Below are 57,120 nucleotides of genomic sequence, written 5' to 3'. Positions count from 1 at the left end.
ACGCCACTACGCCGCCAAGCGCAGAACCGACGGCAACGCCTGCGTTTTGCGCGACATAAATCGCATTAAATGCCCTTCTTCCCCCTTCAGGCCACACTGATCCAGCCATTGCGTAACTGGCCGGAAAAACAACACCCGAACCAAACCCTACAATTGTAAGCAGCACAATATAAAACGGCCAATCATGAAAAAAAACGAGACCCACCAGACTTGCTAACGTAATCGCAATTCCGAGCATGATGGATTTGAACCCGCCGATTTTATCAAACAAAAACCCGCCGCATAAATTCCCTGCCACACTGGCGCCGGAATTCAGCATAAGGACAATCCCCGCGACCGTTAACGACTTTCCTAAATGATTATGAATATAGATCGTGTTAAGCGGCCATAAAAAGGATGCCCCTGTCACATTAATAAACATCCCTATCACTAAAATTTTCAATGCGCGCGGCATACTGATCCCCCTTTCTTATCTATAAAAGCTCATGAAAAAACGGAAACCTCAAAAGGCTCCGTACGAATCCAGTTATCATAGCACATTCATTCTATCTGTCTATCTCATATTTTTCAACAGATGAGTGTGAAAAAATCTAACAAATATTGTTCGAAAATTGTAAAATAAATAGAAAAAGGGGTAAATTTCATGGAAATGGCATTCGCATTCCTCGGTTTTTTTGCATTTCTCTTTTCACTTGGCTATGGAGTATACCATCTCGTCAGATATGTGCTGAAAAAGGAAAAACGATTCTCTAAAAAACTCTTTTGGCCGCTTTTCATTGGAGGCCTCATTCTGCTCTTCACCGGAGCAGCTTTGTCAGAACCTGACGCTGCCGCAGCAAAGGCTGATAAAAAATATTCAGCTCTAAACACTGAATATAAAAGTCTTAAAAAAGAGCATGAAGCACTTGAGAAAGAGTATGAAGCCATCAGCTCTGAAGCAAAGAAACTGAAAGACAATACAAAAGATCAAGACAAGCTCAAGCAGCTGGAGAAAGAAAATAATGAATTAAAAAAGACTCAGAAATCATTAAAAGCAGAAAATAAAGAACTTCAAGAAAAACAAAAACAGCTCAAAGAAGATACCAAAACAGCAAAGGCTGAAAATGAAGCCCTTCAACAGGATAAAACAAAGCTTGAAAAGCAATTAAAAGAGGCGCAAAACCGAACAGCCAGCACGAAAGAAAACAGCGAACAATCTTCAACCAGCACAAATAAAAGCAACGAAACCAACACTGCTGATACAGCAGAAGGCTGTCTTATCAAAGGCAGCAAAAACGGCATCTATCATACGCCGGGCAGTACATACTATGACCGGACGACAGACCCTGCTGACATGTTTTGTTCAGTGGAAGAGGCTGAGGCAGCCGGGTATCGGGCGCCGAAACGATAAACAGTAAAAGCTCCAGTTTCTCTGGAGCTTTTACTGTTTTACAATGCCGACTTAATCACCTTTTTATAATAAAGAACCGACAGAATACCGAAAATAGAATAGAGTGCAGTATATAACACCATCACCATAATCATCGGCGACCATACCTCTGATCCGAATAAGAACCAGCCGGATTGCACGGCAAAGTAACTGTGAAAGAGGCCGATCACCAATGGAATGCCGAAGTTATACATTTGTTTGATGCGTATCCCCTTCAGCAGGTCACCCTGTGTAAAACCGAGTTTTCTTAGGATGGTATAATTCGGTTTTTCTTCTTCACTTTCACCCATTTGTTTAAAGTAAAGGATACACCCCGAGGTGATGAGAAATGTTAAGCCTAAGAAACCAACGATGAACATGACCATACCAAAAAGAGATTTTTGCGCAATACTTGTATCCAGCCTTGATAAATGTAGATCTTTCTTGTTCACCTTTTGAAAAAGCTCATTTGCTTTTTCAAGCTGATCTCCATGTTTCATATTGATGCCGATAAATTCAGATTGCGCCAGCTGAATGCGAGGGTCTTTATCTTTGTTCAGCTGTTTAAACAGGTTGTCATCTACTATGACTGCAGGCATTCCCCCGCTTGTAAACGTGTAGGATACAAGAAACTCTTCTCTTAATCCTTTATAGTGTAATGATTGTGTCTCATGCTTGCTTTTGACTTTAATGCTGCCGGAGTCTTTTAAAACCATTATTCTTTGCAGCAAGTCGGTGTAGCCTGAGAAAACCGCTTCCCCAGCCGCCACATCCACGCCTTTTACATCTTTATCGCTAACAACAGCGAGTTGTGTGTTGGCGGGATCGCCCTGCATCTCTTTCGAAGTTCCATCCATGATATTTGTGAGATCAACAGACGATTGCAGGACAGGCATTTCTTTTTTGACGTACGACATGTCATTTTCACTCAAACTGCTTTCAAATCGTTTGGCATCTTTCTCATTCATGAATGAAAAATCCGCCGCTACATTTTGTTCAGCAGTCTTTTCTGCCGAGTAATACGAAATATAAGCAAGGGATAACAGCCCGATGGCGAGCGCTGAAACGGTTGTGATAATCGTCAGCAGCAACGCGTTCGATTTCATTCTGAACATAATTGATGACAGCGACAGAACCTCTGAGATATTCAAGTAGCCGCCCTTGCTTTTCCGAATGATGTTCGAGATAAACGTAACCGATCCTTTATAAAAGAGAAACGTTCCGATAATGACGGACCCTAAGATAAGGCTCATTGCGAAAAACAGTTCGTTTATGGTCTTGAATTTTCCGCTAAACAGCTCAGAAGACACGTAGTATCCCGTTAAAATCAACACGATGCCCAACGCACCAATCAGCATCTGGAAAAAAGAGATTCTCTTCACTTTATCCTCAGTGGAAGACGTTACGTTAAACAAAGATAAAATACTTTGCTTTTTGATAAACGTATAATTCATGATCATAATCAATAGATAAATGCCGCAGAACACAATGATTGTTTGCACCAAGGCTTGCTCAGAAAAATGCAGTTTCGCATCAGCTTTGACATCTACGATTTTGAACAAGATCATGAGCACAAGCTTTGATATTGAAAATCCGGCAAAAACCCCGATGGCTAACGAGCCGAAATACAGCATGATATTTTCCGCACTTAAGATACGAAAGATCTTGTGCTTTGTCATTCCGATTAGTTGAAACAGCCCGATCTCTTTACTCCGTCTTTTAATAAAAATGGTATTGGCATACAAAATAAAGATTGATACAACAGCCACAAGCAAAATTGAAGCGGTTTTAATAGCCGCGGCGCCTTTAATGGAAGCTTTTACTTCATTAATGGACGGGTCATATTGGAGTGTGACAAATGCGAAATAAAGCGCCACACTAAAGATTAAGGCAAACACATAGAGGTAATAATTCCTGATATTCTTTTTCAGATTTCGCAGAATGAGCTGATTAATGTTCATGCTGCACCCCGCCTAACACGCCTTGTGTTTTCATGATATCCTGGAAAAACGTCTGCCTGTCTTGGCCCCCTTTATTCAGCTGCGTATACATCAAACCATCCTTAATAAAAATGACTCTGCCGCAGTAGCTCGCTGCAACGGGATCATGGGTAACCATAATAATTGTGGCGCTGCGTTTTTGATTGAGCTGGCTCAGTTTATTTAATAGATCAGAGGCTGATTTCGAATCGAGCGCGCCGGTCGGCTCATCAGCGAAAATAATGCTCGGGTCATGAATAAACGCTCTTGCGGCGGATGTTCTCTGCTTCTGGCCGCCGGAAATTTCATTCGGGTACTTATCCCGCAATTCATAAATTCCCAATTCCTTCGCCACTTCCTCAAACTTGCGGTGTGCTTCCTTTTTTGATATTTTCGTGATCGATAACGGCAGAAGGATATTTTCTTTCACTGTTAATGTGTCTAACAAATTGTAATCCTGAAAGATAAAGCCTAAGTGCTGTTTTCTAAATTCAGCCAGCTGCTTTTCCTTCAGGGACGTCATTTCGTTTCCGTTAATGTTGATCGTTCCGTGACTGACCTTATCTATCGAGGACAGAACGTTAAGCAAAGTGGTTTTGCCCGACCCTGAAGCACCCATAATGCTGACAAATTCGCCCTTTTCAATGTGAATATCGATGCCCTTCAGCACTTCCTGTTTATTCAGCTTGTTACCATAGCTTTTTCGAATTTTATTTGCTTCTAAAATCATCATATCCGTAGTCTCCTTTATATTGGATACTGTTATTATAAAAAGGATCGACGGGCTTTTCCTTCGATTAGGCGAACAAAAAAGAAAAGCATGTGACATTTTCGTCACACGCTAATGACACGTTCGAATTGATTTCGTTTCGGAAAGGTTAAGGTAAAGGTTGTTCCAGCTCCAAGCTCTGAATGCACATCGATATCGATCAACAACGGTTTTGCGGCTCTCTTTGCCAGATACAGCCCCATGCCCGTAGAAGACTGATTATGATGATCGGTTGTAGATGTAAACCCTTTTTCAAAAATTCGTGAGACGTCTTTCCTGTCAATGCCCCGTCCAAAATCTTTTACCTCAAGAACCTTCCGCTCGTCTTTCTCATAGCAGTTGATCACAATATCAGCTGCTTCACTGTATTTTACGGCGTTGGTCAGCAGCTGCCTGATAATAAAGGCCAGCCATTTCGCATCGCTCAAGACTTCCTCTGCCTCCAGCTGAATATCAAACCCGATTCCTTTCTGTATACACCACGATTGCAAGTCTCTGATCTCTTTGATAATCAAGGGCTTAAGCTTGATCATCTCTAAAGACAGATCATTTTCGATAAAGGACATGCGCTTTTGATGAAGCTGCTGATCAAGCAGCAGATGGATGCGCAGCCACTCATACGATAGCTGGGCTTTTAATGATGGGTCTTCCATCCGATCGATGATTAAATGCAACGCTGTTAAAGGCGTTTTGACCTCATGTATCCACGCCATCAGTTCATCTTTTTCATTTTCTAATGCCAAGCGATTCCGCAATGCAGATTGCTTCAATTGTTCCGTTTGTCCGGTGATGCTTTTTTCAATCATCCCTTCAAACGGCGTCTCCGGTTCACTTATGGCTGTGACATCGAGATTATTTTCCCATTCTTCAAGACTCTTATAGAATGCGGTTTCTTTCCGAAAACGGATGATAACAAACACAACAAAGATCAGGACACACAAATAAACAATATAAAGAACATTTTCAAATGGAATAGACGGATCGACAAAGGCAATCAACAAAATCAGAATTTGCTGCAGCAAAAATGCGGCAATCCAGCTTCGTCTTTCGATGAGGAATGCTTTAATCATAGAAATGATCCTCTTCCTTCGCCATGTAGCCTTGGCCGACCTTCGTCTCGATATATGTCCCAAGCTGCAATTCGTCCAATTTTTTCCGCAGGCGGTTGACATTGACGGTCAGCGTATTATCGCTGACAAAACGCTCATCGTTCCACAGGCTTCTGATTAACTCATCGCGGCTGACAATCTTGTTTTTTTGTTCAATTAAGTGTTTTAAAATAAACATTTCATTTTTAGTCAGTTCAATAGAGCCTTTGTCATTGCTGACGAGGTTTTGCTCTGCGTCTATGGCAGCCCCGCACCATGTTTTGATCGTGCTCAGCTCCGTATTATATTGATGCACGCGCCGGAAAATGGCTTGGATTTTCGCTATCAGCACATCAAAATGAAACGGCTTTTGAATAAAGTCATCCGCTCCCAGCTGCATCGACATGACCATATCAGCAGGGTGGTCACGGGAGGATAAAAAGAGAATTGGAACATTTGACCGGGAACGGATCAGCCGGCACCAATGAAACCCGTCAAATTTAGGGAGCTGAACATCAATAATGACGCAATCGGGTTTGATTGACGCAAATTCCTGCATCACTTGGCCGAAATCCTGAATGCCGTATACATCATAGGACCATCCCGTTAAACGCTCCTTGATTTCATGAAAAAGCGATTTATCATCTTCTATCAGCAAAAGTTTAAACAATGGACTCACCGCACTTTTTCCTTTTTTATGTCAAGTGTATAGCAAATCTTGTTGATAAGCTATACAGAAAAAGCCGGCTGGTTCAGCCGGCTTTTTTTAATTACAACTCTCTTCTTAATGCTGTCAGCACATTGGTTTTTGTTGCTTTTCGGGCTGGGTTCATACCCGAGATCACAGCGACTCCGCCGCAAATCACAACCGCAATGATGACAAGACTGAGCGGAATATAAGAAAACGTATAGTTCAGATCGCCCGCTTCGCCTCCACTTGTCGCCGCGAGAATCATCGGAACGGCCAGATTGACAAGGTAACTCACGCCGTAAGAAATGATTATCCCGATCACACAGCCTAAAATTCCGATATACGCACTTTCCATCAAGAACATTCGGCGAATGATAGACGGACTTGCCCCAATCGCTTTCATAATGCCGATCTCCTGCGTTCTTTCTGTAACCGCCATCGTCATCGTGTTAAATATTCCAATGGCTGAAATGATAACCGCGATACATCCGACAAAGATCAGGCCGATTTTAAAGACCATGAAGAAGGTGTTGGCTCCTTCAAGCTCGGTAGTAACTGATGTGACATAGTATCCGTCATCTGTTAGATCATTTGTCAGCTGTTCCACATTCTCAAATTTATCAGCATAAACGCCAACATTTTTTTCAACATTCCCGCCCTTGAAGTCCAAAAATTCCGAAAAGTCCTTCTTGAACTGGTCACTAATGAAGATGTTTGAATCCTCCATCCAATCTTGAGATGGTTTTTTTGTAATACCGACAATTTTAAAGTCATATGTTTTTGTTTTCGTAACATCCCCTGTTTTAGGATCTGTTTTTGATACACTTAATTCAATCGTTTTGTTCAGGATGTCTTTCGTATAACCCTTTGGTTCTTCTATATCCTCGGGGTTTCCATTTGCTTCCTCGATTTTTTTGTTATATGCTTCAGATTCTTTTTTCGTCAATAATCTCTTTGCAAAGTCGTATCCTACTACGATTTCATTTTCCGACTTTGCGACTCTTCCTTTTTCTAATTCCATATTGGCCTTTAATTCATCATTCATATTGGTAAAGATAAGATTAGAGCTTTCATTTGTGCGATTGCCTAAAGTTGCTTTGTTTGGCTCATACACTTGCGTTCGTTCTACAACTGACCTTACATGATCATACTTCTCTAAATCAGCTTTTTTAATAGGCTTATCCCCTTCCTTGCCCATTACACTGACTTTAGTCACAATTTGCTGGCTCATCGTCATATCTGTGATTGTCTTTTGAATCCCGAATCCAACCGACGACAGCACAACTAAAAACGCACACGCCATTGTTGTCGCAAGAATGGTCATAAAGACGCGGAGCCTGTTTTTCTTCATATTTCTTCTGATAAAATGAACCTGATCCTTAAATCTCAACGGTAATACCCCCTTTTAACACACCGTCATGCAGCTGGAATTTTGAGTGTCCGATTGAAGCCACTTCATCGTCATGGGTAATAATCACAAATGTAATGCCCCGCTCACGGTTCAGCTGCTGAATCAATTCCAGCACTTCCTGTTCCGTTTCTGAATCAAGGCTTCCCGTCGGCTCATCCGCTAAAATAATCGACGGATTTAAAATCAGCGCTCTCGCAATGCTGACACGCTGCTGCTGTCCGCCTGACAGTTCATTAGGATAGTGAGCAGCATGGTTTTCAAGACCGACGCGTTTCAGCATGTCCTGTACCTTTTTCTTGCGCTCAGACGGTTTAATTCCTTTTAGCGCCAGCGGCATTTCAACATTCTCATACGTCGTTAAGCCCGGGATGAGCTGAAAGCTTTGAAAAATAAACCCAAAGTGTTCAAGGCGGAACTGAGCCCATTCCTTTTCATTAAAGCCCGTGACATCAGTTCCGTTAATCACAATACGCCCTTTTGTCGGTGTGATGTAGCCTGATATCAAATTCAGAAGTGTTGATTTTCCTGATCCGCTTCGTCCGACGATACAGGCGATTTCTCCTTTCGCCACAGTCAACGAGACATCTTTTAAGACAGGCACTTCATTCTCACGGCCCTTTTTTCCAATCGTGAAAGAATGGTTAATATGCTGAACTTCAATCATCTTTTCTCTCTCCCTTATAAATGTTTTGTTTTTTTATAAATCGCAAAATAGCTGATAAGAAAACCAATCACGGCGCCAGCAGCCATGCCAAATATGTAGCCGGCGAAGCTTTCCGTTGCGGCAAATCCAAAATACCCGAAGCCCATGATTCCAATGATAATGACAATGACCTGTACCGGGCGGTCTAGCGGTTTCCACAAAAAGAAATATCCGTTCCGTTCATTAGACAGTTTGACAAAACTGATGTAGCCGATGATGTAAAAGATGATCGTCATGATGGCCGGAATCACTAAATAATGTGGAGAATCCTCAACCCAGTTCGGCACAACGTAAGTAACCGGGAATAGATACTTCACCCATTCGGGCACAGGGCCATGTATAAACTCTACTGTTCCGCCAAGAAGGATTTCCAGGTTGATAGCAGGAAGAGTCATGAGCAAAAAAGGCAAAATCGTAACAGTAGCTGAAACCAAAAGCTGTGCAAAAATATGGCCCGTCAAAGCTCCCCCCGCCATGACCAGAGAATAAGCCAGCAAACTGACGATGATCATTCCCAGGCTATAGTGATGAAAATAAACGGCTTGCTCGGGTTTCAAAAGCACTAGGAGCAAAACAGATAAAACATATCCAAAGATTTGCGGTGCCACAATCACAATACCGCCAGTCAGAAACTTCGCATTAAATATCTGGCCTCGCGTATAAGGAAGGCTTAATGTAAAATCAAAGAGGCCCTTGCTTCGTTCTATTCCAAGCTGGCTGACAGCCAAAACGACACCCCAAATCCAAAAGAGTGAGATAAATGTGCCATTTAAATAGTTAATCGTAAATACGCAGGTTCCGACCCACTCGTTCTGATTAGCCACGCAGCCTTGATATGAGATGTACGTATTTAAAACGGTAAAAGGATTGCTAAGCATAAATACCAAGAAAATCATGGTTAACAGAGCTTTATTTTGCTTCCACTCTTTATAAAACAGCCCGAAATCCGGCACATCACTTCCCTCCAAACCTAAGTGTTTTTTAATTTTTAGTTTTCTTATAAATAGAGAAGTAGCTCACAAAAAATCCAACTACAGCTCCAAAGATCATTCCAAAAATGTAACCAATAATGGAATGTCCGGCAGAATATCCAAACAAACCAAATCCGAGAATGCCAAAAATGATAACCAAAATTTGTACCGGACGGTCTAATCTCTTCCAAATGAAAAAGTATCCGTTTCGCTCACTTGGATGCTTTTTAAAGCTGATATTGCCAATCAAGTAAAACAGAATGCTCAAAATAAATGGAATCAATAAAATAAATCCGTTATCGAAAATCCAGTCATTTCCAACATAAACAAAAGGGAATAGATACATGAATTTGTTTTCCAATTCATAATAACCTTTTATGGAAGAGAAAAACTCATATATATGGAAATTAAAAACGATCTCTAAATTGATTATCGGCAATGCAATCATTAAATACGGCAATATAGCTGCAGAAAACGCCGTTAACAGCTGGGCAAAAGCATTACCCGTTAACGCTCCGGCGGCCATCACCAGTGAGTAAGTCATAAAGCTAATCACGATTACTCCAACGCTGCTGTGCTCAAAATAGTAGACGTGTTCAGGGCTATAAACAAGAATTAGCAGCCATGCAAGTAAAAAGCCAATCAACTGCGACAGTACAATCACAAAACCGCCTAACCAAAATTTCGTCTGGAAAATGTGGCTTCTGTTATATGGGAGGCTTAATATAAAATCCATCGTGCCTCTCGAACGTTCCATTCCCAGGAAGCAGACCGCCAAAATGACACCCGGCACCCAGTTGATATCTATCAGATTGCTTATGGAATAATTCACAATAAAATCACAATATTGCGGGTCTTGGCGATCAAGACACCCTTGATAAGACAAATACGTATTCACGATAGAAAGCGGATTTGCCAGCACTAAAAACACAATACTTAACAAAAGAACCACTTGATTCTGCTTCCACTCTCGATAGAGGAGACCTCGGTCTACCATCTCCGCTTCCCTCCAAACTTCGCAATGAATACTTCTTCCAAGTTGACAGGAAGCTCATTCCACACTTTTGGCTTCAGCTCTTTCAAAAAGCTCTTGTTCTTCTCATCGCTTTTCGGGATCAGCACCGTGTAAAACACACCGGCCTGATCGAGCATCGGAATGTTTTGCTCTCTGATGGCCAAATTGACATCTGTATCGAAGGCCATTTGAATTTTAATGTATTCTTCTTTTAACTCATCAATATCCATGACGTTGGTCAGTCTGTTCTCTTCGAGAAAACCAATTCGGTTGCACATCCGTTCAATATCCTCAAGGCGATGGGAGGTGATCAGGATGCTCGTATCACGCTCAGCCACTTCATCGACCATCAGCTGCAGTACATCATGCCTTGTCACTGCATCTATTCCGTCCGTCGGCTCATCAAGAAGAATCAGCGCCGGTCTCGCCGCAAACGATAGAACGAGTGACAGCTGTTTTTTCAAGCCCGTCGACAGCTCACGGTACTTTTTCGTTTCCGGAATTTCGTATCTGTTCATCAGCTCATTCGCGTAGGTGACATCAAACTTCGGATAAATCCTTCTCAGGATGTCAACAAGCTGCTTGTATGTATACTTGTCATAAAAAGGATTCTGAACAGGCATGTAGATGATATTCTGTTTCACCTTCGGATGCTTTTTGATTTCTACGCCGTCAAACAGAATCGTTCCGCTGTCCGCGAAAATAATTTGCTGGATTAAACGGAGCATCGTCGTTTTACCCGATCCGTTCCGGCCGAGCAGCCCGAAAATTTCCCCTTTTTCAATTGTTAAAGAAACGTCTTTTAATACTTGATTGCCGTCAATCGTTTTTGACAGCTGTCTTAATTCAATCATCACTCTCGCCCCCTTTCACATCAGCGCTGATTTCCTTTATCCATTCTTGCAGTTTCTCCAGCTCAACCCCCGCATAATGTGCATCGATGATGAGCTGTTTGAGTTGCTCTTTAATCATCGTCATCTTCCCTTCAACCAGTGTCGTTTTTGCATTTTCCGATATATAGGTCCCTCTGCCCCGCAGCGTTTCAATAATACCCTCTCGCTCAAGCTCTTTGTATGCTTTGCTGACAGTATTCGGATTCGCAATAATGATCGTCGCTAATTCTCTGACAGAAGGAAGCTTATCACCAGGCTTCATGATCCCTTTCAAACAAAGCTCTTTCATTTGCTGAATAATTTGTTCGTAAATGGGCGTTGAGCTTCTTGGATCGATTTGAATCATTTACTTCCCTACTTTCTATACGATCTGAACCTTTCATAAATAAAACGAATCAATTATACTTTTTTGCCATTCAAAACCGATCATCACAAGGACAAGAAAAAAAGAACAAGCGATCATAGATGCCGCGATCAGCATTGGCACGTTACGTTTGTTTTGTTTTTTATGTTTCATAACTGCCTCCCTTAAATTCAATATATAAATGACTTTTCATTAGTGTCTATAGTGTATTACTTCAATTAGTACACTTAATACAATAAATACTTTGCAGTGCAAAGTCAATCCTTTTTTACAAAAAAACGGACCCTTATCAAAAGGGTCCGTTTCTTACACATCAAGAGGGTGCTGCAAGATCATATTATTTTGCAAAGCTTGAAGCTGAAGTCTCATTCTGTACAGCTGTTCTCTCTGCTGATCATTTGATGACAGCCATAGTTTATTCAAGGCATTTACCGCATTTTCAATCTGCATTTGCGCATCGCTGTATTCTTGGTCGTTATAATGCTCTTGTTTAGAAGCGATTTTCAGCTGTTCTTCAGCATAATCATACGCCTGCATACATTGTTGGAGATGTTCATCTACTGATTGTCTTGTTGCCACAGTAACCCCTCCTCTTGGTAATGGAAACTTTCCATCATCCATAGTGTAGCCTCATCAGACATGATTCAATAAAGAAATTTATGGTCGATATTCATTTGTTCTCATATGAAATGCGTGCTACAATTTTAGGATGCAATTGTACGCAAGGAGGCACATTAATCGTGATTCAGAACAATCCTTTTCCTTATTCAAATACGGAAAAACGCTATCATACATTAAATTATCATCTCAGAGATCATTTCGGGCATAAGGTATTTAAAGTAGCGCTTGACGGCGGCTTTGACTGCCCGAACCGTGACGGCACTGTCGCTCACGGCGGCTGTACCTTTTGCAGCGCTGCGGGCTCCGGTGATTTTGCAGGAAACCGGGCCGATGATTTAATGACGCAATTCCACGACATTAAAAACCGTATGCACGAAAAATGGAAGGACGGGAAATATATCGCTTATTTCCAGGCTTTCACCAATACACATGCTCCAGTTGACGTGCTTCGAGAGAAATTCGAGTCTGTTCTCGCGCTCGACAATGTGGTCGGCCTTTCAATCGCCACACGGCCGGACTGCCTGCCGGATGACGTTGTTGAGTATTTGGCAGAACTCAATGAACGCACGTATCTTTGGGTGGAGCTCGGGCTTCAGACAGTTCACGAACGGACAGCTCTTCTGATCAATCGGGCACATGACTTTGACTGCTACGTTGAAGGTGTGAATAAGCTAAGAAAACACGGCATACGCGTCTGCTCGCATATTATTAATGGACTTCCTCTTGAAGACCGGGACATGATGATGGAAACGGCAAAAGCAGTGGCAAATTTGGACGTACAAGGTATTAAAATCCATTTGCTGCACCTGCTGAAGGGCACGCCGATGGTGAAACAATACGAAAAGGGAAAGCTGGAATTTCTCTCTCAAGACGAATATATGCAGCTCGTCTGTGACCAGCTTGAAATCATCCCGCCAGAAATGATCGTACACCGTATCACTGGTGACGGGCCGATTGAATTGATGATTGGGCCAATGTGGAGTGTGAACAAATGGGAAGTGCTCGGCGCTATCAATAAAGAACTTGAAAATCGCGGCAGCTACCAAGGTAAGTTCTTTCAGCGTCTCCAGGAGGAATCAGCCTTATGATTCTGAAAAAGATTCTTCCTTACAGTAAAGAGCTGCTGAAAATGGCCGCAGGGGACGGAGACATTGTTGTTGACGCCACAATGGGGAACGGGCACGACACCCTGTTTTTAGCTGAACTTGTCGGTGAAAACGGCCATGTATACGCATTTGATATACAAGAATCAGCAGTGGCCAATACGAAGGAGCGGCTCGGTGACACCTATCAAAACCGGACAACTTTATTTCATAAAAGCCATGACAAAATTGCTGAATCACTTCCGCAGGAAACACACGGGAAAGTAGCGGCCGCTGTGTTTAACCTTGGCTATCTGCCAGGCGGGAACAAATCGATTACGACAAACGGCAATTCAACGATTCAAGCAATTGAACAGCTTCTCAGCATCATGAAAGATGAAGGCCTGATTGTTTTGGTCGTCTATCACGGCCATCCGGAAGGCAAAACTGAAAAAAACGACGTGCTCGACTTTTGCCGGGACTTGGATCAGCAAGCAGCCCGTGTCTTAACATACGGATTTATCAATCAGCAAAATGACCCGCCGTTTATTATTGCGATCGAAAAAAAAGCTCAAATCAGCAAATGATTTGAGCTTTTTTCTTTGAGTTTTTCATCCAGGCTATCTTTTGAAACTTTCTGTAGGCTCTGCCGTTGATATAAAAGAAAAAGGAGGTTTTTCCGCTTGCTTTGATCAGCTTCTTCGCGAGCCGGCCCATTTCCTTTTGGCCCGCCACTTTATCATCAGACAAATAGACACCCAGCAAGCCGCGGTTGATTAAGCGGTGGAAGTTTTCGTGCGGAATGCCGTGCAGATGTTCATCGGCTTTCTGAATAAAGTGCTGCAGCCGATTCATCATTTCTTCATGCGACTGATAATACGAGCAGAAATTCAAGTCCCCTTCAAGCAAGTCCTCCTCCTGGTCAATCAAATAATCAAGCAGAATATGAAGACCTTGTATGTAAGGAAAATAACTGTTGCGGATTTTTTTTGCGGTGCTTTCAGTAAAATCAGGCTGAAACGAATATGCGACAAGACAGAAAATGCCTAGCGTGGAGCCTGCACAAGCTGAGAATTCATACCATTCCATCTCAGGAAGCTCTGATTCATATTGGGTAAACCACTTTTCAAGGCGCGGGACGCGCTCATGCTCTACAACGTGCTTATGCACCTGCAAATCGCAATAATAGCCGCAAAGCTCCAGCAAATAAGGTTTAATCATGTCGTAGTGTTCAATAGAACCGAGGACACGCTGGCACGTTTTCACCAATTCCTGCAAATATCCGCTGTCATCCTGCTCGTCCCTGAATTGATAATAATTTTGCGGTTCAGCTCCCACTGTCAACGCGTCCTGCATAGAGGTGTGAAGCATTCGAAAATCTTCCGGGTCAAGTGAGGTGCTGCGGTCGCACAAATTGTCCAGGTAGTCGCTGATTGTTTGATATGCGATGATGAACTCAACACATTTCTGCCTATGACTCCCTGACAATAAGGCCAATATGCCGCCGCCTTCACAGTGAAACGTTTTATCTCGAATACTTGCGGTTGCCTGTGCTTTTAATTCACTGTTTTTAATTGCTTCTGATTTTTGCTTCCATATGTTCAGCTCTTGATGAACGAGCGGAAAAATTTCACGATATACTTTGGCCATCAGTCCAAAAGGATGTTCCGGTACTGTCAACACATGCACCCCCCAGTTCAAATATATTGATCAGTAAATGCTCTTGCGGCTTTAAAAACGTCTTCTCTTTCCGGTTCATTAAATATTTCATGATAAAGCCCTTCCCATTCCCTATATGACTTATTGTGGGAAGCAACCCCTGAAAACCACTTGATGACCTTCGTTTTGTCGACCAGCTTGTCATCTCCGGCCTGCATGACTAGAAGCGGCACCCTTAGAAAAGCCTCTGTCGGCACCATGGCAGACTCGATAGTTTTTAACAGCTCTCTGTACCATCTGACAGAAACCTTCGTGACAAAAAGGGGATCGTTCTGGCCTGCTTCGATGACATCTTCATTCCGTGTCGCCATATCAATCGATAATCCTGAATCAACTTTAAGCGACGGAGCGATGACATTCAGCCCCTTTGATGCAAGGTCAAGCACTTTATTGACTTTAATTTGCAGCCCGAGACACGGTGATGATAAAATAATTCCCGTAATGCGGGGGTTTCTCTGCTGTTTAAACCATTCAATCGCGATCAGGCCGCCCATGCTGTGGCCGAGAAGAAAAACAGGCAGTTCAAAGGTTCGCGCTTTATCGATCCAAGTATCTACTTCATCAATGTATTCTTGAAATGAGTGAATATGACCCCTGGCCCGGGTGGTCGTCCCTTGTCCCGGCAGATCACCCATTACAACGTGATAACCCGAAGATCTCCACATTTCACTCAGCCATTTATACCGTCCATGATGTTCACTTGCCCCGTGGATTATAACAATCACTGCCACAGGTCTGTCTGCTTTCCAGGTCCACATGCGGTTCACCTCATACAAAAATTAAATAGAGAAAGAAGGATGAAAGATATATGATTTACCCTTATAAGGAATACACGCCAAAAATCCACCCAACGGCTTTTGTAGCCGATAATGCAACAATTACCGGTGATGTGGTCATCGGAGAACAATCCAGCATTTGGTTCTCAGTGGTCATAAGAGGAGATGTAGCCCCGACCAGAATCGGTAACAGAGTCAATATCCAAGATTTAAGCTGCATCCATCAAAGCCCGAACCGGACGCTTCTCATTGAAGATGACGCCACGATAGGCCATCAGGTTACACTCCATAGCGCCGTGATCCGCAAGAACGCCTTAATCGGCATGGGTTCAATCATCTTAGATGGAGCCGAAATCGGTGAAGGCGCCTTTATTGGTGCCGGCAGCCTTGTTCCGCCGGGAAAAATCATTCCGCCAGGCCATCTTGCCTTCGGCCGCCCGGCAAAAGTCATCCGCCCTTTGACGGATGAAGACCGAAAAGACATGCAAAGAATACGGTCTGAATATGTAACAAAGGGTCAATATTATAAATCACTTCAGCAAATGTAAGACCAGCTTCGTTTTACTTTACCATTTTTCAAAATATTATTTAAGCGATAACCATCGCTGACCCGAACCAAATAGCAGTTCGGGTTTTTAATTTTCCATAAAACGTTCACAAATCAAAACAAACGTGTGACTTTTATCTTATCATAAAAAATGAGACGCCACTGTAAGCAGTCTCTGCAAAAAACTTATTCCTATTCTCTGCTCTCTATGAGTAGCTTTACTTAAACAAAAAAGAGCCCGCCGGGAGCTCTCTTTGTCAGCTGATCTGTTGTTCAGTTGACACAGCTGCGTTTTTCTTATGAAAGCCTTTGCCATAATAAACGGCTATCAAAATCAGAAACCAAATCGGACCGACAATAACGGCGACTCTTGTTTCCGGACTATAAGCCATCAGGATAATGACAAATGCTAAAAAGGCCAATGATAAATATGACGTGAATGGGTAAAAAGGCATTTTATATTTTAATTGCTTTTGATCCTTTGGCTGCATGCCCTTACGATATTTGATCTGAGAAAGCAAGATGATCGCCCATGTCCAAATCGCCCCGAATGTGGCAATGCTTGTGACCCAAGTAAATACCTTCGCAGGCACAATATAGTTTAACAGCACACCGACTAATAACGCACCCGCAGAAGCCAGTACGGCCTTACCCGGAATGCCGCCTTTGGTCAGCTTACCGTATGCTTTTGGCGCCTCGCTCTGCTCCGCTAAGTTAAAGAGCATGCGTCCGGTGCTGAATATGCCGCTGTTACAAGAAGACAGCGCTGCCGTCAGAACGACAAAGTTAATGATGCCTGCCGCATATGGAATCCCCACTTTTTCAAACGTGAGTACAAAAGGGCTTCCTTGTGAGCCGATTTCCTGCCACGGATAAATGGACATGATCACAAATAAAGCACCGACGTAAAAAATCAGGATACGCCAAAATACCGTATCAATCGCTTTCGCTAATGACTTTTGCGGGTTTTTGACTTCGCCGGCCGTCACCCCTATCATCTCAATGCCTAAATACGCGAACATCACCATTTGAAGTGACAATAAAACCCCTTTTATTCCATGAGGAAAAAATCCGCCGTTGCTCCATAAATTACTGATGCCTGTAGCAATGCCTCCATTGCCGACGCCTGCAATGATCATTAATAAACCGACAGCAATCATAGAAAGGATCGCGACAATTTTAATCAAAGCGAACCAAAACTCCAGCTCTCCATACGCCTTCACGGCCAGGAAATTGACACCAGTCATAATCACCAGCGCCGACAATGCCCAAATCCAATTTGGCACATCCGGAAACCAGTATCCCATATAAATTCCCACAGCGGTGATTTCCGCCATACAGGTTACAACCCATAAGAACCAGTAATTCCACCCGGTTAAGTAGCCTGCGAGCGGACCTAAGTAGTCACGTGCGTACCTGCTGAAGGAGCCCGCGACCGGCTTTTGAATGGCCATCTCTCCAAGCGCCCTCATAATAAAAAACATAACCAGACCGCTGCAGGCATATGCCACCAAAATACCTGGCCCTGCTAATTGAATAGCTGATGCGGAGCCAAGGAAGAGTCCCACTCCTATGGCAGCCCCTAAAGACATTAAAGAAATATGCCTTTCTTCAAGACCGCGATGCAATTCTTGTTTTTGTTTTTGCATGTTCCCTTCTCCCCTAGAAAAAAATATCATTAAATCATTCTTCTGAATATTTCGCACGAATGTGCAGGGTAATCAATGATGATGGAGAAATACTGGTATAATAACAAGGCTTTCGACGAATCGAAAGCCTTATCTGTTAAACAAAGATGACTTCTTTAGGCTGATGGCTCAGCTCTTCAGGCATATACCGTTTTTCGATATTGATGCTGTGCCAGATCATAAAGATGAGCACTGTCCAAATTTTACGGCTGTTATCAGCCTTGTCGGCACAATGGTCTTCAAGAAGCTGAAGAACGTAATCCTTATGGATATAAGCGTCCGTTTGGCTTTCTTGAATAATGCTGCGCACCCATTCGTTCATTTCGTTTTTCAGCCAATGACGGATCGGTACAGGGAAACCGAGCTTTTTGCGGTTCAATACGTGATCCGGCACAATTCCTTCAGCAGCTTTGCGAAGGAGATACTTCGTCGTACCATTCTTTGTTTTCAATTCATCAGGAATTTTAGAAGCAACGTCAAATACGACTTTATCAAGGAACGGCACACGCAATTCCAAAGAATTCGCCATTGTCATTTTATCCGCTTTTAGCAAGATGTCGCCTCGCATCCAAGTGTGGATATCGACATACTGCATTTTGTTAATATCGCTGTATGAGCTGCTTTCTGTAAAGTAAGGCTTCGTCACATCGCGATACGAAAGGCTAGAATCATAGTGCTTCAGCAGCTGTTCCTTCACGGATTCTTCAAAGATCTTCGCGTTGCCGATATAACGCTCCGGAAGCGGAGTACAGCCGCGCTCAAGCAGGCTCTTTCCTCTCATTCCCTCAGGCATAACCGCCGCTACGTGCAGAAGCATCTTTTTCAAGCCGGACGGAATGCGTTCAAACGGTTTAAGAGAAAGCGGTTCACGGTAGATGTTGTATCCGCCAAACAGCTCGTCCGCACCTTCGCCAGATAACGCAACCGTTACGTGTTTTTTCGCTTCTTTCGCCACGAAATACAATGGAATCGCAGCCGGGTCTGCAAGCGGATCATCAAAGTGCCATACGATTTTAGGAAGCTCGTTCATATATTCTTCCGGAGAAATGACTTTGCTGATATTTTCAATGCCCAGTGCAGCGGCAGTTTCTTTCGCTACATCAACTTCACTGAAGCCCTGCTGTTCAAATCCGACTGAAAATGTTTTTAAGCTTGGATGAAATTCTTTCGCAACGGATACAATAAACGAAGAATCGATTCCGCCTGAAAGGAATGAACCGACGGGCACATCACTTCTCATATGAACTTTTACAGAGTCATAGATAGCGTCTCTGACTTCTTTGACAAGTTTATCTTCTTCCGTCTGAACAGGCTGGAAACGCGCCTTGAAATACGTTTTGAATGTGATATCGCCGTCAGGGCGGATTGTAAACTGAGAACCCGGCTCTACTTTTTTCACATCAATATCAAGCGTGCTTGGCTCAGGAACGAATTGGAAAGACATATACTGCTGTAATGCTTCTTTATCTATTTCAATATCATTTTGTGCTGCCATTAAACTTTTTCTCTCTGAGGCAAAATAAACCTGATCATTGATCGTTGTGTAATACAACGGCTTAATGCCGAATGGATCTCTTGCTCCATAAAGCACATGATCGTTTTTATTCCAAATCAGAAAGGCAAACATGCCGCGCAGCTTGGAAGCCGCTTCTTCTTTATAGTGACGGTAAGTCGCAAGAAGAACCTCTGTGTCCGAATCTGTGTTGAAAGTATAGCCCTTTGCTTCAAGCTCTTCTCTCAGTTCGATATAGTTATAGATTTCCCCGTTAAAAATAATCCAATATTTCTCATCTTCATATGATAAAGGCTGTCCGCCATTTTCCACATCAATAATGCTGAGCCGTCTGAATCCGAATCCAACGTGCTCATCATGGTAATATCCATCACTGTCAGGACCGCGGTGAACGATCATTTGGTTCATTTGTTTGATTAGTTCTTCTTGATCAGCGGTTTGAGTTAACGGATGCTTGTTAAAAACCCCGACAAATCCACACATAGTATTGCCTCCATATTTAAAATTGTCATCATTGAACCCCTATTTATAGACGCTGTGAACAGTATTTGGTTTCACAGTTATGTAAAAAAATAAACATGGATACATCGATAAAAAAGGGAAAGCCGCTTAACCAGTAAGCGGCTATAAAATTATTCTCCTAACGCTTCTTTACGCAGCTGTTCCGCTTTGTCTGTACGCTCCCACGGAAGGTCAACATCGTGGCGTCCAAAGTGGCCGTACGCAGCAGTCTGTTTGTAGATCGGACGGCGTAAATCAAGCATTTTGATAATGCCGGCAGGTCGTAAATCAAAGTTATTGCGAACAACTTCAATCAGTTTTTCCTCTGAAGCTTTTCCGGAACCAAATGTATTGATTGAGATGGACACAGGCTGTGCAACACCGATCGCGTAAGCAAGCTGCACTTCACATGAATCTGCAAGCTCAGCCGCAACGATGTTTTTCGCAACGTATCTTGCAGCATAAGCAGCTGAACGGTCTACTTTCGTCGCATCTTTACCAGAAAACGCGCCGCCGCCGTGACGTGCGTAGCCGCCGTACGTATCAACGATGATTTTACGTCCTGTAAGCCCTGCATCCCCTTGAGGTCCTCCGATGACGAAACGGCCTGTAGGGTTAATGAAGTATTTTGTTTCTTCATCAATTAATTCTTCAGGAACAACCGGATTGATGACATGTTCTTTAATATTGCGCTGAATTTGCTCAAGCGTAATTTCAGGATGGTGCTGAGTTGAAATAACAATCGCGTCAATGCGGACAGGTTTGTTATTTTCATCATACTCAACCGTTACCTGTGTTTTGCCGTCAGGGCGAAGGTAAGGAAGAACATCTTCTTTACGCACTTCACTCAAGCGGCGGGCTAGTTTATGAGCAAGTGAAATCGGAAGAGGCATAAGCTCTTTCGTTTCGTTGCACGCATAACCGAACATTAAACCTTGGTCACCCGCTCCGATTGCTTCGATTTCTTCGTCGCTCATTGTGCCTTCACGGGCTTCAAGTGCTTGGTCTACACCCATTGCAATATCAGCAGACTGCTCGTCAATTGATGTCAGGACCGCACATGTTTCCGCATCAAATCCGTATTTTGCACGTGTGTATCCGATTTCTTTAATCGTTTCACGAACTGTTTTTGGAATGTCAACATACGTAGAAGTTGTGATTTCTCCGCTGACAAGAACCAGCCCAGTTGTCACAGACGTTTCACAAGCAACACGCGCGTTAGGGTCTTTCTTTAAAATTTCATCTAAGATGCTGTCAGAAATCTGGTCACAGATTTTATCCGGATGCCCCTCCGTAACAGATTCTGATGTAAATAAACGACGATTTTTACTCATGATTTGCTTCCTCCTGCACAAGGCCTCCCGAAAGACCTTATATATATGATACGGAACTCGCTCCCTCTTATACAATGTTACGTTTATATTAGAGATGTTAATTGGCATATTTATGAAATAAAAAAACCTTTTCCGTTCGAGGAAAGGGTTTGGTCTTTGTGCCTTTCACTCTTATCGCTCAAGGAATCATTCAACCTTGCATCAGGTTAGCACCTTGGTTGTCTCACGCAGTTTGAACATAATGAATAATAGAGAAACCGGTTGCTGGGCTTCATAGGGCCTGTCCCTCCGCCAGCTCGGGATAAGAGTATCCGCTCAATGAAATATCTTATCGTAAAAGGGTTTGCAATGTCAATATGAATCAGGAGAAATAGACGCCTTTATTGCGGAAAACAATGGAAGTGCACACACAAAAAACGATAAATAGTATAGACTATTTGAAAATATATGTTATACTAATTCACAATTAGCAAAACACAAATAAAATGATAAAGGAAGGTTTCTTATGAACTCAGTTGATTTAACCGCTGATTTGCAAGCCTTATTAACAAGTCCTAATGTGCAGCATAATTTATCTGCAGCTCAGCTTACAGAAAAAGTACTTTCCCGTAACGAAGGCATTTTGACATCCACGGGTGCTGTCCGGGCGACCACAGGCGCTTACACTGGACGTTCGCCGAAAGATAAATTCATTGTAGAAGAAGCAAGCACAAAGAGTAAGATCGATTGGGGTCCGGTGAATCAGCCTATTTCCGAGGAAGCATTTGACCGGCTGTACACGAAAGTTGTCAGCTATCTGAAACAACGAGATGAGCTGTTTGTTTTCGAAGGATTTGCCGGTGCTGATGAAAAATACAGACTGCCGATCACGGTCGTTAATGAATTTGCATGGCACAATTTATTTGCCAGACAGCTGTTTATCCGTCCTGAAGACAATGATAAAAAAACAGTCGAACAGCCGTTTACCATTCTTTCCGCTCCGCATTTCAAAGCGGACCCAAAAACAGACGGCACACATTCAGAAACCTTTATTATTGTTTCTTTCGAAAAGCGGACGATTTTAATCGGCGGAACGGAGTATGCCGGAGAAATGAAAAAATCGATTTTCTCCATCATGAATTTCCTGCTGCCGGAACGAGATATTTTATCCATGCATTGCTCCGCCAATGTCGGTGAAAAAGGCGATGTCGCGCTTTTCTTCGGACTGTCGGGCACAGGAAAGACCACCCTTTCGGCGGATGCTGACCGGAAACTGATCGGTGATGATGAACACGGCTGGTCGGACACTGGTGTCTTCAATATCGAAGGCGGGTGCTATGCCAAGTGCATTCATTTAAGCGAAGAAAAAGAACCGCAGATTTTTAAAGCGATTCGGTTTGGATCCGTTCTCGAAAATGTTGTTGTAGATGAAGATACGCGTGAAGCCAATTACGATGATTCCTTCTATACAGAAAACACACGTGCCGCTTACCCGATTCATATGATCGACAACATTGTGTCTCCAAGCATTGCGGGCCACCCGTCAGCGATTGTATTTTTGACGGCTGATGCATTCGGCGTTCTGCCGCCAATCAGCAAGCTGACGAAGGAGCAGGCTATGTACCACTTCTTAAGCGGTTATACGAGTAAACTAGCCGGAACCGAACGCGGCGTCACGTCTCCTGAGACGACATTCTCCACATGCTTCGGTTCACCGTTCCTTCCGCTCCCGGCTCATGTATATGCGGAAATGCTCGGCAAAAAGATCGACGAACACGGCGCAGACGTTTACCTTGTCAACACAGGCTGGACCGGCGGCGGCTATGGCACAGGGGAACGCATGAAGCTTTCATACACACGGGCGATGGTAAAAGCAGCGATTGAAGGCAAATTAGAAAATGTACAAATGACCACTGACGATATTTTCGGCCTGCACATCCCGGTTCATGTTCCAGGTGTTCCCGATCACATCCTTCTGCCGGAAAACACGTGGAATAACAAAGAGGAATACAGAGAAAAGGCTGCGTATCTGGCAAACGAATTCAAAGAAAACTTCAAAAAGTTCACAAATACAGATGCCATTGCGCAAGCAGGCGGGCCTCTCGTTTAAAAAGCAAAAGCCAAGAGCAATTAAGTGCTCTTGGCTTGTTTTAATTGACTGTATGCAAGGAAGTCAGCTTGTACGTAATGATTGTCCGCCCGTCTGTCCATTCAAGCTTCTGCACTTCAGCTGTGCCTGACTTTTCACCAAACTTTGTTTTGCTCACATCCATCGGAATCTCCATCGGATAAATGCGATACCCGTCTTTCTCTAATCTGAATATATTTTCATCTATGCGAACTTCTTTTCCTTTTGTCACAATTAATGTATTAAATTCCACAGGCATTCCCAAATTGAAATCCCCTTTCGTTCTCTTTTTTCTATATCATAACATATTTCACCGTCAGCGGTTTTTCATCCACTGCGTGAGCTGCCGCACAATACGCCGGTTTTCCTTCGGCGGAAAATAATGTGTGAATGTACTGTAATACCACGTCTCTACAGGCTTGTGCAGCTGTTTTAATTTCTCCTCAAATAAATAGGAATGCTGAATGGAAACGTTTTGATCTTTTTCTCCGTGAATTAATAAAACGGGTGCTTCAATTTTGTTCACTTGGTCAAAGGGTGTTCGCCATTTGTATTCGTCAGGCACTTTTTTCGGCGTTCCCCCAATTACTCTTTTCATCATTCTTCGTAAATCCTGCCGCTCTTCATATGTAAGAATCATATCACTGACGCCTCCCCACGAAACGAATGAAGCCGCATGCCGTCCCATTTCAATCGCAGTAAGCATTCCCATTATGCCGCCTCGGGAGAAACCGAAGATATGAATTCTGCCCTTTTTTACTTGAGGATGCTGCTGAAGCAGGCGAAAAGCAGAAAAAGCATCCTCTCTGTCTTCTCCTGCAAAATCCTCGTCGCCTTCTCCTCCCTGGTTCCCCCTGTAAAATGGGGCAAATACAACAAATCCTTGGGACGCAAACTGGATAATTCGGCCCGGTCTGACCATTCCAACGCTCTTGATGCCGCCGCGCAGATATAAAAATCCGTCATATCGCCCAGGTGCCGCCGGCTCCGCCAGCAGCCCTTTCACTTTTAAGCCATTTGAAAGGTAGCAGATGGAATACAAGCGCACATGCTTGCTCGGCGACGGAAATCTTCTTTTCTCAACAATCAATGCGCCCGCCTCCTTTTTCTTTATTCTTTCCTGTCTTTAAAAATAAATCCTGTCACGCCGAATTAGGCATTCACACATTTTTATACCCATCATACGATATGTAAAGCAAAAAAGGATATTAACTTGATGCTAAATAAGGAGGTTGTCATGTGAACAAATGGTTAAGGCTGGGCTGTTTCTGCGTTTGCAGTGTGTTTCTCATCATTGCCCTGAGTGCTTGCAAGCAGGAAGAAACACTCACGAAAGTAAAAGTAGCCGAAGTGACCCATTCCATTTTTTATGCACCTTTATATGTTGCAGAATCTAAAGGCTTTTTCAAGGATGAAGGCCTTGATGTCGACGTCAATACGACCTGGGGCGGCGACAAAACGATGACTTCGCTTCTTTCAAACGGCTCGGACATTGCGCTTGTCGGATCAGAAACATCCATTTATGTCAAAGCGCAAGGAGCTAAAGACCCTGTCATTAACTTCGCACAGCTGACACAGACAGACGGAACGTTCCTTGTCGCAAGGGAAGATGCCGAAAATTTCAACTGGGACCAGCTGAAAGGGAAGACGTTTCTCGGCCAGAGGAAAGGCGGTATGCCGCAAATGGTCGGCGAGTATGTGCTGAATCAACATCACATTGACCCGCATAAGGATATTGACCTTATCCAAAACATAGACTTCGCCAATATATCCAATGCCTTTGCTTCTGGAACCGGTGATTATGTCCAGCTTTTTGAGCCAACTGCTTCACTCTTTGAGAAAGAAGGCATTGGTCACATCGTTGCTTCGTTCGGAGAAGAATCAGGCCAGGTTCCTTATACGACATTTATGGCAAAACAAAGCTATTTAAAGAAAAACGAAGATACAGCCGTCAAATTTACGAGAGCTATTTATAAAGCCCAGCAGTGGATAGGTAAACACTCAGCAAAGGACATTACAGAAGCGATTAAAAATGAATTTGACGATACAGATCCAGATGTCATCGAAATGTCCATCGAACGCTACAAAAAACAACATTCGTATTCTCCAGACCCGCTTCTCAACGAAAAAGAATGGGAACTGCTCCAAACAATTATGGATCAGTCAGGTGAACTGCCAAAGCATATTCCATACAGTGAACTTGTGAACAAACAAATCGCCGAAAAAGTCACCTCAGAAAAATAGGAGGCGCCATCTATGTCTTTTTTACATGTCGACCATGTAACCCATACTTATTTTTCTATGAAAGAAAAAACGACGGCCGTACAAGACATTCATTTCGATGCCGATAAAGGCGATTTCATCTCATTTCTCGGTCCCAGCGGCTGCGGAAAAACAACACTGCTTTCTATAATTGCAGGCCTGATCGAACCTTCGGAAGGCAGAGTTCTGATTGAAGGCCGTGAGCCGAATCAAAAAGAACATAACATTGGCTACATGCTTCAGCAGGATTACTTATTTCCCTGGAAATCCATTGAGGAAAATGTGCTCCTCGGTTTGAAAATCGCCGACACACTTACTGAAGAAAACAAGGCCGCAGCACTCGGTCTTTTGCCGGAGCTGGGTCTCGTTGATGTTGAAAAGAAATATCCTAAGGAGCTGTCAGGCGGGATGAGGCAGCGGGCCGCTCTAGCAAGAACTCTTGCACCAAATCCAAGTCTGCTTTTGCTTGATGAGCCATTTTCCGCGCTTGATTTTCAGACGAAGCTGTCTTTGGAAAACCTCGTTTTCCGCACATTAAAGGAGTATCAAAAAACAGCGGTGCTTGTCACTCATGATATAGGGGAAGCGATTGCGATGAGTGATACTATCTTTTTATTTTCTAATCAGCCGGGCACCATTCATCAAATTTTTACAATCCCTAGAGAATTGGCTGCGATGATGCCTTTTGACGCCCGTCAGGAGCCATCCTTCCAGACGCTGTTTCAGACGATATGGAAGGAGTTGAATTCTCTTGAGAAACAGCAAAGAAACAATTGATATGCTTCATGAGCAATTTCAATTCAAACAGAAAAAAGAGAAATGGAATGTGCATTCTTTTCAGCTTGCGATATTTATCCTCTTTTTCTCCGGATGGGAAATCGCAAGCAGACAGGGCTGGATTGATCCTCTGATCTTCAGCTCGCCGTCAGCCGTGTGGCGTTTACTGATTGAAAAGCTTGCTGACGGCTCATTGCTGTCGCATATCGGCGTTACTTTATTTGAGACGGTGCTTGGCTTTTTACTGGGGACTTTCCTAGGCACGTGTCTTGCCGCGTTGTTATGGTGGTCCAATCGGCTTGCCAGAATATTAGATCCATATCTGGTCATTTTAAATGCTATGCCGAAAGTGGCGCTCGGGCCTATCCTGATTGTCGCGCTCGGTCCCGGCTTTGTCAGCATTATCGCGATGGGAGCGGTCATTAGCGTCATTATTACAACCATCGTCGTTTATACCGCCTTTCAAGAGGTGGATGAGAACTATATTAAAGTAATGAAAACATTCGGCGCAAACAAGTGGGTTATTTTTAAAGAAGCGATTCTTCCCGCATCTTCGCCCGCTATTATTTCAACATTGAAGGTAAACGTCGGTTTATCGTGGGTTGGTGTCATCGTAGGCGAATTTCTTGTTTCAAAGGTCGGATTAGGATACATGATTATTTACGGATTCCAAGTCTTCAATTTTACACTCGTCTTCTTAAGCTTGTTGATTATTGCTATATTTGCCACTCTGATGTATCAGGGCGTAGAACTGTTAGAAAAGAAATGGACGAAGGGCAGAACATAAAAAACCCGGCAGATAGCCGGGTTTTTAGTTGATCCATCCCGCTTCTTTCAGCTTTTTCAAACTGATGGGAAGCACAGAATCCTTCATAATAAAGCTGAATTTTTTATTACGGGGCAGGTTTTCCGGAAGTTCTTGAAACAGAACCGGTCCTTTCGTTTCAAAGTAATCGGCTTGCTTTTCAAGCTTCTCTATATCTGCAAAATATATATTTTTCACAATAACCTTTTCTTTTCCGAGAACTTTATACTGTCCGAGATACTTGAGGCTTTTCACTCTCGCCCCTGTTTCTTCCTTTACTTCTCGAAGCGCCGCCTCTTCCGCGCACTCCATCGGTTCCACTTTCCCGCCCGGAAACTCAAAGCCTCTGTCCTCATGTTCTGTCAAAAGCCATTTGTCACCAAAACGGCAGATGACCCAGACATGCTTCGGGCTGTCCGAAAAGGGCTGATTGTCAAAGGAGAGCTGAACAGTATTCTGATAATAATCTTTAAACTCGTACATGTTTATCCCTCAAATCCGTTCCTAGCTATCTTCCATACATCATACCACAGTTACGTTTCTTCGGTAGCTTTTTATCAAAAAATAAGGGAAACCCAGCGCGCCATCCGGATCTGAAACGTTAGACCAGCTCGTACAGCTTTCAGCCCCAACTCTTGTTAAAATGTGTAAATGACTGACGCTCTGGGCTTTATTATGACCCGCGAACAGTTAAAAGTTACGGTTTGCGTCTGAATTTATTTTTTAGCGTTTCTAATAGATCCACAAGCATTTCCGGAACGGGTATACCGAGAGAGCTGGCTGTCACAACAATTTGCACAGATTCATAAAGAATATAAAACATAATGGCCAAGTCACGTATCGATCCCTGTGTATTTAGCAGCTGGTCAAAAAAGTGGCAGACAGAGATCAGAGCCAACGTAACTAATTTTTTGACAAAACGGGCAAAAACCTTCTTTAACACCAGTTTGTGAATAATTGTTTCCTTCAAGGTCGTACTGATAAATTCAATTGCCATAAGAGACAGCAATATGAGGAATGAGTACTGAAAACCTCCGAAGAAAAACCCCGCTGCTGAAACGCTGACTGCAATTAACGAAAAGATGCCAAAGTCTCTATCCATTTATCCCAACATCCTTTCACAGAAACGGCCTTACCATATTCTATGGAAAGCATGCCGAACGGATTGGATTTTTCAGAAAAATGGACTAGTTGTCGCCTATTTTTGCGAGCAAAACAAAAACCGGACATCTTCACAAGATATCCGGCCTTTCTTTTCTATTATCCAAGGTAAGCTTTCAGCATCCAGTTATGTTTTTCAATATTTTGATGAATTGCAAGAAGCATGTCCCCTGTTGTTTCGTCTCCGACCTCGTCGGCTAAGTCCATGCCGCTTTTCAGTTCTTCCGCGATAACTGTAAAATCATCATACACACTCTGAACCATTTGTTCTGCTGTTTCGTTTCCGTTCGCTTCTTTTACTGAAGCTGTTTCCAAAGATTCTTTCATTGTCGCGATCGGTTTTCCGTTCAAAGCCAAAAGACGCTCTGCCAAATCATCAATATAAGTTGCAGTCTCGTTATAAAGCTCCTCAAATTTTTCATGAAGTGTAAAGAAATCTTTTCCTTTTACATACCAGTGATAATTATGTAGTTTCACATACATGACTGTCCAGTTAGCTACTTGTTTGTTCACGGCTTGAATTAATTGTTCTGACATATTATCGTCCTCCTTGTTTATATTAAGTGTATACCCTTCATATCGTACGCTAAAACCTTTATTTTACCCGTCTGACACAATGTCTTCCACTATGTTACAATTATTGAAAACGGGAGGTGGAATCATGACGCTTCTCATCACGATAAGTATTCTGATTGTGCTGGCTGTTTTGCTCATAAGCGTTTGGACGACTGTAAAAGCCTATAATGTAAAGCACACGATTGACCCTCCTCAAGAAGGAAATGCTCCCGATTCAGATCCAAAAGGTCAATGATGGTGTGATTGATCTTCTTCAGGTTTCTTGATGGCAGCATCGGCGTCTCCGACTTGGACTTTTAAGGTCGGCATGCTGTGCTGTTTTTTTGCAGTTACATGAGATTGTACAGTGTATACGCCATCTTCCTTAAACTCCGTCTCCAATCGGTATACGCCATCTTCCTGTTTGGCTTTAAACATCTTGCTGTCATTTTTTTCTCCGTCTTTCCATACCTCAAATTCCACTTCATCAGCATCTGTCACCGCTTCATCTCCGTAAGAAACCGCCGCTTCATAAGCAGCATGCTCTCCCGGCTTCACTTTTTCCGGTCCGGTGAGTTTTACATCTAATACTTCAGGCGTCTCAGCTGCTGTATGTGCTTTGTTCTCCTCTGATCCGCACCCATTCAATAAAAAAACAGCAGAAAAAAGTACTGCAGCGACCATCTTTTTCATTCCATCACCCTTTTCGTGTTTACCTCAATAGTAGCAAACGCTTACAGCAAATGGTATACAAAATCTGCACCGTCACAAAAAAGACCTTTTTGCCCGAAAGCAAAAAGGTCTTTTTTCTATTTAGCCAAATACTTTTAGCAATTCTTCTTTATCCTGTGACAGCCAGAAACGCATCAAACGTTTTGCGCCTTCCAGGTCATGAAGCTTCGCCTGGCCGCACTGCTTTTCATTGGCAGCCGGAATTTCGGTAATTTCTACCGCTTCCTTCATTGTGTCTTCAAGCAGATCAACGATTTCCGCAGGAGTCGGCTCTCCGCTGACAACAAGATAGTATCCGGTTTGGCAGCCCATTGGTGAAATATCAATAATATCAAAATGATCATATTTCTCAGCATGAGTGCGAATCGTAAACGCAAGCAAATGCTCGAGGGTATGGATTGTATCAGGCTTCATTGCCTGTTTATTCGGCTGGCAAAAACGAATATCAAATTTATTTACAACGCCGTCTGTTCCTACTTTATGCACACCGCAATGTCTTACGTATGGGGCAACAACAGCATTATGATCAAGTTCAAAACTTTCTACTGAAGGCATAATGGCACTCTCCCTTTTTTAAAAATGTATATTTATTATAACATACCTTTCCGATAAGAATTATCGAATAACTTTTCAAACCGCGTTATTTTTTTTATACTTGGATCAGAAAGGTTGCTGAAGACCCATGAAAACCATATTTATTGCTCTGATCAGAGGGTACCAAAAATTCATCTCGCCGCTGACGCCGCCAACATGCCGCTTTTATCCGACTTGTTCACAATATGGAATCGAAGCCATTAAAACGCACGGCGCCCTTAAAGGCGGATGGCTGACTCTCATACGGATTTTAAAATGCCATCCATTTCATCCGGGCGGTGTCGACCCCGTCCCAGAAAAAAAGCGCAAAGATTAATCGTTATAGCCATTTACGACAACATCCAGTTTTCCTGTCTCAGGATTAATGACTAAACCATGGACAGGCACAGTTTCCGGGAACAGCGGATGATGTTTAATGACGTCCACGCTGTCTTTTACGCTCGCTTCTACTGAATCGAAGCTTTTAAACCATTGATCAAAGTCGACTCCGGAGTATTTCAATGTTTCGATGCGTTCTTCCGGTATTCCTCTTTCCTTTATTTTATTGAGCATGCTTTCGCTGCTGATTTTGCTCATGCCGCAATCGTGGTGTCCGATTACACAGACTTCATCGGCGTTCAGTTCGTACACTGCTACCAGTAAACTTCTCATAATGCTTCCGAACGGGTGAGTGACAAGCGCACCGGCACTTTTTATAATTTTGATGTCACCATTTCGCATATTCATCGCATGCGGCAGCAATTCAACCAAACGAGTGTCCATGCAAGAAAGAATTGCCATTTTTTTATCCGGGAATTTTGATGTTTGATACTTTTCATAATCTCTATGTTCAATAAAAGTTTTATTAAATTCAAGAATATCATTGAGAAGACTCATAGCGGTATTCCTTTCCGGTCTTTTTTCTCCAATATATCACAGCCTCTGCCTTTCGTCATCCTACCGGCATGATGTTGAGACCAGAAAAAAAGGCATGCCCTGCGGCTGCCTCATTTTCCCATGTTGTATCTTTTGTTGAACTGCTCGACTCTTCCGCCTTTTTCATTGAATTTCTGGCGGCCTGTATAAAATGGATGAGTATCAGAGCTTACCTCTACTTTAATAACCGGATATGTGTTTCCATCTTCCCACTCCGCTGTTTCTTCCGATGTTTTGGTAGACCTGCTCAAAAAGCGGTATCCGCTGTTTACATCCTGAAATATTACTTTGTGATTCTTTGGATGAATTCCTTCCTTCATGTCTATCTCTCCTTATTAAATCGTAATAATTACGTTTTATTTTATAACCTAACAAACATTTTGTCAATCTCCTTACATGTTTCCCGATCTTTCGCTTCATAAACCTCAAGCTTTTAAGAACAGGAAGAATAATCTAACCGAGGAAGCAAATAATAAACCCATATTACATACAGATCGTTTTGTGAAAGGTGGTTTATTATTGTGGATGATTTAGTTTTGGCTAGGAGTCTTTTTGGTACGACAATGGGCTTTCATATCATTTTCGCAACCTTGGGAGTCGGTCTGCCGCTCATGATTTTAATAGCTGAATTGATCTATCAAAAAACGAAGGATGACCATTATGCCATCATGGCGAAGAGATGGACGAAAGCACAGGCTGTTTTGCTGGGGGTCGCCATTCCGACCGGAACCATTGCCGGTACTCAGCTCGCGCTTTTATGGCCGGGTTTTATGGAAGTCGTCGGCCGGGTCATGTCGCTGCCATTCCAAATTGAAATCTACGCTTTTTTTATCGAAGCCCTTTTTATGTCGATTTATGTATATGCCGCAGACCGTTTATCGCCGGTTATGAGGATTATCGCTGTTGTTTTTGTGCTGATCGGGGCCGCGGCGTCCGCCATTCTGATCACGAATGTCCATGCCTTTGAAGGAACACCGGCCGGATTTAAAATGACAAACGGGAAGATAACTGATGTTGATCCGTGGGCCGCGTTTTTTAACCCAAGCTTTTTTGTAACCGCCGGCCATGTCGTTCTGTCTGCGTTCATGACAGGAGCCTTTATCGTTGCTTCTGTTGCCGCATACAAAATGATCCGGTCCAGAAAAAAAGAAAACGTCTATCGCTTTCACCGTAAAGCCCTGCTGCTCGCGCTGACGGTCGGCGGTATCTTTTCATTGATAACAGCCTTAAACGGCCATGAATCAGCACAAATGCTGCATGAATATCAGCCGGAAAAGCTCGCCGGAGCAGAGGGCCTTTTTGAAACAAGATCCCATGCCCCGCTTGCAATCGGAGGATTTACCGATCCGGAGGAGGAAAAAGTGAAATGGGCAATCGAGATTCCGTGGGCATTAAGCTTTTTGGCAGCCAACAGTTTTGACACCGTTGTAAAAGGATTAAATGCGTTTCCGAGAGACGAATGGCCGCCGCTTTTTATTCACACGTTATTTAATGCGATGGTCGGTGTCGGAATGCTTCTTATTCTTTATTCCATTATCGGTGTCGTCTGGAGAAAAGTATTAAAGAAAGATCGTTTTCCAACCTGGCTGCTGGTGATTTTCATGACAGCCGGTCCTCTCAGCATGATTGGTATTGAATTTGGCTGGATTTTCGCATGTACGGGGAGACAGCCGTGGGTCATCTATCATCTGCTGAAGACATCAGATGTTGTCACGACGACAGGCTCGATCGGAGTGCTTTTCCTGTTTTTCACCTTCGTTTACGCCGTGTTGGGCGCAGCTGTCGTTTATGTACTGCTTTACTATTTCAAAAAGCACCCTGTGGATGAGGATTTAAATACGGCGGAGTCTTAATAGCTTCGCAAGCAGGAAACTAAATGGAAGGAAGATCGACAAATGGACATTTCAACGGACGCTCTGATCGCCATCTCAATTATTTGGGGTTTTGTGTTTATTTACGCCGTCATGGCCACAATGGATTTCGGGGCGGGATTTTGGTCTATGATCTACTTAAACAAGGAGCATATGAAGGCGACTGATATCGCAAATCGCTTTCTGTCGCCGACTTGGGAGGTCACTAACGTCTTTATCGTGGCCATTGTCGTTGCGCTTTTCAGCTTTTTTCCAGGTGCAACGTTTGTGCTCGGAACTGTTTTATTAATTCCCGGCAGCATTATTTTATTGCTTTTAGCAATCCGAAGCGGTTTTCTCGTTTTTTCAAACACAGCGAAGGAAAGGAAATTGCTCAGATATATTTCCGGCATCTCCGGTTTTATTATTCCCGCTGTTCTGATTTTGGTTCTTCCGGTGACACATGGTGGATTTATCGAAAGCACAGACGGGGTATACAGCTTGAATATGTCTACCATTTTGACAAGCCCAAACGCCTATTCATTCATAGGGTTTGCGATTTTAAGCACTTTATTTTTATCCTCTCTGCTGCTGGCGGATGTTTCGAATGTGGCTGAGGAACAGGACGCCTACACGGCATACAGAAAAAGCGCCTTAATCACCGGTCCGATTTCGCTCCTATTTGCCATATGCATTATGCTAACGATGCGGAATGAAGCAAACTGGCTTTATACTGGAATGATGAATGATTTTTCCTGGATTATTGCATCGTTTATTACATTCATCATCGCAGGCATAGCTCTTTTTCTCCCTAACAAAAGCTTCGGCAAAAAGATTGGGAAACCCAGACTGGCGCTTGTCGCGATTGCGATACAGTATTTTCTGGCAAGCTACGCGTACGGCCGCGCCCACCTCCCTTATATGATTTATCCTGACGTGACGATCATGTCCGGTTTCACCGAGCCCGCCACGTTCAGAGCGCTGTTTATGACATATATCGTTGCATTCATTATCCTCTTCCCGGGCTTCTATTTCTTCTGGAAGCTGTTTATGAAGGATAAACGGTATATCCGCCAGCAGGAGGAATAGGGCCCAAGCCCACCGGCTATACTAAGCTTGAACCTTTATAAGGAGGGGATGGCATGGACCAGAAAATCCTATGCGAGGTCAACAACTGTTCTTATTGGGACAAAGGCAACAGATGCACAGCCGATGCCATTTATGTTGTCAGCCATACTGGCGAGACTGCCGAAAACAGCCGGGAAACAGACTGCAAAACGTTTAAACCACAAGATTTGTAAAAATGAAAAGAAAGAGCTGGCATTAGACAGCTCTTTCTTTTTGTGTTTTGAGCGTTCTCATCTTTTTCGTCATCACTCCGTTTGATGGCGAAAATAAAAAGGCACCAGCATAAAAAAACCCTGTCATTGCCGCCATCGCTCCGGAAATGGAAACATTGAGCCATGTTGCGCAGATATAGCCCAATAGAGCTGACAGCCCTCCGATGACCGCGCTGATAATCAGCATATAAAGCAGCCGGTCCGTTAATAAATGGGCAGCAGCAGGCGGTACAATCAGCATCGCCACAACCAATATGGCGCCGACCGAATCAAAGGAGGCAACGGTCGTTAGCGACAGCATACCCATCTGGAGGTAATGAATCAGCATAACCGGTATCCCGATGGCCAAAGCCATTTGCGGATCAAACGAAGCAATTTTAAACTCCTTATAACACACACTGACCATCGTTATGTTGATAAGCAGCACAGCAACCAGCATCCAAAACGCTTTTGGCCCGATGTCCACTCCGAATATCGTGACCGTATTCCATGGCACAAAAGCGATTTCTCCCATTAGCGAATGTTCAATATCGAGATGGACATTCGCTCCATATACTGATAACAAAATGACACCAACTGCAAATAAGGAGGTAAAAACAACTCCTATGGCGGCATCTGATTGAACCCCTTTGCTGTGAAGAAGCTGTACCAAAAATGCTGTTAACAGTCCCGACACGGCTGCACCGATGAACATAGGAATCCCGTCCAGGCTTTTTGTCACAAGAAAAGCACCAACAATTCCAAGCAAAACAGTATGGCTGATGGCATCGGCCAGCATTGCCATTCTCCTTAATACAAGAAAAGTACCGATCAACGCACAGCTGACACCGACTAGTATGCCCGTCGCTATAATCCACGCTTCAAAGCTCATTGGCAATCTTCCCCTTTTCGATTCCAGGGTATGGCTGACGGAGCTCAGGCATCCTGCCATGCAGCTTCAAAAGTGAAAGAAGTCTATCTCTTGTGGCCTCCGGCAACCGGTCCGGCACAAAATCATCCTGATCCGCATCTGCATTTTCCATATCCATTTCATGCATGAGGTACATTTCATACATCCGATATTTTAAAGCTGTAAGATAACCTTTTTCTATCCCAGCCTGTGTCACTTGCCAAATACCGTTTCCAATCCGCACGACGCACCTCTCTTTTTCCAAATCTCCCAAAACTTTATGACATAATGAAGGTGAAAGCCGCCTCTTCTTTCGTACACTTTCCTCTTTTACATATATTTTATTATGTTCATACTGCTCAAAAATCGTTAGAAGCACCTGCTCCCGGTTTGTTTTTCTTCGCAGCCTTATTAATCTTATCCCTTTAGCAGCCAATCCCCGCTTAGGTGCGCAAATCATTGAAAAAAGAAAAATGATCGACGCCGATAAAATCATCAAAGGCCCTGTCGCCATGCCCTCCATTGTTGTGCTCAGCAACGTTCCGGACACGCCGCTCATCCCGCCTGCCATCCCGGCAATTATGATCATGCCCGTTAAACGCTCGGTCCAATATCTTGCGGCAATCGCAGGAGTAATGAGCATAGCTGCCATTAAGATAACACCTACAGTTTGAAGCCCTATCACAACAGCGCAGACAATGAGACAGGCCAATAGTCCGTTTAAAAAACGCACTGGCAATCCCAATCCCTTTGCAAATGCGATATCAAAGGTAATGATTTTAAATTCCTTAAAAAAGACCGTACAAAGCAGCAATAAAACGGCGGATACTCCCGCAATAAGAATGATATCCTGTCTGACTAATGAAGCAGCCTGGCCGAACAGAAAGGAATCAAGTCCGCTTTGGCTTCCCGAGCCCAGCTGCTGAATATATGTCAGCAGTATAATGCCGACGCCAAAGAACACAGAGAGAACGATCCCGATTGCCGAGTCCTCTTTTGTTTTTGAAAGCCGCGGTATCAGCTGAATCATCCACGTTCCGAGAAGCCCTGCAAGCGCCGCGCCGAGCAAAAAGAAAGGGAGCGATTTTTCTCCGGTGAACAGAAAAGCGAGACACACACCCGGCAGGGCAGAATGGGCCATCGCATCTCCGATTAAACTTTGTTTTCTAAGCAGCACAAAGCTCCCCAACACGCCGCTTGCTGCGCCGAGCAAAAGCGTCCCAGCCAACACCCACTGTGTATTCGGATGCTGGAGCTGCAGCCACAAACTTTCTATCAATGCGCTCACCCCTTATTACCTTCTGCCAGCACTTTATCTTTTAGAAATGTCAGCCTTCCTCCATACGTTTTTTGAAGGTTTTCAATCGAAAACACGTCATCTGCCGGTCCGAAGGCGATTTTCCTTAAATGGAGCAGCAATATCCAATCGAAATAGTCTTCGGCGGTTTGCAGGTCGTGGTGGACGACTAGTACGGTTTTGCCTTTATCCTTAAGCTCAGCCAATAGAGTCATAATTGCCCGCTCCGTCGCTGCATCCACGCCGGCAAACGGTTCATCCATAAAGTAAATGTCGGCGTCCTGACAAAGTGCCCGGGCAAGAAATACCCGCTGCTGCTGGCCCCCTGACAGCTTGCTGATCTGCCTTTTCGCATAATCGAACATGCCGACTTTTTCTAAAGCCGATTCAGCCATTTCCACATCTGCCTTTTTCGGTCTTTTCAGCAGGCCGATTCGGCCGTACCTTCCCATCAGCACGACATCGAGAGCGCTGGTAGGAAAATCCCAATCAACCGAACCTCGCTGCGGCACATATCCGATTCTTGTCCGCTGTTGTTTATAAGTTTCTCCGTAAATGGAGATGTCTCCTGAGGCACGGGGCACAAGACCGAGAATCGTTTTGATCAAGGTGGACTTTCCAGCGCCGTTTGGGCCGATAATACCGATTAATTTCCCCTCCGGCACCTGCAGCGAGATCTCTTGCAGAACGGGCTTTTTATCATAAGCGACTGTTACATTTTCCAGCTCAACAGGAAACATTTTTTCACCTCTATTCCTTATTTAAGCGCTTCCGTAATCGTGTTGATATTATGGCGGAACATGCCTTCGTATGTGCCTTCTTTTGTCCCCTTTTCACCCATTGCATCTGAATAGAGCTGACCGCCGATTGACACCGAATGGCCTTTTTCTTTAGCTCCTTCCACCACAGCATTAATTGATTTTTCAGACACGCTGCTTTCTACAAAAACAGCCTTAATTTGTTTTTCTGCCAAAAGCTCAACCAGGTCCTGTACATCCTTTAAGCCATAATCTGAATCTGTGCTGAGTCCCTGCAGGCCTTCTACTTTAAATCCATACTCTTTCCCAAAATACGCAAACGCATCGTGGGCGGTTACAAGGACACGGCTTTTCTCCGGAATATTCGCAATCTCCTGACGCGCCCATTTATCTAAATTTTGCAAATTATCTTTGTACTCTTTTGCGTTCTTCTTAAAGTCATCTGCATGCTCAGGCATCGCTTTGCTGAATTGCTTTTCGATTTCATCAATTGCGTAAATCCATAATGGGATGCTGAACCAGACGTGAGGGTCATACATCTTCCCTTTCCCCGCAGAAATAAGCTTGCTTTTCGGAATCGCTTCGGCGACCGCTGCCGCTTGTTTTTGTTCACCGATTTTACGGAGAATGTCTTCCATCTTCCCTTCGAGATGCAAGCCGCTGTAAAGCACAACGTCTGCTGATGTTAATTTTCTCGTATCACCTTGTGACGCTTTGTAAAGATGGGGGTCTACTCCCGGTCCCATTAAAGAAGTGACCTTAACATGCGTTCCGCCGATTTTTTCAGCAGCGTCCGCAATCTGAGATGTCGTTGCCGTCACTTGCAATCCCTGATCAAAGCTTTTACCGGAAGACTCTGATCCACAGCCCGATAACGCAAGGCATGCAAGGATCAATGCCGCTATCAGCCCTCGTTTTTTCATTTGTTCCCTCCTCTTTGCCATCGATGTCCTGTTGTTTTATCATATGATGTGTTTTCTTAGACATGTGACATTTAATTAGACATAAGCATGTTTTGTTTATATAGGACAAAAAGTTTCCTTAGTGCAAAATTATCGCGTTTGTCCATTTCTGTCAAGACATTTTCACATAAAAAAACCGGCTGGTTCAGCAGCCGGTCCAAACGAGAAGGGATGTATTCAACGCTTTTACTATAACAGCACACTCACATTCTCTCAAATTGATAAAATGTCTTTTTCTCATCCATGCTGTGTGAAAACATCCATTTTGGTCACATATTTTCTCATTATTTCCTGATTTACTTCAACCCCTAAACCAGGCTGTTTCGACACAGAAATAAATCCGTTATCGATACGGATATCAGGGGTCACAATATCCTCATCCCAATACCTTGAAGATGACGAAATATCGCCCGGTATTGTAAATTGAGGCAAGGAAGCCAGCGCCACGTTTTGCGCTCTTGAAATGCCAGTCTCCAGCATTCCTCCGCACCAAACCGGCATATTGTGCTCTTTGCACAGATCATGGATTTTTAGAGCTTCCGTCAATCCGCCGACGCGAGAAGGCTTGATATTAATTACTTTACAGCTTCCCAGCTCAATCGCCCGTCTCGCGTCATCAGCTGAGCAAATGCTTTCATCAAGGCAAATCGCCGTTTTCATATGCTTCTGCAAGTGGCGGTGATCAACAATATCGTCAGCTTGGAGCGGCTGTTCAATCATCATTAAATGATATTCATCAAGCTCCTTTAAGCGGCTGATATCCTTGAGTTCATAAGAGGAATTCGCATCAGCCATCAGCGGGATGCCCGGGAAGCGGCTGCGGATGGCTTTTACCAGTTCCACATCTTGTCCTGGCTGAATTTTAATTTTAATTCTTTGATAGCCTTCTTTTTGATAAGCCTCAATTTCTTTCAGCATATCCTCAAGAGGCGCTAAGCTGACAACAACCCCGGCAGGGACTTTGTCTCTTGTCCCGCCTAATGCCTCCGCAAGAGGAATTCCCTTCTTTTTTGCATAAATATCCCAAACAGCTGATTCAAGCCCCGCTTTTGCCATCCTGTTACCTTTGTAGCGCGCCAAGCTGTCCGGCACTTCAGAAGGGTGGCTAAATTCACGTCCGACGACATTAGGAATAAAAAAATCCTTCAGCATATGCAGACAAGTACCAATCGTTTCCTCGGTGTACCACGGTGAGGAGAACGCAGACACTTCCCCCCATCCTGTAACTCCGGATATATCGATGGCTTCCACGATCAAGAATTTGCGCTCCTGAAGCGTCTCAATACTGTTTTTGAACGGTTTTTTTAGATTCATGCTTAAATGATAAAGCGTAATTTTTTCAATTTCGATCATAACAGTTCTCCTTTACGCGCATCCTTCAGCTGATTTCGCAATAGCTTATTCGACGCATTGCGCGGCAGGCGGTCTAATACAAAGAATTTTGCCGGAACTTTATATTTCGCCAATCGTTCTTTGCAAAAAACGGTCAGTTCTTTAGCGCTGACAGGCTGATGGAGCACAAGATAAGCATGAGGCACTTTTCCCCATTTTATGTCCTCCGCGCCTGAAACGCCGGCTTCTGCAACAGCCGGATGAGAAAGCAGCACAGACTCCACTTCAGCGGGATAAATATTTTCTCCGCCTGAAATGATAAGATCTGATCGCCTGTCCAATACATATAAAAACCCTTCACTGTCCAAATAACCGAGATCGCCTGTTTTCAACCAGCCATTTTGAAAGGATGCTTTATTTGCGCTTTCCCGGTTGAAATAGCTTTTCATGACATTCGGGCCTTTCACCATAATTTCACCGTGTTCAAACGGCTCACACGCTTTTCCGTCCCGCTCAATTTTGATTTCGCATGAAAACAGCGGTTTTCCTGCTGATCCGAGCTTTTCCATACTGAATTCCGGCGAGAGAGTAACGATTTGTGAGCATGTCTCCGTCATTCCATATGATTGAAAAACGGGGAAGTCTTTCTCTCGGCATTCTTCTAGCAAAGGAAGCGGCGCAGGACCTCCGCCGAGCAGGATGCATCTGATGGATGACGGGCAGCGGTTTGTTTCTGCCAAAAGACTTGCCAGCATTGTCTGCACCGCAGAAATAATCGTAACTTGATGCCTGTCGATAGAATCCAATACATCACTTACTGAAAAACGCTGGTGAAGCACGACCGTCATTCCGTAAATCACAGATTTAAATAACGCTGACAGTCCGCTGATATGAAAGAGCGGCAGCGCGATAAGCCAGCGGTCTTTTTCTGTTATACCCAAATTAAGAGCAGAAGACACCGCACTGAAATAATGATTTCCAAACGTTTGCTGAACTCCCTTGGGCTTGCCGGTTGTCCCGGAGGTATACATGAGCGTCGCCGTTGCGTCCATTTGCATGTATGGCTCAATTTCAATATCCTGTGCCTCTTCTTTTACCAGTTCATCGATATTAATGGTTTCAACCATTTGCTCATAATCCTGCATGTCAAAACTTTCGTCCGTCAGTAAAAAGCGTGCGCCGGAATCCTCCAGCTGGAACAGCCTTTCATGTTTAGACAGCTTTGTATTCAGCAAGACCGCTTTTACGCCGAGCAAAAAGCAAGCGTGAACAGCATATACCATCTCCGCCCGGTTTCCGAGCAGAAGAGCCGCAGTGTCCCCTTTTCGAAAAGAATGAGCTGAAAGCTGTGACGCCATTCGTTTGGATGCGGCAAATAATTCAGCAAATGTCACGGTTTGATCTCCATAAATGAGAGCGATTCTATCAGGTGTTAGCTGTGCCCGTTGCAGGAGCCAGTTGGGCTGTTCTGTCAGCATGTCATCATCTCCGAGGTGAAATTACTTGATTTAAAAGAGAAAACAGCTTGGACCGCAATGGCTCAAGCTGTTGGTTTCATACGTATCTGCTGATCACGGAAAACGCGGGAATTGGCCGAAATCCGGTTTGCGTTTCTCCTTAAAGGAATCACGGCCTTCTTTCGCTTCATCAGTAGTGTAGTAAAGAAGGGTTGCATCCCCTGCAAACTGCTGAATTCCAGCAAGTCCGTCTGTGTCCGCGTTAAACGCAGCTTTAAGAAAACGAAGTGCGGTCGGGCTTTTCTCAAGCATTTCTTCACACCATTTAATCGTTTCTTCTTCAAGCTGTTCCAAAGGAACAACTGTGTTGACAAGTCCCATATCCAGCGCTTCCTGCGCGTTGTACTGACGGCAAAGGTACCAGATTTCACGGGCTTTTTTATGTCCTACGATGCGAGCCAGGTAGCCTGAACCGTAACCTGCGTCAAAGCTTCCCACTTTAGGGCCGGTTTGTCCGAAAATCGCATTGTCGGCAGCGATTGTCAAGTCACATACGATGTGAAGCACGTGTCCTCCGCCAATCGCATATCCGGATACCATCGCAACAACAGGTTTCGGAATGACACGAATTAAACGCTGAAGATCCAGTACGTTTAAACGCGGAATTTGGTCGTCGCCTACATAACCGCCGTGTCCGCGCACTTTTTGGTCTCCGCCAGAACAAAACGCTTTGTCTCCGGCACCGGCAAGCACGATAACGCCGATGTTTTGATCATCTCTCGCGCGAGCAAATGCATCAATCATTTCAGCAACCGTTTTAGGTGTAAAGGCGTTATGTACCTCAGGGCGGTTGATTGTTATTTTTGCAATACCATTATACGTTTCATACAATATTTCATCATATGTACGTTCAGTTTTCCATTCTACAGCCATGATATGACCTCCTCTATTTTTCCATGTACCGAGTTATACATTTGTTAAAAACTCACTCACTATTTTACCAAAAAAATGCGGCTGTTCCACATGCACTGTATGGCCTGCTTCAGGAACAATCTCTATTCTACTAGATGGAAGCTTCTTATGCACCTCTTGATTAATGGCGCAAAACTTTTTGTCCCATTCTCCGCAGATGAGAAGCACAGGCGCCGCAACATCTTTTAACCGGCCCCACCAGGAAGGCTGTGAACCGGTGCCCATACCGATTAAACTGTTGGCCAGCCCAATGTTATTGTTTCTCAGACGGCCCAATCGTATCCTTTGCCGAACCTCATCAGCAAGCCGCTGCTGCGTCGAAAACAAAGGGATGCCTTCCCAATAGTCCACAAAGGCTTTGATCCCGTCACGCAAAATAAAATCCGCAAGCTTCCGATCCCGCAAGATTCGTTCTTTCCGTTCCCCGAGGGTTTTAAGGCCGGGCGTCGTGCTTTCGAGCACAAGCGCTGATATCCGTTCGGGGTATGTCACGGCAAAGGAATAAGCAAGCCTTCCCCCCATAGAATAACCAATAAGTTTCACTTTGTGAAGTTTTAAATGATCAAATATCTCGGCAAGGTCTGAAACTTGCCGGCTCGTGCTATATCTTTTTCCATTCAGCGGGGCATCACTTTCTCCGTGCCCTAAGCAATCAATTTTGATGACACGAGAATTAGGCAGCAACTGGTCGAGAAAGGCCCAGGATTCTTTGCTGCCGGTAAACCCGTGCAGACAGACGACGGCATCAGAAGCACTGGGCCGATCGTCTGTCACAGCATATCGGACGCCGTCTGCAACAGTTATGTTTACAGTTCCCATTGTTTTTTCACTTCCCGCACAGCCTCATTCAGCATATTACGATGAAGCTGAACTCTTGATTGGCGATCCGTTTTGATTTCTATAATGTGAAGGCCGGGCTTGTCAGCCTGCGGTGCGTATGATGCTCTAAATTCATCCCACGAAGCCGGGCATGAATACGTGCCTCCGTAAAGCTCAGCAGCATGCTTGAAATCGAGCCCGGTCGGCGTGCCGAACAAATCTTCAAAGTGTGTCTTTTCAGATGCTTGCGGTAAAAATGAAAAAATCCCTCCGCCGTCATTGTTCACGAGGATCACAGTAAGCGGAATGTCCAATTTTTTAGCCGCCAGCAGCCCGTTTAAATCATGATAAAAAGACAAATCCCCGATCACGAGTGTCACAGGCGCTTTTGTTCCTTCACAAACACCCATGGCAGAAGAGACGACACCATCAATCCCATTTGCGCCACGGTTTGAATAGATACGGAAATTGCGGTCCTGATTTTCGAAAAACGTATCAACATCCCTGATTGGCATGCTGTTTCCGACAAAGAGCGAGCTATTTTCGGGCACAAGATGCTGGAGGATTCGGTAGAGGTTGCCCTCAAATGAAACCTCTTCATTGCTGACCGTTTGCAAATGCTCACGGAAACGCTGGTTCACAATCTGCCATTTTTCCAGCCATTCCAAAGTTCGGTCCACTCCAGTCTGTTCAGCCATGATCGCCTCGGCAAAACTAGACGGGCTGCAGTGAATCATATGTGCGCTTGCCTGTGTCGGGTCTCTCCAGCCGCCATCCTCATCAATCACAATCTGCTGAATGGCTGGGTCATCCTTCAGCCACAAGAAAACCGGCTTTGAAACAGGCATCGGTCCGAAACGGATCACGACATCAGGCCGCAGTGCTGACTTCAGCTCATCATCTTTTAAAAATGAGTCATACGCATCAATAACGGTGCTTTTATCATGGACGCCGTTCCGCAGGTTAGACAGCGGGTCAGCTAAAATTGGATAATGCAGCGCTTTTGACAGCTTCACAATGTTTTGTTTATCAGCATCACTGTGAAGTTCTCCGCAGACGATCATGCCTTTTTCGGCCTCTTTCAGCATTGCAGCCACGTCAGACAGAGAGTTCCGGTCCACCGATTGCGTACCCGTTTTCACTGACACGTGACGCCCAGTTCTCATTCTTTCAAACGGCTGATCAGAAAGATCAGGCATCAGCGGCTCACGAAGCGGCACATTCACGTGCACAGGACCCATTGGACGTTTTTGTGCTTCCCCGGCGGCACGTCCTGCCAGCGTTCGGATATATCTCAGCATATGCGGCGACTCTTCGGGAAGAGCAGAGTCTGTGAAAAACTTAACAAAGTTACCGAATAAGAAGTGCTGATTAATGGCCTGCGGTGCGCCTACTTCACGCAGCTCGTGCGGCCGATCAGCAGTTAACACTATAATCGGTACTCTTGAATAATGGGCTTCAATCACAGCCGGATAAAAGTTGGCCGCGGCCGTTCCTGATGTGCAAATCAGAAGCACGGGACGCTGCTGTGCTTTTGCCAGCCCCAATGCAAAGAACCCGGCAGATCTTTCATCAATTTGGATATGGACGTTGATATCCGGATGCGCGGCTGCAAGAATTGCCAGCGGTGTGGATCTTGAGCCTGGACAAACGACAGCGTCCGTAATTCCGGAAAGGGCGAATTCATCAATAAAACTTCCGATGTAATGAGTAATCGGGTTCACTGTCAACGTCTCTCACCTCCCAGTGCAGAGATCATCGGCTTTAATTTCATCTGTGTTTCTTCGTATTCCGATTGCGGTTCAGAGTCTTCCACAATGCCGCACCCGGCAAACAGGCGTGCTGTGCTGCCTTCAATCAGCCCTGAACGGATGGCAACAGCAAATTCTCCGTTATCCTGACTGTCAATCCAGCCGACAGGAGCCGCATACCAGCCGCGGGACATCGGTTCGATCTCTCTAATCACTTCTACCGCTTTTTTCTGAGGTGCTCCCCCAAGCGCCGGAGTAGGATGCAATTTCTCTATTAAGTCAAATAGCGAAGCTGAATCACGAAGCTGCCCGACAATCGGCGTAAATAAGTGCTGGACGCTTTTCGTTTTGTACAATACAGGTTTGTCAGGCTTTTCAACGTCCGAACAGCTTGACACAAAAGCGTTATGAATCATGCCTACAACAATATCATGCTCCAGCAGATTTTTCTCATCGTTTAATAATTCAAGGCCGATGCGGCGGTCTTCTTCTTCATCGGAGCCACGCTTTATAGAACCTGCCAGACAAGTAGACATGACAGTGTTCCCGTCTCTTTTGATTAGTCTTTCCGGAGAAGCGCCGACAAAGGTTTTGCCTTCTTGTTCGATTGCAAAAACATAGCTTGTCTGCTGTTCGGTCAAAAGCGTTTTAAGCACCGGTTCAATTTTGACCGGACCATCAAACGTGAGCAGCAGCTCTCTGGCAAGAACCACTTTATCATATTGTTTCTCTTTAATTTGGCTTGTTGCCGTTTCGATTGCTTTCAGCCAATCAGACTTATCCAGCTCCTGAGATGCTGTCATCACAGCCTGATCTTCTTGATTGAAATCAGGGATCATAAATACCGCTGCAAAAGATTTTAAGCCTTCCAAAACAGCTTCTGCATCATCTTCTCCGCTTACCCATCTGTTAACTGTCAGGAATGGGCCTTCAGCAGTTATCGTCAGCATAAGCGAAGGCACAAAGAAATCCCCTTCCGAGAAATGGTCCCATTCAGTACCTCTTTCTTCGTAAGGGTCGAAGGAAAAGCCTCCGAATAAAACAGGTCCCACTGCAGAGTGCTGCAGCTTTTCTTCTTCATAAATATGAAAAGCCGTCTTTTTAAAGCGCTCCCATTGTTCAAAAACCTCACGATACCGCTCGTCGTTTTTTTGATTCGTATGGAAAACAGCTTCTTTGCCAAGACCGACTATTGTCAATTCACTTTCAGGTTCTGACCAAAAAAATCGATTGCCTGTATATTTTTTTGCTCCGTAATTGAAAAATGATAGAGGGTCAAGAGACTCAATTTGTCTCGAATAGCTTATTAAGACAGCATGGTTGACTTCTTTGGCTTTATATAATGCATGTAGAACTTCCTTTCGGAACGTACGCTGCACCGTTGTCACCATGAGACATTCCTCCATAATTCTTAAAATGCTTTTAATACCATACACCTGTGTCTACATTGTGTCAAATACACAGATCATGCAGTCCAAATGGCCCGCCTTACCTATTATAAACCTAATTCCAGAAATGAAAAAGAAACAAACCTTAAATTTCTTTCTCCACTGATAGCAAAGGTTGTATCCGCTTACCATATAAGGAAAATCTCCTATATTCCTCCACAAGGGATTTATGAAAGTTCTCAGGCGATCTGTCCATACTAAAGGTATGCATTACAGAGAAACGAGGCGATTATATTGCTTACAAACGAACAGCTTCAGCATTTAAAAAAAGAACTTGAAGAAACGAAGGAAGATATATTGAACCGCTTCAAAGACAATGACCACTTTCAGCTCAATTCCGCCTTTCCGTATGATTCATGGGGTGAGCTTTCTGCTTATGACAACCACCCAGGCGATCAGGCGACAGAGCTTTATGAGCGTGAAAAAGACATTGCTCTTGATTTGCATGAACGGGAGCATCTCCGGGACATTGAGCATTCATTGAAGGCGATAGAAAACGGCACGTACGGGATTTGTGAGGTCAGCGGAAAAGAAATCCCTTATGAACGTCTTGAAGCGCTTCCGACTGCCACGACGCTCGCAGAGTATTCATCACAGGATGTCGTTTCCAAAGACCGTCCGATTGAGGAAGAAACACCCTTCGGTCAATTTGAATTTGACGATGATGAAGAAATCAGAGCGCCTTATGACAGTGAAGACTCCTACCAGGACGTTGAAAAATACGGAAACTCAGAAACACCGCAGGACATGGAAAATCCACCGCTCAGCTATGATGATATGACAATGAATGCCGAAGAAAATATCGGCAATACAGAATCATATGAGAATTTCATTGCTACAGATATTACAGGCAAAGAAATTACAGTGTATCCAAGCAGGGCACATGAACGTTATGAGGAAGAGCTGGATGAAGAAGGCATCATGACGACGTTTGGCGACCTCCATGCAGATTGACACCCCTGGGAAATAGTGTCTGCATTTGTATACAAACCGTATAACTGCAGCTCATCTACATCATCACCCCCGCATACCGCGGGGGTGTCTATCCAAGATAAAGGGAAAGTACATGTAAAATAAATACATACCGGAGGAAACACATGAAAAAGATGATCGGCGCAATCGTGGTTTTTATCCTTACATACGCGCTGTTTTCAGCCGCAGACTATCTATTTCCGATCGACCAAAATTGGTATCAATCACTGAAAAAGCCAGACTGGACACCAAACGGGTCAACGATCGGCATCATCTGGGCCATCCTGTTTGCACTGATTTCTCTTTCAGCTGCCATTGTTTATGCCAAATGGTCATTTAGACAAGCGAAAAGCTTTTGGCTGGCGTTTTTGATCAATTATGTGCTAAATCAGGCATTCAGTTATTTTCAGTTTACGCAAAAGAATCTCCTTGCCGCATCCATTGACTGCCTGCTTGTCACCATAACAGCGCTGGTTGTGATCATCATTGCAAAAGTATACAGCAGGGCCGCAAGCTGGCTTCTTGTGCCTTATTTTTTATGGAGTGCCTTTGCAACAGTCTTATCCTTTACGATCTATTCAATGAATCTTTGAACAAAAAAAGCCGCTCAAACAGCGGCTTTTTTACACCATCGGCTTAATTCTCCAAATGTGTTTCGCATATTCATGAATCGTCCGGTCGCTTGAAAAATAGCCTGAATGGGCAATATTTAAAATCGAACGCTCTGACCATTTTCGCCGATCTTGATAATCAGCTTGAACACGCTCCTGAGCATCCGCGTATGAGCTGAAATCCTTCAACACAAAATACTCGTCATTATGCGGCAGCAGCGAATCATAGATGGATTCAAATTCATCAGGTTCACCTTCAAAAAAGCCGTTGATCAGCTGATCGGCAACCTGCCTGATTCTGCGGTCATGCTGATAATATTCCCTTGATCTGTAGCCTCCGTTTTCCTGGTAGGAAAGAACGTCATCCGCCTTCAAACCAAATGTGTAAACACAATCAGCTCCGACGCGTTGCAGAATTTCAATATTCGCCCCGTCATGCGTGCCGATTGTCAGCGCGCCATTCATCATAAACTTCATATTTCCTGTACCGGACGCTTCCTTGCTTGCAGTCGAGATTTGTTCACTTACATCTGATGCCGGAAAAATCTGCTCCGCCATAGAAACCCTGTAATTTTCTAAAAAAACGACCTTGAGCAGCTGCCTCACCGCCGGATCATAATTTACCTTCTCCGCAACGGAATGAATCAGTTTAATGATTTTCTTCGCGTAATGATAGCTTGGTGAAGCCTTTGCTCCGAAAATAAAGGTTTGCGGATAAATTGAAAATCCCGAATCCTCCTTCAGGCGGTTATACAAATACATAATATGAAGAACATTCAGCAGCTGCCGTTTATACGCATGAAGCCGTTTCACCTGCACGTCAAATATGCTGTCCGGATTCACTGCCACTCCGGCCGTGCAAAAAATCAGATCAGCAAGCTCTTGCTTTTTTCTGCTTTTGTTATTTTGGAACTGCTCAATAAAAGCGGGGTCAGTAGCGTACGGTTCGAGCTGAATCAGGGATTCCGGATGTTTTATCCATTCATTGCCTATCGCATCTGTTATCATGGCGGACAAGCCGGGGTTGGCTTTTAATAGCCAGCGTCTATGGGCAATTCCATTTGTTTTATTGTTAAACCGATTCGGAAACATCAAATGAAAATTACGCATTTCCCGTTCCTTTAATATGTCGGAATGAATTTTGGCAACTCCGTTGACACTGTAGCTTCCCACTATTGCGAGGTGAGCCATTTTGACAACTCCGTGCGCCGTAATCGCCATATCCTCTATCCTTTTCCAGTCACCGGGATACTTCTCCCAAACCGCTCTGCAAAACCTCTCATTAATCTCTTCAATAATCATATACATTCGCGGGAGTAACGGCTTAAATAAATGAATCGGCCATTTTTCAAGCGCTTCTGACAGTGTCGTATGATTCGTATAGGAAATTGTATGTACCGTGATATGCCAGGCATCTTCCCAGCTCATGTTCTCTTCATCAAGCAAAATCCGCATCAGCTCTGGCACAGCAAGTGCAGGATGGGTGTCATTAATATGAATGCTTACTTTTTTATGCAGGCTATATAATGATTGATTCGTTTTACGGTAATTGTTCACTATGCTTTTTAAACTGGCACACACTAGAAAGTACTGCTGCTTCAGCCGTAATATCTTACCCTCGTCATGCGTGTCATCAGGGTACAAAAATTCAGATACAGCTTCTGTTTCCCGTTTATAAGACAAAATATTGCCGCCGTGATAATGCGCATAAGGCTCGGCGTTCCAAAGTCTTAACGTGTTGACTGTGCCCGTATCATATCCGATGATCGGGATATCGTAAGGAACGGCGGTAATGATTGTTGCTTGTTCATGACGAAAATGCAGACGGCCGTTTTTTTCAGTCATATGCACCTCGCCCCAAAACGGCACGTCAACCGCCTGATCAGCATTTCTTACTTCCCATACATTTCCGTTTTTCAGCCATTGCTCAGGCAGCTCAACTTGATGCCCGTCAACAATCTTTTGTTCAAATAAGCCATGCTTATACCGAATACCCATCCCATGCCCAGGCAAATTTAACGAAGCCAGAGAATCTAAGAAGCAAGCAGCCAATCGCCCGAGACCGCCATTCCCCAACCCCGCATCGCTCTCCATATAAAGGATCTCGTCTAGACTGATGCCGATCTCTTTCAGACCCGCTTCCACTACATCCCGAATACCGAGATTCATTAAATTCTGTTCAAGGAGCTGCCCGAGAAGAAATTCAATCGACAAATAATATGTCTGCTTTCCGGAATTGGACCTGCTTCTTTCATTTGTCTGAATCCAATCAGCGCTGATGTACTCTCTGATCATATTGCCTAAGGTTTTATATTGATCAAGCTTGGAAGATTCTTGAAAGCTTTTCCCGCACGTCATTTCCAGACGCTTTAAAAATAAGGCTGCAAAGCGTTCTTTACTCGAGAACATCCCGTCCACTCCTTGTCACATGCTCGAAAATGCGCTGATATTGTTTTGCTGATTGTTTCCAGCTGTAATCTGTATTCATTGCAGTTTTCATGATGCTCTTCCATACATCCTTTTGGCGATAAAACGACAGCGCCCTCTCGATCGTAAATTTCAGATCATGAGCATTAAAGGCTGAGAACGTAAAACCGTTGCCTGTTCCCTCTTCCTCCCGGTAGGAACGGACTGTATCATAAAGCCCGCCCGTTTCTCTGACAATCGGAATAGCGCCATATTGAAGCGCAATCATCTGCCCCAGACCGCACGGCTCAAATTTCGACGGCATCAGAAACAAATCTGAGCCCGCATAAATCTGATGGGCGAGCGGCTCATCAAACCCAATATACGCCCTGCATTTATCGTGAAATGCAAATTCAATGTACCGGAAGTAGTCCTCAAATTCTCGTTCCCCCGTACCGAGCACAAGCAGCTGTATGTCTCTCTCCTCCAGCAGCTCGTGCATCATTCTCTTAACTAGATCAAGCCCCTTCTGTTTGGTCAGCCTTGTTACCATACTGATCAGCGGAATATCTTTTCGTACCGGAAGGCCCATCCGCTGCTGGAGCTTCGTTTTATTTTCTTCCTTTAAATCAAGATGTTCAGGATCGTAATGCACTTCAATATACGGATTGCTCTCTGTCTGATAGAAAGAGTCGTCAATACCGTTTAAGATCCCTGTTAAATCCTTTTCCCTAAACTGCAAAACTGGCTCAAGCTGCTCGCCGTAATAAGGCGTTAGGATTTCATTTCTATAAGTCGGGCTCACCGTTGTTACATGATCAGCAGCAATAATCCCCGCTTTCATAAAATTAACAAATCCATTGCATTCTAATCTTTCATAATGAAAATGACTCATGTCCAGCCCGAGCAAGTCATGTGTCACCTCTGGCGGGAAAACACCTTGAAACTGCAAGTTATGGATCGTGAGCACACTTTTCATCTGCTCATAAAAGGGGTGCTTGCTGTATTCCTCTTTCAACAAGTAATTGACCATAGCTGTATGCCAGTCATGAGTATGAACGATATGAGCTTGAAAATTTACTGCTTCTGCCGCTTCCAGCACAGCTCTTGAAAAATAAGCAAACCGCTCTCCGTCGTCAAAATGCCCGTACAGGGAATCCCTTGAAAAATAATATTTATTGTCGATAAAATAATAATTCACACCATCTTCAGCCAAATGTTCAATTCCGCAATATTGCTGACGCCAGCCAACAGCAACTGTACATTCAGCTGTTTTCTTCATACGTTTTTGCCAGGCTTCAGGGATTTGACTGTATTTCGGCATGATCACCGCTACGTCGTTCCCAAGACGAGAAAGCACTTTGGGCAGCGCGCCGGCCACATCGGCCAAGCCTCCTGATTTTACAAACGGGGTACATTCTGAGACAGCAAATAACACTTTCAAGAATTCATCAGCTCTCCTTGCACCAATCCTTTTTTTAATACGAGCGGCTGCTCCTCAGTTCCCGAGACTTCAGTCGCATTGCCGATTTTGACATCCTTATCAGCAATCACCTGCTCCAGCAAACAATCCTCACCAATCTGCGTTTTTTGCATAATAATGCAATTTCTCAGCTTCGTGCCTTTCCCGACATGCACCGCCCTGAACAAGATGCAGTTTTCGACCTCTCCCTCAAGCACACAGCCGTTTGCCACTAAAGAATTTCTAACGGTATTGTACTTCCCGTATTTTGTTGGGGGCTCATCCTTCACTTTTGTATAAATCGGCTGCTGTGGCAAAAACACCTGCTGCCAAAAACGCGGCTGAATAAGCTCCATGCTATGGGTATAATACTTTTCTACAGAATCAATAACGGCCGCATACCCCGAATATTCGTATGGGCAAATGGTCAATGCGGAAGCTTCTTTTTCAACAACTTCTTGAATGGTTCTATATCCTTTTTCAACATGTCCGTAGATCAATTCTTTCAAGAGTTTAGAAGACATGATATAGATTTGGAGCGACTGACCGTCCTGAAAGACCTCGGTAATGTCACAGCCCACCTCCTGATGTCTTTTTAACACATATTGAAATTGAATGTTGCATACAGTATGGCTGTTGGTGATGATGGCATATTGCTGTGTACTTCTATGAAAGTAATCGAGATGATCAGAAAACTGGCGGAATGAAGCGAATTCATCATACTCATCATGCAAATGCGGTGACGGGAAAAAAAAGAGGCCGTCCTTTTTTCGGTGCAAATCCCATTCCTTCCCGGCTCCAAGATGATCCATAAGAGACCGGTAGCGATACTTCGGAAAAATCGCTACACTCCTAATATTCGCATTCACCATATTGGACAGCATAAAATCTATCAAACGGTACCTGCCAGCAAAAGGAATCGCACCAAGTGACCGCTGTGCGGTTAAATCCTGAAGAGAATGCTTATATGTGGTTTCATCTATAACACCTAACATTTGATTATTGATCAACTGATTCTGCCTCCTCTTCAGTCATTAAATCAATTCTTTCTCTACAAATTCCTCCGATACAAGCAGCACCTCCTGAATGTCTGTTTCAGATTTAATCACTACGCCATCAGGAAGCACCAATCCCTTAGGCACGATGGCATTCTCAATCACGACATGCTCACCGATTGTCACATCCGGCATAATCACTGAACGCTTGACCGTTGCGTGCTTACCGACGGTGACCCCTTGAAAAAGAACGGAGTGAGACACATTCCCATAAACAACACACCCCTCATTCACAAGTGAGTCATGAACCTGCGCCTCAGGGGAAATAAATTGCGGAGGCTGATTCGGGTTGACAGAGTAAATCTTCCAATTGCGTTCAAACAGCCCCAGCTCAGACTGGTCTTTCAGCAAATCCATATTGGCTTCCCATAAGCTCTGCACCGTTCCGACATCCTTCCAATATCCTTTAAACGGATAAGCGGAAAGCTTCTTTTTCTCCTCCAAAAGCAGAGGAATGATATCTTTGCCGAAGTCATGGCTTGAATACGGATTCCGGTCATCCATCTCAAGATATTGCTTCAAGAGCGGCCAATTGAAAATATAAATACCCATGGATGCCAAATTGCTCTTTGGGAATTTAGGCTTTTCATCAAAATGTGTGATGACCCCGTCTTCATTTGCTTTCATGATGCCGAATCGGCTTGCTTCTTCCCATCCCACTTCAATCACGGAGATGGTCACATCCGCTTTCTTTTCAATATGAAAATCAAGCATTTTGCCGTAGTCCATTTTATAAATGTGATCGCCTGATAAGATCAGCACATACTCGGGATCATATTGGTTCAGGTAATTGAGATTTTCATAAATTGCGCTTGCCGTCCCTTTATACCATTTCACTTCGGATGACTCAGCATAAGGAGGCAATACTGTAACGCCCCCATTGTGCCTGTCAAGGTCCCATGCACTGCCAATGCCAATATAGGAATTCAGCTCCAATGGCTGATATTGCGTTAAGATGCCTACTGTGTCTATGCCTGAATTCGAGCAGTTGCTGAGCGTAAAATCAATAATCCGGTATTTTCCCCCAAAAGATACGGCCGGTTTTGCCATGTTTTTTGTTAATCCGCTGAGACGGCTGCCCTTCCCGCCGGCAAGGAGCATAGCCACACATTGTTTTTTCATTATTTTATCTCTCCTCTTTTTTTCACCGCCCGCATTATCGAAATGCCATAAGGGGGGATTGTCATCGTGATATAGTACGGTTTTTGATGAACAGCTCCAGATTTGGCTGCTAACGGCTTTTTATTCAATTGACCTGAGCCCCCATATTTTTCATTGTCACTGTTCAACACTTCGATATATTGGGTAAGAAAGGGAACGCCTACATCGTATTGATGATAGACCGAGGGTGTAAAATTACATAAGATGATAAGCGCCTCACCGTGCCGTCTGCCGTACCGAATAAAAGAGAAAATTGATTGCTCCTCATTGTGGACATCAATCCATTCAAATGATTGAGCACGATGGTCATTTTCATAAAGGATTTTGCTTTTTTGATAAAAGCGGAGAAGATCTTGAGTAAAAACACTTGCTTTCTGATGCATGGGGAAGGTGTTCAAAAACCAATCAAGCTGTTCTGTATCTTTCCATTCATCGAATTGAGCAAATTCCGAACCCATAAAAATGAGTTTTTTACCGGGATGAGCGGTCATATAACCGAGTAAAAGCCGATATTGGGCAAATTTCTGCCAATAGTCGCCAGGCATTTTATGAAGAAGCGATTTTTTCCCATACACGACTTCATCATGAGAAAATGGCAATACAAAATGTTCACTAAACGCATAAAGCAAGGAAAAAGACACGAGCTGATGGCAGTCCCGCCTTTGTTCAAAAGGCGTCTCCATGTATCTCAGCACATCATTCATCCAGCCCATGTTCCATTTAAAATGAAAGCCAAGTCCCCCTTCCTCAACAGAACCTGTTACTTGAGGCCATTCGGTGGAATCTTCCGCTATCATCATGACATGCGGATATGCCTCCCGCATTGTTTGATTCAGCTTCTTTAAAAATGCAACTGCATATGGATTCATATGGCGTTCAGCCTGATTTGGCCAATACAGCATATTGGCCACGGCATCGACCCTAAAACCATCTATATGATAGAATTCCGCCCAGTACAACGCATTAGAAATTAAAAAACTTTGAACTTCCGGTTTTCCTAAATCAAAGTTAGCGGTGCCCCACAGCCAGTTCTCCCGGTCACGCTCTTCTTGATATTCGTAAAGAGGCGCTCCATCAAACATATAAAGCCCATGAGAATCTTTACAAAAATGTCCGGGGACCCAATCAAGTATGACGCCGATGTTTGCCTGATGGCATTCATCCACAAACCTCATCAAATCATGAGGCGTGCCAAATCGGCTTGTCGGGCTGTAATACCCCGTTGCTTGATAACCCCAAGAGCGATCATAAGGATGTTCATAAACGGGCAGCAGCTCGATATGGGTAAACCCCTGCTCTTTGATATAAGGAATAAGAGACTGGCCTAATTCTTCATAGGAGTAAAGCGTGCCATCGGAATGCTTCTTCCATGAACCAAGGTGAAGCTCATAAATAAAAACCGGCTTTTCATATATCGTTTTATCTTTCTGCTTCTTTTGCCACTTTTGATCATGCCAGCTGTACTCTGCTAGATCGTAAGTAAGAGACGCCGTATTCGGTCTCACTTCTGAATAAAAAGCATACGGGTCTGCCTTCAGCATAGTCTTTCCGCTATTTGTCACGATTTCATACTTATATCGTTCCTTTTCTTTCAAACCTGGAACAAATAATGTCCAAATGCCGTTATCATTAACTTTTTGCATCACATGAAGCTCACCTGACCAACTGTTAAAATCCCCAGCCACTCGAACTTCTGACGCATGAGGCGCCCACACACAAAATTCATACCCGGTTTGGCCATTCAGCTCGCGATAATGCGAGCCAAACAGCTGATAGCTTTTAAACAGACTGCCTTCGTGAAAAAGATAAACATCATGTGCTGTTGGGCTGGCAGCGGCCATGTAATCATCCTTTCTGACATCATAGTTTTCATTTATATTATTTATTCGGAGAAATAAAAAAAAGCCCTTTTTAGAAAGCGCTTATATTTATTGACATAAAACTTCATTTTCTGAAGAAAAACAAGAGATATGGAGTTTTTTGTTGTAAATCTGATATAAAAATAAAAAACAAAATCAGATGTATATTATATCGTTTTAGGAAAATAAAAAACCTTGCAGGATATGCAAGGTCTCAGGATGACCCGTACGGGATTCGAACCCGTGTTACCGCCGTGAAAGGGCGGTGTCTTAACCGCTTGACCAACGGGCCGTCATGGCGGAGAAGGAGGGATTTGAACCCTCGCGCCGCTTACACGACCTACACCCTTAGCAGGGGCGCCTCTTCAGCCACTTGAGTACTTCTCCATATGGCTCCACAGGCAGGATTCGAACCTGCGACCGATCGGTTAACAGCCGATAGCTCTACCACTGAGCTACTGTGGAATGTAATTGTCATGGTATGGTGGGCCTGAATGGACTCGAACCATCGACCTCACGCTTATCAGGCGTGCGCTCTAACCAGCTGAGCTACAGGCCCATGACGATATAGAAATGGAGCGGGTGATGGGAATCGAACCCACGACATCAGCTTGGAAGGCTGAGGTTTTACCACTAAACTACACCCGCGATTTTATTTGGGGCGATTGATGGGAATCGAACCCACGAATGCCAGAGCCACAATCTGGTGCGTTAACCACTTCGCCACAACCGCCAAAATATATATTTGTAAATGGTGGCTCGGGACGGAATCGAACCGCCGACACACGGATTTTCAGTCCGTTGCTCTACCAACTGAGCTACCGAGCCTTATGATTTAAATGGCGGTCCGGACGGGACTCGAACCCGCGACCTCCTGCGTGACAGGCAGGCATTCTAACCAACTGAACTACCGGACCATTTTGATTTTAGATTTTAATTGGTTGCACCCTTCGGGCGCTCCTTATTTAAAAGGATATATTTTTTGGTTGCGGGGGCAGGATTTGAACCTGCGACCTTCGGGTTATGAGCCCGACGAGCTACCGAACTGCTCCACCCCGCGATGATAAAATGTAAGGATATATATGGCGGAGGAAGAGGGATTCGAACCCCCGCGGGCTTTGACACCCCTGTCGGTTTTCAAGACCGATCCCTTCAGCCAGACTTGGGTATTCCTCCGTATTGTGGTGGACCTTGTAGGACTCGAACCTACGACCGGACGGTTATGAGCCGTCTGCTCTAACCAACTGAGCTAAAGGTCCTTTGGTAGCGGCGGAGGGGATCGAACCCCCGACCTCACGGGTATGAACCGTACGCTCTAGCCAGCTGAGCTACACCGCCAAATCATATATTGAAACCAAGTGGAGCCTAGCGGGATCGAACCGCTGACCTCCTGCGTGCAAAGCAGGCGCTCTCCCAGCTGAGCTAAGGCCCCAAGAATGGTCGGGAAGACAGGATTCGAACCCGCGACCCCCACCTTGGCAAGGTGGTGTTCTACCACTGAACTACTTCCGCAGAAATGGTGCGGATGAAGGGACTTGAACCCCCACGTCTGTAAAGACACTAGAGCCTGATTCTAGCGCGTCTGCCAATTCCGCCACATCCGCAACATATAAATGGTGAGCCATGAAGGACTCGAACCTTCGACCCTCTGATTAAAAGTCAGATGCTCTACCAACTGAGCTAATGGCTCTTCTTACAAGAGACTTGAATATTATATCATATAAAAGTGGTGCCGGCA

Annotated in this window: 57 protein-coding genes, 16 tRNA genes and 1 riboswitch (1 of these 74 only partly in view); of the genes, 15 read left to right on the top strand and 58 right to left on the bottom strand. The window is 44.2% G+C overall.

All coding sequences use genetic code 11. The features are described 5' to 3' along the window. Positions 1-454, bottom strand: partial view of an MDR family MFS transporter gene (locus tag LJF29_RS00365; protein WP_095714560.1) — the 5' end (the start) only. It extends 740 nt beyond the left edge of the window; only the first 454 of its 1,194 coding nucleotides appear in the window; its start codon is at positions 452-454; the stop codon falls past the left edge of the window. Between the two features lie 189 nt (positions 455-643). On the opposite strand from LJF29_RS00365, the gene LJF29_RS00360 reads away from it, so the two are divergent. Continuing rightward, positions 644-1,390 (top strand): LMBR1 domain-containing protein, encoded by a 747-nt coding sequence (locus LJF29_RS00360; protein WP_229146440.1) that lies wholly within the window; start codon positions 644-646, stop codon positions 1,388-1,390. Positions 1,391-1,428: 38 nt separating this feature from the next. Here LJF29_RS00360 and LJF29_RS00355 read toward each other — a convergent pair whose 3' ends face one another. The 12 genes from LJF29_RS00355 to LJF29_RS00300 form a co-directional block, all read right to left on the bottom strand. Continuing rightward, a complete protein-coding gene (locus tag LJF29_RS00355; protein WP_229146427.1) occupies positions 1,429-3,369 on the bottom strand; it encodes an FtsX-like permease family protein in 1,941 nt (646 codons plus the stop codon). Then, positions 3,359-4,120: a bacitracin ABC transporter ATP-binding protein BceA gene (bceA, locus tag LJF29_RS00350; RefSeq protein ID WP_168748575.1), complete on the bottom strand. Its 762-nt coding sequence runs from the start codon at positions 4,118-4,120 to the stop codon at positions 3,359-3,361. Before bceA ends, LJF29_RS00355 begins: the two co-directional genes overlap by 11 nt. Positions 4,121-4,221: 101 nt before the next feature. Next, entirely contained in the window at positions 4,222-5,226 is a 1,005-nt protein-coding gene (locus LJF29_RS00345; RefSeq protein ID WP_229146425.1) for a sensor histidine kinase, read from the bottom strand. Further along, positions 5,219-5,914, bottom strand: a complete 696-nt coding sequence (locus LJF29_RS00340; protein WP_229147563.1) for a response regulator transcription factor — start codon at positions 5,912-5,914, stop codon at positions 5,219-5,221. The genes LJF29_RS00345 and LJF29_RS00340 overlap by 8 nt, the downstream gene beginning before the upstream one ends. A 100-nt stretch (positions 5,915-6,014) precedes the next feature. Beyond that, positions 6,015-7,325 (bottom strand): ABC transporter permease YtrF, encoded by a 1,311-nt coding sequence (gene ytrF, locus LJF29_RS00335; RefSeq protein WP_229146423.1) that lies wholly within the window; start codon positions 7,323-7,325, stop codon positions 6,015-6,017. Further along, positions 7,315-8,010 carry an ABC transporter ATP-binding protein YtrE gene (gene ytrE / locus LJF29_RS00330; RefSeq protein WP_168748578.1) on the bottom strand — a complete coding sequence of 232 codons (696 nt, stop codon included), beginning with the start codon at positions 8,008-8,010 and terminating at the stop codon, positions 7,315-7,317. The genes ytrF and ytrE overlap by 11 nt, the downstream gene beginning before the upstream one ends. Before the next feature lie 14 nt (positions 8,011-8,024). After that, the gene (locus tag LJF29_RS00325; protein WP_229146418.1) at positions 8,025-9,002 is read right to left on the bottom strand and encodes an ABC transporter permease; all 978 of its coding nucleotides are present in this window, start codon (positions 9,000-9,002) and stop codon (positions 8,025-8,027) included. A gap of 28 nt (positions 9,003-9,030) precedes the next feature. Further along, the gene (gene ytrC, locus LJF29_RS00320; RefSeq protein WP_229146417.1) at positions 9,031-10,017 is read right to left on the bottom strand and encodes an ABC transporter permease YtrC; all 987 of its coding nucleotides are present in this window, start codon (positions 10,015-10,017) and stop codon (positions 9,031-9,033) included. After that, positions 10,011-10,889: an ABC transporter ATP-binding protein YtrB gene (gene ytrB / locus LJF29_RS00315; protein WP_229146416.1), complete on the bottom strand. Its 879-nt coding sequence runs from the start codon at positions 10,887-10,889 to the stop codon at positions 10,011-10,013. The genes ytrC and ytrB overlap by 7 nt, the downstream gene beginning before the upstream one ends. Beyond that, positions 10,882-11,274, bottom strand: a complete 393-nt coding sequence (gene ytrA, locus LJF29_RS00310) for a GntR family transcriptional regulator YtrA (RefSeq protein ID WP_010331568.1) — start codon at positions 11,272-11,274, stop codon at positions 10,882-10,884. The genes ytrB and ytrA overlap by 8 nt, the downstream gene beginning before the upstream one ends. Positions 11,275-11,307: 33 nt before the next feature. Beyond that, positions 11,308-11,445, bottom strand: a complete 138-nt coding sequence (locus LJF29_RS00305) for a hypothetical protein (protein WP_010331569.1) — start codon at positions 11,443-11,445, stop codon at positions 11,308-11,310. A 153-nt stretch (positions 11,446-11,598) separates the two neighbouring features. Beyond that, a complete protein-coding gene (locus LJF29_RS00300; RefSeq protein WP_010331570.1) occupies positions 11,599-11,871 on the bottom strand; it encodes a YtzC family protein in 273 nt (90 codons plus the stop codon). 161 nt (positions 11,872-12,032) lie between these two features. On the opposite strand from LJF29_RS00300, the gene LJF29_RS00295 reads away from it, so the two are divergent. Both LJF29_RS00295 and LJF29_RS00290 read left to right on the top strand, forming a co-directional pair. Then, positions 12,033-13,001 (top strand): TIGR01212 family radical SAM protein, encoded by a 969-nt coding sequence (locus LJF29_RS00295; protein WP_229146415.1) that lies wholly within the window; start codon positions 12,033-12,035, stop codon positions 12,999-13,001. Further along, positions 12,998-13,582, top strand: coding sequence for a class I SAM-dependent methyltransferase (locus tag LJF29_RS00290; protein ID WP_229146414.1), 585 nt, complete (start codon positions 12,998-13,000; stop codon positions 13,580-13,582). The genes LJF29_RS00295 and LJF29_RS00290 overlap by 4 nt, the downstream gene beginning before the upstream one ends. Here the strand turns inward: LJF29_RS00290 and tbcS are convergent. Both tbcS and LJF29_RS00280 read right to left on the bottom strand, forming a co-directional pair. Next, complete coding sequence (gene tbcS, locus LJF29_RS00285; protein ID WP_229146412.1) at positions 13,572-14,675, bottom strand: tetraprenyl-beta-curcumene synthase; 1,104 nt, start codon at positions 14,673-14,675, stop codon at positions 13,572-13,574. The two genes, LJF29_RS00290 and tbcS, sit on opposite strands and share 11 nt — an antisense overlap. 17 nt (positions 14,676-14,692) lie before the next feature. Further along, the gene (locus LJF29_RS00280; protein WP_168748584.1) at positions 14,693-15,472 is read right to left on the bottom strand and encodes an alpha/beta hydrolase; all 780 of its coding nucleotides are present in this window, start codon (positions 15,470-15,472) and stop codon (positions 14,693-14,695) included. Positions 15,473-15,522: 50 nt separating this feature from the next. Here LJF29_RS00280 and LJF29_RS00275 point away from each other — a divergent pair, with 50 nt between their 5' ends. Next, the gene (locus tag LJF29_RS00275) at positions 15,523-16,038 is read left to right on the top strand and encodes a gamma carbonic anhydrase family protein (RefSeq protein WP_229146408.1); all 516 of its coding nucleotides are present in this window, start codon (positions 15,523-15,525) and stop codon (positions 16,036-16,038) included. Between the two features lie 256 nt (positions 16,039-16,294). Here LJF29_RS00275 and alaP read toward each other — a convergent pair whose 3' ends face one another. From alaP to metK, 3 genes are all read right to left on the bottom strand, one after another. Continuing rightward, positions 16,295-17,686: an alanine permease AlaP gene (gene alaP / locus LJF29_RS00270; protein ID WP_010331576.1), complete on the bottom strand. Its 1,392-nt coding sequence runs from the start codon at positions 17,684-17,686 to the stop codon at positions 16,295-16,297. Between the two features lie 136 nt (positions 17,687-17,822). Beyond that, positions 17,823-19,721 carry an asparagine synthase (glutamine-hydrolyzing) gene (gene asnB / locus LJF29_RS00265; RefSeq protein ID WP_010331577.1) on the bottom strand — a complete coding sequence of 633 codons (1,899 nt, stop codon included), beginning with the start codon at positions 19,719-19,721 and terminating at the stop codon, positions 17,823-17,825. 149 nt (positions 19,722-19,870) lie between these two features. Continuing rightward, positions 19,871-21,073, bottom strand: a complete 1,203-nt coding sequence (gene metK / locus LJF29_RS00260) for a methionine adenosyltransferase (RefSeq protein WP_010331578.1) — start codon at positions 21,071-21,073, stop codon at positions 19,871-19,873. A gap of 168 nt (positions 21,074-21,241) precedes the next feature. Next, a riboswitch (SAM riboswitch) is annotated at positions 21,242-21,381 on the bottom strand. Between the two features lie 197 nt (positions 21,382-21,578). Here metK and pckA point away from each other — a divergent pair. Beyond that, on the top strand, positions 21,579-23,162 hold the full coding sequence (pckA, locus tag LJF29_RS00255) for a phosphoenolpyruvate carboxykinase (ATP) (protein ID WP_229146407.1): 1,584 nt from the start codon (positions 21,579-21,581) through the stop codon (positions 23,160-23,162). 40 nt (positions 23,163-23,202) lie between these two features. Here the strand turns inward: pckA and LJF29_RS00250 are convergent, their stop codons facing one another. Both LJF29_RS00250 and LJF29_RS00245 read right to left on the bottom strand, forming a co-directional pair. Further along, the gene (locus LJF29_RS00250; protein WP_024122585.1) at positions 23,203-23,445 is read right to left on the bottom strand and encodes a DUF2584 domain-containing protein; all 243 of its coding nucleotides are present in this window, start codon (positions 23,443-23,445) and stop codon (positions 23,203-23,205) included. Between the two features lie 51 nt (positions 23,446-23,496). After that, complete coding sequence (locus LJF29_RS00245; protein ID WP_229146406.1) at positions 23,497-24,270, bottom strand: alpha/beta hydrolase family protein; 774 nt, start codon at positions 24,268-24,270, stop codon at positions 23,497-23,499. 149 nt (positions 24,271-24,419) lie between these two features. On the opposite strand from LJF29_RS00245, the gene LJF29_RS00240 reads away from it, so the two are divergent. From LJF29_RS00240 to LJF29_RS00230, 3 genes are read left to right on the top strand one after another with little or no spacing between them, the layout of a single operon-like run. Further along, positions 24,420-25,424, top strand: coding sequence for an ABC transporter substrate-binding protein (locus LJF29_RS00240; protein ID WP_010331582.1), 1,005 nt, complete (start codon positions 24,420-24,422; stop codon positions 25,422-25,424). 12 nt (positions 25,425-25,436) lie between these two features. Continuing rightward, on the top strand, positions 25,437-26,219 hold the full coding sequence (locus LJF29_RS00235; RefSeq protein WP_010331583.1) for an ABC transporter ATP-binding protein: 783 nt from the start codon (positions 25,437-25,439) through the stop codon (positions 26,217-26,219). After that, on the top strand, positions 26,194-27,006 hold the full coding sequence (locus tag LJF29_RS00230; RefSeq protein WP_229146405.1) for an ABC transporter permease: 813 nt from the start codon (positions 26,194-26,196) through the stop codon (positions 27,004-27,006). Before LJF29_RS00235 ends, LJF29_RS00230 begins: the two co-directional genes overlap by 26 nt. A gap of 24 nt (positions 27,007-27,030) precedes the next feature. On the opposite strand, the gene ytkD is transcribed toward LJF29_RS00230, so the two are convergent. The 3 genes from ytkD to LJF29_RS00215 all read right to left on the bottom strand — a co-directional run bounded on the left by ytkD (position 27,031) and on the right by LJF29_RS00215 (position 28,722). Continuing rightward, a complete protein-coding gene (gene ytkD / locus LJF29_RS00225; protein ID WP_168748590.1) occupies positions 27,031-27,507 on the bottom strand; it encodes an RNA deprotection pyrophosphohydrolase in 477 nt (158 codons plus the stop codon). Between the two features lie 214 nt (positions 27,508-27,721). Next, positions 27,722-28,126 (bottom strand): phage holin family protein, encoded by a 405-nt coding sequence (locus LJF29_RS00220; protein ID WP_010331586.1) that lies wholly within the window; start codon positions 28,124-28,126, stop codon positions 27,722-27,724. Positions 28,127-28,284: 158 nt separating this feature from the next. Next, positions 28,285-28,722, bottom strand: coding sequence for a Dps family protein (locus LJF29_RS00215; RefSeq protein ID WP_010331587.1), 438 nt, complete (start codon positions 28,720-28,722; stop codon positions 28,285-28,287). A gap of 124 nt (positions 28,723-28,846) precedes the next feature. On the opposite strand from LJF29_RS00215, the gene ytzI reads away from it, so the two are divergent. After that, positions 28,847-28,996 carry a YtzI protein gene (gene ytzI / locus LJF29_RS00210; RefSeq protein WP_229146404.1) on the top strand — a complete coding sequence of 50 codons (150 nt, stop codon included), beginning with the start codon at positions 28,847-28,849 and terminating at the stop codon, positions 28,994-28,996. On the opposite strand, the gene LJF29_RS00205 is transcribed toward ytzI, so the two are convergent. Both LJF29_RS00205 and LJF29_RS00200 read right to left on the bottom strand, forming a co-directional pair. Beyond that, positions 28,990-29,433: a FixH family protein gene (locus tag LJF29_RS00205; protein WP_229146403.1), complete on the bottom strand. Its 444-nt coding sequence runs from the start codon at positions 29,431-29,433 to the stop codon at positions 28,990-28,992. The genes ytzI and LJF29_RS00205 overlap by 7 nt on opposite strands. A 120-nt stretch (positions 29,434-29,553) precedes the next feature. Further along, on the bottom strand, positions 29,554-30,027 hold the full coding sequence (locus LJF29_RS00200; protein WP_010331590.1) for an S-ribosylhomocysteine lyase: 474 nt from the start codon (positions 30,025-30,027) through the stop codon (positions 29,554-29,556). Positions 30,028-30,154: 127 nt separating this feature from the next. Between LJF29_RS00200 and yidD the strand changes: the two genes are divergently transcribed. Then, entirely contained in the window at positions 30,155-30,382 is a 228-nt protein-coding gene (gene yidD / locus LJF29_RS00195; RefSeq protein ID WP_010331591.1) for a membrane protein insertion efficiency factor YidD, read from the top strand. On the opposite strand, the gene LJF29_RS00190 is transcribed toward yidD, so the two are convergent. Continuing rightward, positions 30,379-30,942 (bottom strand): beta-class carbonic anhydrase, encoded by a 564-nt coding sequence (locus LJF29_RS00190; protein WP_229146402.1) that lies wholly within the window; start codon positions 30,940-30,942, stop codon positions 30,379-30,381. The two genes, yidD and LJF29_RS00190, sit on opposite strands and share 4 nt — an antisense overlap. Before the next feature lie 110 nt (positions 30,943-31,052). After that, positions 31,053-31,301, bottom strand: a complete 249-nt coding sequence (locus tag LJF29_RS00185; protein ID WP_010331593.1) for a type B 50S ribosomal protein L31 — start codon at positions 31,299-31,301, stop codon at positions 31,053-31,055. Positions 31,302-31,502: 201 nt separating this feature from the next. Here LJF29_RS00185 and LJF29_RS00180 point away from each other — a divergent pair, with 201 nt between their 5' ends. The 3 genes from LJF29_RS00180 to LJF29_RS00170 are packed head-to-tail and all read left to right on the top strand — an operon-like array spanning position 31,503 to position 34,132. Then, complete coding sequence (locus LJF29_RS00180; RefSeq protein WP_010331594.1) at positions 31,503-32,834, top strand: cytochrome ubiquinol oxidase subunit I; 1,332 nt, start codon at positions 31,503-31,505, stop codon at positions 32,832-32,834. A gap of 42 nt (positions 32,835-32,876) precedes the next feature. Then, positions 32,877-33,920, top strand: coding sequence for a cytochrome d ubiquinol oxidase subunit II (locus tag LJF29_RS00175; RefSeq protein ID WP_168748592.1), 1,044 nt, complete (start codon positions 32,877-32,879; stop codon positions 33,918-33,920). A gap of 53 nt (positions 33,921-33,973) precedes the next feature. After that, the gene (locus LJF29_RS00170; RefSeq protein ID WP_010331596.1) at positions 33,974-34,132 is read left to right on the top strand and encodes a DUF1540 domain-containing protein; all 159 of its coding nucleotides are present in this window, start codon (positions 33,974-33,976) and stop codon (positions 34,130-34,132) included. A 22-nt stretch (positions 34,133-34,154) separates the two neighbouring features. Here the strand turns inward: LJF29_RS00170 and LJF29_RS00165 are convergent, their stop codons facing one another. The 10 genes from LJF29_RS00165 to LJF29_RS00120 all read right to left on the bottom strand — a co-directional run bounded on the left by LJF29_RS00165 (position 34,155) and on the right by LJF29_RS00120 (position 45,799). Then, the gene (locus tag LJF29_RS00165) at positions 34,155-35,042 is read right to left on the bottom strand and encodes a metal ABC transporter permease (protein WP_229146401.1); all 888 of its coding nucleotides are present in this window, start codon (positions 35,040-35,042) and stop codon (positions 34,155-34,157) included. Next, a complete protein-coding gene (locus LJF29_RS00160; protein WP_229146400.1) occupies positions 35,032-36,339 on the bottom strand; it encodes a metal ABC transporter permease in 1,308 nt (435 codons plus the stop codon). The genes LJF29_RS00165 and LJF29_RS00160 overlap by 11 nt, the downstream gene beginning before the upstream one ends. Before the next feature lie 5 nt (positions 36,340-36,344). Continuing rightward, complete coding sequence (locus LJF29_RS00155; protein ID WP_229146399.1) at positions 36,345-37,097, bottom strand: metal ABC transporter ATP-binding protein; 753 nt, start codon at positions 37,095-37,097, stop codon at positions 36,345-36,347. Between the two features lie 17 nt (positions 37,098-37,114). Continuing rightward, positions 37,115-38,038 (bottom strand): metal ABC transporter solute-binding protein, Zn/Mn family, encoded by a 924-nt coding sequence (locus tag LJF29_RS00150; protein WP_229146398.1) that lies wholly within the window; start codon positions 38,036-38,038, stop codon positions 37,115-37,117. A gap of 276 nt (positions 38,039-38,314) precedes the next feature. Next, complete coding sequence (menC, locus tag LJF29_RS00145; protein WP_168748596.1) at positions 38,315-39,430, bottom strand: o-succinylbenzoate synthase; 1,116 nt, start codon at positions 39,428-39,430, stop codon at positions 38,315-38,317. After that, a complete protein-coding gene (locus LJF29_RS00140; protein WP_229146397.1) occupies positions 39,427-40,887 on the bottom strand; it encodes an o-succinylbenzoate--CoA ligase in 1,461 nt (486 codons plus the stop codon). Before LJF29_RS00140 ends, menC begins: the two co-directional genes overlap by 4 nt. Before the next feature lie 93 nt (positions 40,888-40,980). Beyond that, complete coding sequence (menB, locus tag LJF29_RS00135; RefSeq protein ID WP_010331603.1) at positions 40,981-41,799, bottom strand: 1,4-dihydroxy-2-naphthoyl-CoA synthase; 819 nt, start codon at positions 41,797-41,799, stop codon at positions 40,981-40,983. 33 nt (positions 41,800-41,832) lie between these two features. Continuing rightward, positions 41,833-42,657 (bottom strand): 2-succinyl-6-hydroxy-2,4-cyclohexadiene-1-carboxylate synthase, encoded by an 825-nt coding sequence (gene menH / locus LJF29_RS00130; protein ID WP_229146396.1) that lies wholly within the window; start codon positions 42,655-42,657, stop codon positions 41,833-41,835. After that, positions 42,645-44,387, bottom strand: a complete 1,743-nt coding sequence (gene menD / locus LJF29_RS00125) for a 2-succinyl-5-enolpyruvyl-6-hydroxy-3-cyclohexene-1-carboxylic-acid synthase (protein WP_229146395.1) — start codon at positions 44,385-44,387, stop codon at positions 42,645-42,647. Before menD ends, menH begins: the two co-directional genes overlap by 13 nt. Next, a complete protein-coding gene (locus LJF29_RS00120) occupies positions 44,384-45,799 on the bottom strand; it encodes an isochorismate synthase (RefSeq protein ID WP_229146394.1) in 1,416 nt (471 codons plus the stop codon). Before LJF29_RS00120 ends, menD begins: the two co-directional genes overlap by 4 nt. 291 nt (positions 45,800-46,090) lie before the next feature. Between LJF29_RS00120 and LJF29_RS00115 the strand changes: the two genes are divergently transcribed. After that, positions 46,091-46,810: a yteA family sporulation protein gene (locus LJF29_RS00115; RefSeq protein WP_010331607.1), complete on the top strand. Its 720-nt coding sequence runs from the start codon at positions 46,091-46,093 to the stop codon at positions 46,808-46,810. 143 nt (positions 46,811-46,953) lie between these two features. Next, positions 46,954-47,421 (top strand): TspO/MBR family protein, encoded by a 468-nt coding sequence (locus LJF29_RS00110; RefSeq protein ID WP_229146393.1) that lies wholly within the window; start codon positions 46,954-46,956, stop codon positions 47,419-47,421. 30 nt (positions 47,422-47,451) lie between these two features. On the opposite strand, the gene glgP is transcribed toward LJF29_RS00110, so the two are convergent. The 21 genes from glgP to LJF29_RS00005 form a co-directional block, all read right to left on the bottom strand. After that, complete coding sequence (gene glgP, locus LJF29_RS00105) at positions 47,452-49,848, bottom strand: glycogen phosphorylase GlgP (RefSeq protein WP_229146391.1); 2,397 nt, start codon at positions 49,846-49,848, stop codon at positions 47,452-47,454. Beyond that, positions 49,835-51,289 carry a glycogen synthase GlgA gene (glgA, locus tag LJF29_RS00100; RefSeq protein ID WP_229146390.1) on the bottom strand — a complete coding sequence of 485 codons (1,455 nt, stop codon included), beginning with the start codon at positions 51,287-51,289 and terminating at the stop codon, positions 49,835-49,837. The genes glgP and glgA overlap by 14 nt, the downstream gene beginning before the upstream one ends. After that, positions 51,286-52,317 carry a glucose-1-phosphate adenylyltransferase subunit GlgD gene (gene glgD / locus LJF29_RS00095; protein ID WP_229146389.1) on the bottom strand — a complete coding sequence of 344 codons (1,032 nt, stop codon included), beginning with the start codon at positions 52,315-52,317 and terminating at the stop codon, positions 51,286-51,288. Before glgD ends, glgA begins: the two co-directional genes overlap by 4 nt. A gap of 24 nt (positions 52,318-52,341) precedes the next feature. Next, positions 52,342-53,484 carry a glucose-1-phosphate adenylyltransferase gene (locus LJF29_RS00090; RefSeq protein ID WP_229146388.1) on the bottom strand — a complete coding sequence of 381 codons (1,143 nt, stop codon included), beginning with the start codon at positions 53,482-53,484 and terminating at the stop codon, positions 52,342-52,344. Then, positions 53,484-55,364: a 1,4-alpha-glucan branching enzyme gene (glgB, locus tag LJF29_RS00085; protein WP_229146387.1), complete on the bottom strand. Its 1,881-nt coding sequence runs from the start codon at positions 55,362-55,364 to the stop codon at positions 53,484-53,486. The genes LJF29_RS00090 and glgB overlap by 1 nt, the downstream gene beginning before the upstream one ends. A 238-nt stretch (positions 55,365-55,602) precedes the next feature. Then, a tRNA-Glu gene (locus LJF29_RS00080) sits at positions 55,603-55,674 on the bottom strand. A gap of 4 nt (positions 55,675-55,678) precedes the next feature. Then, positions 55,679-55,769 (bottom strand) — tRNA-Ser (locus LJF29_RS00075). Positions 55,770-55,772: 3 nt separating this feature from the next. Next, positions 55,773-55,847 (bottom strand) — tRNA-Asn (locus tag LJF29_RS00070). A 17-nt stretch (positions 55,848-55,864) separates the two neighbouring features. Beyond that, positions 55,865-55,941: transfer RNA gene (locus tag LJF29_RS00065), tRNA-Ile, on the bottom strand. Positions 55,942-55,956: 15 nt separating this feature from the next. Next, positions 55,957-56,030: transfer RNA gene (locus LJF29_RS00060), tRNA-Gly, on the bottom strand. Between the two features lie 9 nt (positions 56,031-56,039). After that, positions 56,040-56,115, bottom strand: a tRNA-His gene (locus LJF29_RS00055). A 19-nt stretch (positions 56,116-56,134) separates the two neighbouring features. Beyond that, positions 56,135-56,210, bottom strand: a tRNA-Phe gene (locus tag LJF29_RS00050). Positions 56,211-56,222: 12 nt separating this feature from the next. Further along, positions 56,223-56,299, bottom strand: a tRNA-Asp gene (locus tag LJF29_RS00045). 66 nt (positions 56,300-56,365) lie between these two features. Next, positions 56,366-56,442 (bottom strand) — tRNA-Met (locus LJF29_RS00040). A 23-nt stretch (positions 56,443-56,465) separates the two neighbouring features. Continuing rightward, a tRNA-Ser gene (locus tag LJF29_RS00035) sits at positions 56,466-56,558 on the bottom strand. A gap of 6 nt (positions 56,559-56,564) precedes the next feature. Continuing rightward, a tRNA-Ile gene (locus tag LJF29_RS00030) sits at positions 56,565-56,641 on the bottom strand. Positions 56,642-56,643: 2 nt separating this feature from the next. After that, positions 56,644-56,720, bottom strand: a tRNA-Met gene (locus LJF29_RS00025). Positions 56,721-56,741: 21 nt separating this feature from the next. Next, positions 56,742-56,814: transfer RNA gene (locus LJF29_RS00020), tRNA-Ala, on the bottom strand. A 5-nt stretch (positions 56,815-56,819) separates the two neighbouring features. After that, positions 56,820-56,895: transfer RNA gene (locus tag LJF29_RS00015), tRNA-Gly, on the bottom strand. A gap of 4 nt (positions 56,896-56,899) precedes the next feature. Continuing rightward, positions 56,900-56,986: transfer RNA gene (locus LJF29_RS00010), tRNA-Leu, on the bottom strand. Between the two features lie 10 nt (positions 56,987-56,996). Beyond that, positions 56,997-57,072: transfer RNA gene (locus LJF29_RS00005), tRNA-Lys, on the bottom strand. Between the last annotated feature and the right edge of the window lie 48 nt (positions 57,073-57,120).

The organism is Bacillus sp. LBG-1-113 (assembly GCF_020708615.1).
Taxonomy (GTDB): domain Bacteria; phylum Bacillota; class Bacilli; order Bacillales; family Bacillaceae; genus Bacillus; species Bacillus mojavensis.
Note: the sequence above shows the minus strand (reverse complement) of the source record. Positions and strands in the feature narration are given on the sequence as shown.

Excerpts from the sequence above, each read along its gene's own strand:
- LJF29_RS00360 (WP_229146440.1), top strand. The coding sequence starts at position 644 with ATGGAAATGGCATTCGCATTCCTCGGTTTTTTTGCATTTCTCTTTTCA.
- LJF29_RS00355 (WP_229146427.1), bottom strand. The coding sequence starts at position 3,369 with ATGAACATTAATCAGCTCATTCTGCGAAATCTGAAAAAGAATATCAGG.
- bceA (WP_168748575.1), bottom strand. The coding sequence starts at position 4,120 with ATGATGATTTTAGAAGCAAATAAAATTCGAAAAAGCTATGGTAACAAG.
- LJF29_RS00345 (WP_229146425.1), bottom strand. The coding sequence starts at position 5,226 with ATGATTAAAGCATTCCTCATCGAAAGACGAAGCTGGATTGCCGCATTT.
- ytrE (WP_168748578.1), bottom strand. The coding sequence starts at position 8,010 with ATGATTGAAGTTCAGCATATTAACCATTCTTTCACGATTGGAAAAAAG.
- ytrC (WP_229146417.1), bottom strand. The coding sequence starts at position 10,017 with ATGGTAGACCGAGGTCTCCTCTATCGAGAGTGGAAGCAGAATCAAGTG.
- ytrB (WP_229146416.1), bottom strand. The coding sequence starts at position 10,889 with ATGATTGAATTAAGACAGCTGTCAAAAACGATTGACGGCAATCAAGTA.
- ytrA (WP_010331568.1), bottom strand. The coding sequence starts at position 11,274 with ATGATTCAAATCGATCCAAGAAGCTCAACGCCCATTTACGAACAAATT.
- LJF29_RS00305 (WP_010331569.1), bottom strand. The coding sequence starts at position 11,445 with ATGAAACATAAAAAACAAAACAAACGTAACGTGCCAATGCTGATCGCG.
- LJF29_RS00290 (WP_229146414.1), top strand. The coding sequence starts at position 12,998 with ATGATTCTGAAAAAGATTCTTCCTTACAGTAAAGAGCTGCTGAAAATG.
- LJF29_RS00280 (WP_168748584.1), bottom strand. The coding sequence starts at position 15,472 with ATGTGGACCTGGAAAGCAGACAGACCTGTGGCAGTGATTGTTATAATC.
- LJF29_RS00275 (WP_229146408.1), top strand. The coding sequence starts at position 15,523 with ATGATTTACCCTTATAAGGAATACACGCCAAAAATCCACCCAACGGCT.
- alaP (WP_010331576.1), bottom strand. The coding sequence starts at position 17,686 with ATGCAAAAACAAAAACAAGAATTGCATCGCGGTCTTGAAGAAAGGCAT.
- asnB (WP_010331577.1), bottom strand. The coding sequence starts at position 19,721 with ATGTGTGGATTTGTCGGGGTTTTTAACAAGCATCCGTTAACTCAAACC.
- metK (WP_010331578.1), bottom strand. The coding sequence starts at position 21,073 with ATGAGTAAAAATCGTCGTTTATTTACATCAGAATCTGTTACGGAGGGG.
- pckA (WP_229146407.1), top strand. The coding sequence starts at position 21,579 with ATGAACTCAGTTGATTTAACCGCTGATTTGCAAGCCTTATTAACAAGT.
- LJF29_RS00235 (WP_010331583.1), top strand. The coding sequence starts at position 25,437 with ATGTCTTTTTTACATGTCGACCATGTAACCCATACTTATTTTTCTATG.
- ytkD (WP_168748590.1), bottom strand. The coding sequence starts at position 27,507 with ATGTACGAGTTTAAAGATTATTATCAGAATACTGTTCAGCTCTCCTTT.
- LJF29_RS00220 (WP_010331586.1), bottom strand. The coding sequence starts at position 28,126 with ATGGATAGAGACTTTGGCATCTTTTCGTTAATTGCAGTCAGCGTTTCA.
- LJF29_RS00215 (WP_010331587.1), bottom strand. The coding sequence starts at position 28,722 with ATGTCAGAACAATTAATTCAAGCCGTGAACAAACAAGTAGCTAACTGG.
- ytzI (WP_229146404.1), top strand. The coding sequence starts at position 28,847 with ATGACGCTTCTCATCACGATAAGTATTCTGATTGTGCTGGCTGTTTTG.
- LJF29_RS00205 (WP_229146403.1), bottom strand. The coding sequence starts at position 29,433 with ATGAAAAAGATGGTCGCTGCAGTACTTTTTTCTGCTGTTTTTTTATTG.
- LJF29_RS00200 (WP_010331590.1), bottom strand. The coding sequence starts at position 30,027 with ATGCCTTCAGTAGAAAGTTTTGAACTTGATCATAATGCTGTTGTTGCC.
- yidD (WP_010331591.1), top strand. The coding sequence starts at position 30,155 with ATGAAAACCATATTTATTGCTCTGATCAGAGGGTACCAAAAATTCATC.
- LJF29_RS00190 (WP_229146402.1), bottom strand. The coding sequence starts at position 30,942 with ATGAGTCTTCTCAATGATATTCTTGAATTTAATAAAACTTTTATTGAA.
- LJF29_RS00185 (WP_010331593.1), bottom strand. The coding sequence starts at position 31,301 with ATGAAGGAAGGAATTCATCCAAAGAATCACAAAGTAATATTTCAGGAT.
- LJF29_RS00175 (WP_168748592.1), top strand. The coding sequence starts at position 32,877 with ATGGACATTTCAACGGACGCTCTGATCGCCATCTCAATTATTTGGGGT.
- LJF29_RS00170 (WP_010331596.1), top strand. The coding sequence starts at position 33,974 with ATGGACCAGAAAATCCTATGCGAGGTCAACAACTGTTCTTATTGGGAC.
- LJF29_RS00165 (WP_229146401.1), bottom strand. The coding sequence starts at position 35,042 with ATGAGCTTTGAAGCGTGGATTATAGCGACGGGCATACTAGTCGGTGTC.
- LJF29_RS00155 (WP_229146399.1), bottom strand. The coding sequence starts at position 37,097 with ATGTTTCCTGTTGAGCTGGAAAATGTAACAGTCGCTTATGATAAAAAG.
- LJF29_RS00150 (WP_229146398.1), bottom strand. The coding sequence starts at position 38,038 with ATGAAAAAACGAGGGCTGATAGCGGCATTGATCCTTGCATGCCTTGCG.
- menC (WP_168748596.1), bottom strand. The coding sequence starts at position 39,430 with ATGATCGAAATTGAAAAAATTACGCTTTATCATTTAAGCATGAATCTA.
- LJF29_RS00140 (WP_229146397.1), bottom strand. The coding sequence starts at position 40,887 with ATGCTGACAGAACAGCCCAACTGGCTCCTGCAACGGGCACAGCTAACA.
- menB (WP_010331603.1), bottom strand. The coding sequence starts at position 41,799 with ATGGCTGTAGAATGGAAAACTGAACGTACATATGATGAAATATTGTAT.
- menH (WP_229146396.1), bottom strand. The coding sequence starts at position 42,657 with ATGGGAACTGTAAACATAACTGTTGCAGACGGCGTCCGATATGCTGTG.
- LJF29_RS00120 (WP_229146394.1), bottom strand. The coding sequence starts at position 45,799 with ATGGTGACAACGGTGCAGCGTACGTTCCGAAAGGAAGTTCTACATGCA.
- LJF29_RS00110 (WP_229146393.1), top strand. The coding sequence starts at position 46,954 with ATGAAAAAGATGATCGGCGCAATCGTGGTTTTTATCCTTACATACGCG.
- glgP (WP_229146391.1), bottom strand. The coding sequence starts at position 49,848 with ATGTTCTCGAGTAAAGAACGCTTTGCAGCCTTATTTTTAAAGCGTCTG.
- LJF29_RS00090 (WP_229146388.1), bottom strand. The coding sequence starts at position 53,484 with ATGAAAAAACAATGTGTGGCTATGCTCCTTGCCGGCGGGAAGGGCAGC.
- glgB (WP_229146387.1), bottom strand. The coding sequence starts at position 55,364 with ATGGCCGCTGCCAGCCCAACAGCACATGATGTTTATCTTTTTCACGAA.